60 protein-coding genes, 1 tRNA gene and 1 other RNA gene (2 of these 62 cut by a window edge) are annotated in these 54,734 nt (G+C 69.2%); 34 read left to right on the top strand and 28 right to left on the bottom strand.

The features are described 5' to 3' along the window. Both LBN7_RS18560 and LBN7_RS18565 read left to right on the top strand, forming a co-directional pair. A protein-coding gene (locus LBN7_RS18560) for an ABC transporter ATP-binding protein (RefSeq protein WP_341945286.1) crosses the window boundary here: on the top strand, positions 1-421 show its 3' portion. Its footprint begins 278 nt before the window's first position; only the last 421 of its 699 coding nucleotides appear in the window; its start codon lies beyond the left edge, outside the window; the stop codon is at positions 419-421. Next, positions 418-1,011: an energy-coupling factor transporter transmembrane protein EcfT gene (locus tag LBN7_RS18565; protein ID WP_341945287.1), complete on the top strand. Its 594-nt coding sequence runs from the start codon at positions 418-420 to the stop codon at positions 1,009-1,011. The genes LBN7_RS18560 and LBN7_RS18565 overlap by 4 nt, the downstream gene beginning before the upstream one ends. 4 nt (positions 1,012-1,015) lie before the next feature. Here LBN7_RS18565 and LBN7_RS18570 read toward each other — a convergent pair whose 3' ends face one another. The 4 genes from LBN7_RS18570 to LBN7_RS18585 all read right to left on the bottom strand — a co-directional run bounded on the left by LBN7_RS18570 (position 1,016) and on the right by LBN7_RS18585 (position 4,960). After that, positions 1,016-2,326 carry an acyltransferase family protein gene (locus LBN7_RS18570; protein ID WP_407360461.1) on the bottom strand — a complete coding sequence of 437 codons (1,311 nt, stop codon included), beginning with the start codon at positions 2,324-2,326 and terminating at the stop codon, positions 1,016-1,018. Between the two features lie 98 nt (positions 2,327-2,424). Next, the gene (locus LBN7_RS18575; protein WP_116634798.1) at positions 2,425-3,096 is read right to left on the bottom strand and encodes a response regulator transcription factor; all 672 of its coding nucleotides are present in this window, start codon (positions 3,094-3,096) and stop codon (positions 2,425-2,427) included. Continuing rightward, positions 3,093-4,337 carry a sensor histidine kinase gene (locus tag LBN7_RS18580; RefSeq protein WP_407360462.1) on the bottom strand — a complete coding sequence of 415 codons (1,245 nt, stop codon included), beginning with the start codon at positions 4,335-4,337 and terminating at the stop codon, positions 3,093-3,095. Before LBN7_RS18580 ends, LBN7_RS18575 begins: the two co-directional genes overlap by 4 nt. Before the next feature lie 5 nt (positions 4,338-4,342). Then, entirely contained in the window at positions 4,343-4,960 is a 618-nt protein-coding gene (locus LBN7_RS18585) for a DedA family protein (RefSeq protein WP_407360463.1), read from the bottom strand. A 163-nt stretch (positions 4,961-5,123) separates the two neighbouring features. Between LBN7_RS18585 and LBN7_RS18590 the strand changes: the two genes are divergently transcribed. From LBN7_RS18590 to LBN7_RS18620, 7 genes are read left to right on the top strand one after another with little or no spacing between them, the layout of a single operon-like run. Next, positions 5,124-6,722 carry an ABC-F family ATP-binding cassette domain-containing protein gene (locus LBN7_RS18590; RefSeq protein ID WP_116634801.1) on the top strand — a complete coding sequence of 533 codons (1,599 nt, stop codon included), beginning with the start codon at positions 5,124-5,126 and terminating at the stop codon, positions 6,720-6,722. Between the two features lie 30 nt (positions 6,723-6,752). After that, a complete protein-coding gene (locus LBN7_RS18595; protein ID WP_407360464.1) occupies positions 6,753-7,337 on the top strand; it encodes a pyridoxamine 5'-phosphate oxidase family protein in 585 nt (194 codons plus the stop codon). A 52-nt stretch (positions 7,338-7,389) separates the two neighbouring features. After that, positions 7,390-8,052 (top strand): HAD family hydrolase, encoded by a 663-nt coding sequence (locus tag LBN7_RS18600; RefSeq protein ID WP_407360465.1) that lies wholly within the window; start codon positions 7,390-7,392, stop codon positions 8,050-8,052. 22 nt (positions 8,053-8,074) lie between these two features. After that, on the top strand, positions 8,075-8,434 hold the full coding sequence (locus LBN7_RS18605) for an ArsR/SmtB family transcription factor (protein WP_407360466.1): 360 nt from the start codon (positions 8,075-8,077) through the stop codon (positions 8,432-8,434). Then, entirely contained in the window at positions 8,431-8,928 is a 498-nt protein-coding gene (locus tag LBN7_RS18610; RefSeq protein ID WP_407360467.1) for an SRPBCC family protein, read from the top strand. Before LBN7_RS18605 ends, LBN7_RS18610 begins: the two co-directional genes overlap by 4 nt. Before the next feature lie 36 nt (positions 8,929-8,964). Then, positions 8,965-9,399: a cupin domain-containing protein gene (locus LBN7_RS18615; protein WP_407360468.1), complete on the top strand. Its 435-nt coding sequence runs from the start codon at positions 8,965-8,967 to the stop codon at positions 9,397-9,399. 3 nt (positions 9,400-9,402) lie between these two features. After that, positions 9,403-10,170, top strand: coding sequence for a hypothetical protein (locus tag LBN7_RS18620; RefSeq protein ID WP_407360469.1), 768 nt, complete (start codon positions 9,403-9,405; stop codon positions 10,168-10,170). Positions 10,171-10,176: 6 nt separating this feature from the next. Here LBN7_RS18620 and LBN7_RS18625 read toward each other — a convergent pair whose 3' ends face one another. The 4 genes from LBN7_RS18625 to LBN7_RS18640 are packed head-to-tail and all read right to left on the bottom strand — an operon-like array spanning position 10,177 to position 12,183. Beyond that, positions 10,177-10,989, bottom strand: coding sequence for an SURF1 family protein (locus tag LBN7_RS18625; RefSeq protein ID WP_407360470.1), 813 nt, complete (start codon positions 10,987-10,989; stop codon positions 10,177-10,179). Continuing rightward, the gene (locus LBN7_RS18630; protein ID WP_407360471.1) at positions 10,986-11,180 is read right to left on the bottom strand and encodes a hypothetical protein; all 195 of its coding nucleotides are present in this window, start codon (positions 11,178-11,180) and stop codon (positions 10,986-10,988) included. Before LBN7_RS18630 ends, LBN7_RS18625 begins: the two co-directional genes overlap by 4 nt. Then, positions 11,177-11,527, bottom strand: coding sequence for a DUF3099 domain-containing protein (locus LBN7_RS18635; protein ID WP_116634807.1), 351 nt, complete (start codon positions 11,525-11,527; stop codon positions 11,177-11,179). The genes LBN7_RS18630 and LBN7_RS18635 overlap by 4 nt, the downstream gene beginning before the upstream one ends. 50 nt (positions 11,528-11,577) lie before the next feature. Continuing rightward, positions 11,578-12,183 (bottom strand): DUF4190 domain-containing protein, encoded by a 606-nt coding sequence (locus LBN7_RS18640; RefSeq protein ID WP_407360472.1) that lies wholly within the window; start codon positions 12,181-12,183, stop codon positions 11,578-11,580. A 143-nt stretch (positions 12,184-12,326) separates the two neighbouring features. Here LBN7_RS18640 and LBN7_RS18645 point away from each other — a divergent pair, with 143 nt between their 5' ends. After that, the gene (locus LBN7_RS18645) at positions 12,327-13,037 is read left to right on the top strand and encodes a beta-ketoacyl-ACP reductase (protein ID WP_045280106.1); all 711 of its coding nucleotides are present in this window, start codon (positions 12,327-12,329) and stop codon (positions 13,035-13,037) included. A 24-nt stretch (positions 13,038-13,061) separates the two neighbouring features. On the opposite strand, the gene LBN7_RS18650 is transcribed toward LBN7_RS18645, so the two are convergent. The 3 genes from LBN7_RS18650 to LBN7_RS18660 are packed head-to-tail and all read right to left on the bottom strand — an operon-like array spanning position 13,062 to position 15,726. Then, positions 13,062-13,757 carry an alpha/beta fold hydrolase gene (locus LBN7_RS18650; RefSeq protein WP_407360473.1) on the bottom strand — a complete coding sequence of 232 codons (696 nt, stop codon included), beginning with the start codon at positions 13,755-13,757 and terminating at the stop codon, positions 13,062-13,064. Between the two features lie 41 nt (positions 13,758-13,798). Next, positions 13,799-14,434, bottom strand: coding sequence for a phosphoserine phosphatase SerB (gene serB / locus LBN7_RS18655; RefSeq protein WP_116634811.1), 636 nt, complete (start codon positions 14,432-14,434; stop codon positions 13,799-13,801). Between the two features lie 50 nt (positions 14,435-14,484). Continuing rightward, a complete protein-coding gene (locus LBN7_RS18660) occupies positions 14,485-15,726 on the bottom strand; it encodes a glucose-1-phosphate adenylyltransferase (protein WP_116634812.1) in 1,242 nt (413 codons plus the stop codon). Between the two features lie 70 nt (positions 15,727-15,796). Between LBN7_RS18660 and glgA the strand changes: the two genes are divergently transcribed. The 3 genes from glgA to LBN7_RS18675 all read left to right on the top strand — a co-directional run bounded on the left by glgA (position 15,797) and on the right by LBN7_RS18675 (position 18,153). Further along, entirely contained in the window at positions 15,797-16,981 is a 1,185-nt protein-coding gene (gene glgA, locus LBN7_RS18665; protein WP_341945303.1) for a glycogen synthase, read from the top strand. Between the two features lie 17 nt (positions 16,982-16,998). Continuing rightward, positions 16,999-17,784 carry an ABC transporter ATP-binding protein gene (locus LBN7_RS18670; RefSeq protein ID WP_116634814.1) on the top strand — a complete coding sequence of 262 codons (786 nt, stop codon included), beginning with the start codon at positions 16,999-17,001 and terminating at the stop codon, positions 17,782-17,784. Between the two features lie 111 nt (positions 17,785-17,895). Further along, on the top strand, positions 17,896-18,153 hold the full coding sequence (locus LBN7_RS18675) for a type B 50S ribosomal protein L31 (RefSeq protein WP_021200734.1): 258 nt from the start codon (positions 17,896-17,898) through the stop codon (positions 18,151-18,153). Between the two features lie 66 nt (positions 18,154-18,219). Here LBN7_RS18675 and LBN7_RS18680 read toward each other — a convergent pair whose 3' ends face one another. From LBN7_RS18680 to LBN7_RS18690, 3 genes are read right to left on the bottom strand one after another with little or no spacing between them, the layout of a single operon-like run. Then, on the bottom strand, positions 18,220-18,504 hold the full coding sequence (locus LBN7_RS18680) for a hypothetical protein (protein WP_341945304.1): 285 nt from the start codon (positions 18,502-18,504) through the stop codon (positions 18,220-18,222). A 55-nt stretch (positions 18,505-18,559) separates the two neighbouring features. Continuing rightward, positions 18,560-19,816, bottom strand: a complete 1,257-nt coding sequence (locus LBN7_RS18685) for an alpha/beta fold hydrolase (RefSeq protein WP_407360474.1) — start codon at positions 19,814-19,816, stop codon at positions 18,560-18,562. Then, complete coding sequence (locus LBN7_RS18690; protein ID WP_407360475.1) at positions 19,816-21,819, bottom strand: DUF262 domain-containing protein; 2,004 nt, start codon at positions 21,817-21,819, stop codon at positions 19,816-19,818. The genes LBN7_RS18685 and LBN7_RS18690 overlap by 1 nt, the downstream gene beginning before the upstream one ends. Before the next feature lie 176 nt (positions 21,820-21,995). Here LBN7_RS18690 and LBN7_RS18695 point away from each other — a divergent pair, with 176 nt between their 5' ends. Together LBN7_RS18695 and LBN7_RS18700 are read left to right on the top strand one after the other, a co-directional pair. After that, on the top strand, positions 21,996-22,769 hold the full coding sequence (locus tag LBN7_RS18695; RefSeq protein WP_407360476.1) for a hypothetical protein: 774 nt from the start codon (positions 21,996-21,998) through the stop codon (positions 22,767-22,769). Between the two features lie 195 nt (positions 22,770-22,964). Beyond that, complete coding sequence (locus LBN7_RS18700; protein ID WP_116634819.1) at positions 22,965-23,468, top strand: DUF3145 domain-containing protein; 504 nt, start codon at positions 22,965-22,967, stop codon at positions 23,466-23,468. 137 nt (positions 23,469-23,605) lie between these two features. On the opposite strand, the gene LBN7_RS18705 is transcribed toward LBN7_RS18700, so the two are convergent. Next, complete coding sequence (locus LBN7_RS18705; RefSeq protein ID WP_407360477.1) at positions 23,606-25,009, bottom strand: PLP-dependent aminotransferase family protein; 1,404 nt, start codon at positions 25,007-25,009, stop codon at positions 23,606-23,608. Between the two features lie 95 nt (positions 25,010-25,104). On the opposite strand from LBN7_RS18705, the gene LBN7_RS18710 reads away from it, so the two are divergent. Then, positions 25,105-25,770, top strand: a complete 666-nt coding sequence (locus LBN7_RS18710; protein WP_407360478.1) for a YczE/YyaS/YitT family protein — start codon at positions 25,105-25,107, stop codon at positions 25,768-25,770. A gap of 60 nt (positions 25,771-25,830) precedes the next feature. On the opposite strand, the gene LBN7_RS18715 is transcribed toward LBN7_RS18710, so the two are convergent. The 6 genes from LBN7_RS18715 to aceE form a co-directional block, all read right to left on the bottom strand. Next, positions 25,831-27,069, bottom strand: coding sequence for a beta-ketoacyl synthase (locus LBN7_RS18715; RefSeq protein WP_116634822.1), 1,239 nt, complete (start codon positions 27,067-27,069; stop codon positions 25,831-25,833). Between the two features lie 93 nt (positions 27,070-27,162). Then, positions 27,163-27,411 (bottom strand): acyl carrier protein, encoded by a 249-nt coding sequence (locus LBN7_RS18720; protein ID WP_017830435.1) that lies wholly within the window; start codon positions 27,409-27,411, stop codon positions 27,163-27,165. A 67-nt stretch (positions 27,412-27,478) separates the two neighbouring features. Next, the gene (locus LBN7_RS18725; RefSeq protein WP_341945309.1) at positions 27,479-28,480 is read right to left on the bottom strand and encodes a beta-ketoacyl-ACP synthase III; all 1,002 of its coding nucleotides are present in this window, start codon (positions 28,478-28,480) and stop codon (positions 27,479-27,481) included. After that, entirely contained in the window at positions 28,477-29,397 is a 921-nt protein-coding gene (locus LBN7_RS18730) for an ACP S-malonyltransferase (RefSeq protein ID WP_116634824.1), read from the bottom strand. Before LBN7_RS18730 ends, LBN7_RS18725 begins: the two co-directional genes overlap by 4 nt. Positions 29,398-29,497: 100 nt before the next feature. Further along, a complete protein-coding gene (locus LBN7_RS18735) occupies positions 29,498-30,700 on the bottom strand; it encodes a CdaR family transcriptional regulator (RefSeq protein ID WP_116634825.1) in 1,203 nt (400 codons plus the stop codon). Positions 30,701-30,732: 32 nt separating this feature from the next. Beyond that, complete coding sequence (aceE, locus tag LBN7_RS18740) at positions 30,733-33,459, bottom strand: pyruvate dehydrogenase (acetyl-transferring), homodimeric type (protein WP_116634826.1); 2,727 nt, start codon at positions 33,457-33,459, stop codon at positions 30,733-30,735. 254 nt (positions 33,460-33,713) lie between these two features. Between aceE and LBN7_RS18745 the strand changes: the two genes are divergently transcribed. The 8 genes from LBN7_RS18745 (at position 33,714) to LBN7_RS18780 (ending at position 38,602) form a co-directional block, all read left to right on the top strand. Then, positions 33,714-34,319 carry a carboxymuconolactone decarboxylase family protein gene (locus tag LBN7_RS18745; protein WP_341945312.1) on the top strand — a complete coding sequence of 202 codons (606 nt, stop codon included), beginning with the start codon at positions 33,714-33,716 and terminating at the stop codon, positions 34,317-34,319. Positions 34,320-34,329: 10 nt separating this feature from the next. Further along, positions 34,330-35,223, top strand: a complete 894-nt coding sequence (locus LBN7_RS18750) for an RNA polymerase sigma-70 factor (RefSeq protein ID WP_407360479.1) — start codon at positions 34,330-34,332, stop codon at positions 35,221-35,223. A 41-nt stretch (positions 35,224-35,264) separates the two neighbouring features. Then, positions 35,265-35,337 (top strand) — tRNA-Val (locus LBN7_RS18755). A 136-nt stretch (positions 35,338-35,473) separates the two neighbouring features. After that, positions 35,474-35,809, top strand: a complete 336-nt coding sequence (locus LBN7_RS18760) for an ArsR/SmtB family transcription factor (RefSeq protein ID WP_407360480.1) — start codon at positions 35,474-35,476, stop codon at positions 35,807-35,809. Continuing rightward, positions 35,802-36,236, top strand: a complete 435-nt coding sequence (locus tag LBN7_RS18765) for an SRPBCC domain-containing protein (RefSeq protein WP_407360481.1) — start codon at positions 35,802-35,804, stop codon at positions 36,234-36,236. The genes LBN7_RS18760 and LBN7_RS18765 overlap by 8 nt, the downstream gene beginning before the upstream one ends. Before the next feature lie 35 nt (positions 36,237-36,271). Continuing rightward, complete coding sequence (locus LBN7_RS18770) at positions 36,272-36,622, top strand: nuclear transport factor 2 family protein (protein ID WP_407360482.1); 351 nt, start codon at positions 36,272-36,274, stop codon at positions 36,620-36,622. Positions 36,623-36,714: 92 nt separating this feature from the next. Further along, positions 36,715-37,605 (top strand): TIGR01777 family oxidoreductase, encoded by an 891-nt coding sequence (locus tag LBN7_RS18775; protein WP_407360483.1) that lies wholly within the window; start codon positions 36,715-36,717, stop codon positions 37,603-37,605. 43 nt (positions 37,606-37,648) lie between these two features. Continuing rightward, entirely contained in the window at positions 37,649-38,602 is a 954-nt protein-coding gene (locus LBN7_RS18780; RefSeq protein ID WP_407360484.1) for an L-lactate dehydrogenase, read from the top strand. 13 nt (positions 38,603-38,615) lie between these two features. Here LBN7_RS18780 and LBN7_RS18785 read toward each other — a convergent pair whose 3' ends face one another. After that, positions 38,616-39,380, bottom strand: a complete 765-nt coding sequence (locus LBN7_RS18785) for an SDR family oxidoreductase (protein ID WP_407360485.1) — start codon at positions 39,378-39,380, stop codon at positions 38,616-38,618. Between the two features lie 100 nt (positions 39,381-39,480). On the opposite strand from LBN7_RS18785, the gene LBN7_RS18790 reads away from it, so the two are divergent. Further along, on the top strand, positions 39,481-40,317 hold the full coding sequence (locus tag LBN7_RS18790; RefSeq protein ID WP_341945326.1) for a helix-turn-helix transcriptional regulator: 837 nt from the start codon (positions 39,481-39,483) through the stop codon (positions 40,315-40,317). A 6-nt stretch (positions 40,318-40,323) separates the two neighbouring features. On the opposite strand, the gene LBN7_RS18795 is transcribed toward LBN7_RS18790, so the two are convergent. Beyond that, positions 40,324-41,163 (bottom strand): aldo/keto reductase, encoded by an 840-nt coding sequence (locus tag LBN7_RS18795; protein ID WP_407360486.1) that lies wholly within the window; start codon positions 41,161-41,163, stop codon positions 40,324-40,326. Between the two features lie 61 nt (positions 41,164-41,224). Here LBN7_RS18795 and LBN7_RS18800 point away from each other — a divergent pair, with 61 nt between their 5' ends. The 4 genes from LBN7_RS18800 to rnpB all read left to right on the top strand — a co-directional run bounded on the left by LBN7_RS18800 (position 41,225) and on the right by rnpB (position 44,499). Beyond that, positions 41,225-41,608 carry a YchJ family protein gene (locus LBN7_RS18800; RefSeq protein ID WP_407360487.1) on the top strand — a complete coding sequence of 128 codons (384 nt, stop codon included), beginning with the start codon at positions 41,225-41,227 and terminating at the stop codon, positions 41,606-41,608. Between the two features lie 36 nt (positions 41,609-41,644). After that, a complete protein-coding gene (locus LBN7_RS18805; protein ID WP_116634835.1) occupies positions 41,645-42,379 on the top strand; it encodes a zinc ribbon domain-containing protein in 735 nt (244 codons plus the stop codon). 22 nt (positions 42,380-42,401) lie between these two features. Further along, entirely contained in the window at positions 42,402-44,099 is a 1,698-nt protein-coding gene (locus tag LBN7_RS18810) for a bifunctional 3'-5' exonuclease/DNA polymerase (protein WP_407360488.1), read from the top strand. A gap of 43 nt (positions 44,100-44,142) precedes the next feature. Continuing rightward, positions 44,143-44,499: RNase P RNA component class A (gene rnpB / locus LBN7_RS18815), an RNA gene on the top strand. 57 nt (positions 44,500-44,556) lie between these two features. On the opposite strand, the gene ppgK is transcribed toward rnpB, so the two are convergent. Beyond that, complete coding sequence (gene ppgK, locus LBN7_RS18820) at positions 44,557-45,303, bottom strand: polyphosphate--glucose phosphotransferase (RefSeq protein WP_116634837.1); 747 nt, start codon at positions 45,301-45,303, stop codon at positions 44,557-44,559. Positions 45,304-45,371: 68 nt separating this feature from the next. On the opposite strand from ppgK, the gene LBN7_RS18825 reads away from it, so the two are divergent. The 4 genes from LBN7_RS18825 to LBN7_RS18840 are packed head-to-tail and all read left to right on the top strand — an operon-like array spanning position 45,372 to position 50,892. Continuing rightward, complete coding sequence (locus LBN7_RS18825) at positions 45,372-45,596, top strand: SPOR domain-containing protein (protein WP_116634838.1); 225 nt, start codon at positions 45,372-45,374, stop codon at positions 45,594-45,596. A 2-nt stretch (positions 45,597-45,598) separates the two neighbouring features. Beyond that, positions 45,599-46,936, top strand: coding sequence for a type I glutamate--ammonia ligase (glnA, locus tag LBN7_RS18830; RefSeq protein ID WP_116634839.1), 1,338 nt, complete (start codon positions 45,599-45,601; stop codon positions 46,934-46,936). Between the two features lie 9 nt (positions 46,937-46,945). Then, positions 46,946-49,921: a bifunctional [glutamine synthetase] adenylyltransferase/[glutamine synthetase]-adenylyl-L-tyrosine phosphorylase gene (locus tag LBN7_RS18835; protein WP_407360489.1), complete on the top strand. Its 2,976-nt coding sequence runs from the start codon at positions 46,946-46,948 to the stop codon at positions 49,919-49,921. A gap of 50 nt (positions 49,922-49,971) precedes the next feature. Continuing rightward, complete coding sequence (locus tag LBN7_RS18840; RefSeq protein ID WP_407360490.1) at positions 49,972-50,892, top strand: diacylglycerol/lipid kinase family protein; 921 nt, start codon at positions 49,972-49,974, stop codon at positions 50,890-50,892. A gap of 7 nt (positions 50,893-50,899) precedes the next feature. On the opposite strand, the gene LBN7_RS18845 is transcribed toward LBN7_RS18840, so the two are convergent. From LBN7_RS18845 to LBN7_RS18855, 3 genes are all read right to left on the bottom strand, one after another. Then, positions 50,900-52,042, bottom strand: coding sequence for an AI-2E family transporter (locus tag LBN7_RS18845; RefSeq protein WP_407360491.1), 1,143 nt, complete (start codon positions 52,040-52,042; stop codon positions 50,900-50,902). Positions 52,043-52,140: 98 nt separating this feature from the next. Further along, positions 52,141-52,299: a hypothetical protein gene (locus LBN7_RS18850; RefSeq protein ID WP_165808032.1), complete on the bottom strand. Its 159-nt coding sequence runs from the start codon at positions 52,297-52,299 to the stop codon at positions 52,141-52,143. A 73-nt stretch (positions 52,300-52,372) separates the two neighbouring features. Next, positions 52,373-52,861, bottom strand: coding sequence for a pyridoxamine 5'-phosphate oxidase family protein (locus LBN7_RS18855; RefSeq protein ID WP_116634843.1), 489 nt, complete (start codon positions 52,859-52,861; stop codon positions 52,373-52,375). Between the two features lie 145 nt (positions 52,862-53,006). Between LBN7_RS18855 and LBN7_RS18860 the strand changes: the two genes are divergently transcribed. Then, positions 53,007-53,522 (top strand): hypothetical protein, encoded by a 516-nt coding sequence (locus LBN7_RS18860; protein WP_407360492.1) that lies wholly within the window; start codon positions 53,007-53,009, stop codon positions 53,520-53,522. Between the two features lie 97 nt (positions 53,523-53,619). On the opposite strand, the gene LBN7_RS18865 is transcribed toward LBN7_RS18860, so the two are convergent. After that, a protein-coding gene (locus tag LBN7_RS18865; protein WP_407360493.1) for an AI-2E family transporter crosses the window boundary here: on the bottom strand, positions 53,620-54,734 show its 3' portion. It continues 37 nt past the right edge of the window; the window shows 1,115 of its 1,152 coding nt (coding positions 38-1,152); its start codon lies beyond the right edge, outside the window — the gene reads right to left on this strand; it ends in the stop codon at positions 53,620-53,622.

Here is a 54,734-nt window from a genome sequence, read left to right on the forward strand (position 1 = left end):
TGCACAGATCCTCATGCCCACCCCCGCGGAGGACCTCGCGCTCTCGCTCCGCGGAACGCCACGAGATCAGGCCGCGCTGCGCGTCAGGGAGACCCTCGCCGCACACGGACTCGCCGGCCATGCCGATGTCCCGGCGTCGGCGCTGTCCGGCGGGCAGAAGCAGATGCTCGCCCTGGCATCGGTCCTCATCACGGAGCCCCGACTGATCGTGGCGGACGAGCCGACCACGCTCCTCGATCTGCGGAACGCGCGCCGGATCGGGGATCTGCTTCTCGCGCAGTCGGCGCAGGTCGTGCTCGTGACCCATGATCTCGAACTGGCCGCCCGGTGCCACACGGCCGTGCTCTTCGAGGAGGGGCGCGTGATCGCGTCCGGCGCCCCGAAGGACGTCATCGAGGCGTATCGCCGAGGCTGCGGATGATCTCGCTGCATCGACCGGGCTCGAGCCTTCTCCACCGTGCGCCGGCCGGCGCGAAGCTCGGCATCCTCGCGGTGTCCGCGCTGGCGCTCTCGCTGTATCCGCATGACCCGCTGAGCATCGGCATCGCTCTGCTCGTGTCGTTCGGACTGTACGGCGTCGCCGGCTTCGGGCCTCGCGTCCTCGCCGCCGAGCTCTGGCGTCTGCGGTGGATCGTCCTGGTGCTCGCTGCCGCGCTGGCGATCTTCGTGTCGCCGGCCGCGGCCTGGATCAGCACCGGCCGTGTCATCGCGCTCCTGCTGCTGGCGAGCCTCCTGACGCTCACCACGCCGATGTCCGCGCTTCTCGACGTCCTGCGTCGGCTCCTGCATCCGCTCCGCCGTCTCGGCGTCGACCCGGATGCTGTGGCGATGACGATCTCGCTCACGCTCACGATGATCCCGGTGGTCGCGGGGTTCGCCGAGCGCGTGCGCGAGGCGGGGCAGGCGCGCGGGGTGCGACTCGGGCCGCGCGCGATCGTTCCGATGCTCGTGCTCGCCCTCCGGCATGCCGACGATGTCGGCGACGCGCTGGCGGCTCGCGGCATCGCCTGACTTCTCACGCGATCGCGAAGTCCGCACGGGTGGGCACCGCGTCGCTCGGAGTGCGCCGAGCGAGACGCAGGGACGCGGCGAGGAGGGCGACCGCGATCATCGCCGTCGCCACGGAGGTGCCGAGGACCAGGAGCATCACGATGCCGATCAGCCCCAGCAGCGTGCCCAGTGCGAGACCGCGCGTCGACCGGGTCGGCTCCGGCGCGGTCTGCGTCTCGAACCGGGTGAAAGCGAGCGCGACCACCGCTGTGAAGGCGAGGGTCGCAGCGAGCCAGAGAGGACGCCCGGCCCACCAGTCCGCGCTGTCGAGCGCGGGGAGTGCGGCGCCGGTGAGCAGTGCGAAGGCTGCCGTGAATCCGGCCATGGCGAGCAGGATCGGCATGTGCCACAGGTAGATCGTCATTGCGCGTCGCGTCACGAATCCGGTGAAGGCCGCCGGCAGGGGACGTCGGCTGAGGCGCTCGATCCGGTCGCGGTGCAGCGAGAGGGCACCGGTGTGCGCCACGCCGACGAGCAGCAGCGCCGCCGTGGGCGGGTTGATGTTCGCGATGAGATCGGGAGAGTACACGCCGGTGAGGAAGGTGACGGCCAGGAGCGCGACCGCTCCCACGACGGCGAGCGTGCGGGTGCGCCGGCTGAGGGCATCGATACGGCCGTCGGCGAGGAAGAATCCCAGCTGCTGAAGGGCCATCCAGACGAAGGCGAGGTTCAGGAAGCCCAGGCCCTCGATGCCGCTGGCGGCGCGCAGCGCGTCCACGAGCACGGATGCCGCGGCCAGTGCTCCGATGGTCGTGAACGGGGCACGCTCGTGCGCGGCTGCGAGGACGGGCAGCAGCGCCTGGCAGAGGACGAAGACCCCGAGGAACCAGAGCGGCTGGCCGTAGCGGAAGCCGGCGGTGGCGATGAGATCGGCCGGGACGCCGATCACCGTGAGCACGGCGAGGGCGAAGCCGACGACGACCACGGTGAAGATCGCCGGTCGCAGCAGGCGATGGATGCGTCCGGCGACGAAGTCGGTCGCGGTCCCGCCGCGCTGCCGCAGGCGCCGATACGCCAGGAGACCCGAGAACCCTCCGATCACGAAGAAGAGCGGCATCACCTGGAGCACCCAGCTCAGCGGCGCGATCCATGCCGTGCCGTCGCTGGCGTTCTCGAAGAGCGGCCCCGCATCGGTGACCGTGACCCCGACCATGAGGGCGTGGAGCAGTACGACTCCCAGGACGCAGAGGGCCCGGATGAGGTCGATCCCCGTGTCGCGCGACGCGCGTGGCGGGGGAGTGGGAGTCGCCGTGCGCGGCGCCTGGGCGATGGTCATGAGTCCTCCTCGGGAGCGGTGTTCCCGAAGACTATGGACGCGGTGAGCGCTGCGGCATCACCCTCCGGTGCCGTTCTCTCCCCCTACCGGAGGATGAGTCAGGAGGACGGCTCGACGAGCCCGGTGTCGTACGCGAGGATCACGGCGTGCACGCGGTCGCGCAGGTTCAGCTTCGCGAGGACCTTGCCGACATGGGTCTTGACCGTCTGCTCGGCGATGAACAGGTCGGCGGCGATCTCGGTGTTCGAGCGCCCCTTGCCGATGAGCACGAGCACTTCGCGCTCACGCTCGGTGAGCTCGGCCAGCGCCGTGGTGGCCTTCGGGCTTCGCGGCCGGCGCCCGGCGAACTGCTCGATCATGCGCCGGGTGACACTCGGGGCGAGCAGCGCGTCGCCACCCGCGACCACGCGCACCGCGTGCACGAGCTCCTCCGGCAGAGCGTCCTTGAGCAGGAAGCCGCTGGCCCCGGCCTCCAGCGCGTCGTAGACGTAGTCGTCGATGTCGAAGGTGGTGAGCATGAGGATCCGCGGCACATGCGCCGCAGGATACGACGGGCCGAGGATGCGTCGGGTGGCTTCGATGCCGTCCATCTCCGGCATCCGCACGTCCATCAGGATCACGTCCGGGTCGACGCGGGCCGCCAGCGTCACAGCCTCGGCGCCGGTGGCGGCCTGCCCCGTGACACGGATGCCCTCGTGGGCATCCAGCAGCGCGGCGAATCCGGCGCGGACCATGGCCTGGTCGTCGGCGATGAGCACGCTGATCGTCACGTGATCTCCTTCTCGGTGGTGAGGGCGTCGCCGACGGGGAGCGACGCCTCGACGGTCCAGCCTCCGTCGTCGTCAGGGCCGGCGGAGAGGCTGCCGCCGAGCAGCTCGGAGCGTTCCCGCATGCCACGGAGGCCGTAGCCCGTGCCATGGCTCTCCGGGGTGCGCGGGGGCGCGGCGTTGTGCACGCGGATGCGGATCGTCGCGGCATCCGCGTGCAGCCGTACGCTGATGCGCGCACCCGGCGCATGACGCACCGCGTTGCTCAGGGCTTCCTGGATGATGCGGAAGGTGGCGATCTGCACGGCTGGGTTCGCTGCGGACGCGGCGTCTCCGCCCTCGATCACCAGGCCGACCTCGACGCCGGCGCGACGGATGCTGTCGATCAGGGCCGGAACATCGTCGATGCCCTGCTGCGGGGTGAGTTCGGCGCTCTGGTCCTCGGTGCGGAGCACGCCGAGCATCCGTCGCATCTCGGTGAGCGACGCTCTCGCCGTCGCCGCGATGTCCTCGAACTCGGCTGTCGCGGCCTCGCCGATCTCCGGGAGGCGGTAGCGTGCGGTCGATGCCTGCACCTGGATCACCGACATGCTGTGGGCCACCACGTCGTGGAGCTCACGGGCGATGCGGGTGCGCTCCTCGACGAGCGCGCGACGCGAACCTTCCAGAGCGCTGTGCTCCTTCTCGCGCGACAGCTCGGCCGAGACACGCAGTCGGCCGGACACGAGCGCCGCGATCAGGAGCATCGCCGCCGCGATCGATGAGGTCACGATCAGATCGGCGGTCGCGCTTCCGGCGGAGCCGGCCGTCGCGACCATGTCCGGACGGAGAAGAGGTGCGGTGAGCGACGCGATCACGCCGATGATCAGGGGGAATGCCCCGATCCGCGCGCCGTGCACGAACGTCACGACCCCGACGAACAGGACGAACGTCAGGAGAGCGGGAACCGACCATGGCCAGGGCGAATGGGTCGCGAGCTCCGGGACGACGAGGAGCGGAAGGACGAAGGCGGCGGCGCAGAAGAGCGCGATGGCCCAGCGCGGGTGGGCGATCGCGAGGAGCGGCGACACGCAGAGGGCGGCGCCGAGGATGAACGACAGGGGGAGCGGCGTACCGAGGAGGAGGGTCTGGAGGGGGACGAGGGTCGAGTACAGCGCGATGCTCGCCACGCACAGCGCAGCGAGCGCAGCGGTGCGCCGACTGATCCGCGGACGGCGCGGGGGGCGCTCTCTGCGTCGTGCCATGTCTGTCATCCTGCCAGTTGGGGAACGGTCTCGCGCCGTCGACGGGCGGCGGCGACCCGGTCGATCACCACTCCGATCGCGAGGGCGATGACGATGCCGAGCCCGGCGCTGAGGAGCGGCTGATCCTTGATCCAGGCGCCGGCGAGCAGACCGATGGCGAGGCTGAAGATGCTCCAGCTGAGTCCGGCGATCAGACTCAGGGGCCCGAAGCGTCGCCACGGGAAGCCGAGCGCGCCGGCGGACATGTTGACGGCGACTCGGCCGACGGGGATGTATCGCGCGCCCAGGATCAGGACAGCGCTGCGACGGTCCAGCGCGGTCTGCGCATGCGCGAATGCGGCGGCGACCCGTGGTCGGCGCATCCAGGCGAAGCGGGTCGTCCCGAGCCGGCGTCCGATCGCGAAGGCGATGTTGTCGCCGATCGCGGCTCCGACGGCGCCGATCGCGCCGAGGAGCAGCAGGTTCCCGTCACCCGAGGATGCGGCCACTGCCGCCGCCGCGACCAGCACCGTCTCGCTCGGCACCGGAGGGAAGAACCCGTCGACGATCGTCACGACCAACAGCACGAGGTACAGCCAGGGGGAGGCGATGGCCTGCATGATGAGCTCGTTGAGGATGTCCACTCCTGCACGCTACGGAGCGCGTGCCGGTGCGGGCATCCCTCTCCGGTATCGTCCCTCTCACTCTCGGGACTGATCTTCCTGACCGGCGCTCCCTGCTGCGCCGCTTATACTGGGAGGCTGGCCGTCGGCCGACTCTCTCCCCTTGAACGAACGGACATCCGCTGTGCTTGCCGTGCACGACCTCGAGATCCGCGTTGGCGCGCGCCTGCTCATGGAGAACGTCTCCTTCCGCGTCGCCGACGGCGACAAGATCGGACTCGTCGGTCGCAACGGCGCAGGGAAGACCACGCTGACCAAGGTGCTCGCCGGCGACGTGCTGCCGTCCGGTGGCAGCGTGACGCGCTCGGGCGAGCTCGGCTACCTGCCGCAGGATCCGCGTTCCGGCAATCCGGAGGATCTCGCGCGAACGCGCATCCTCGATGCTCGCGGCCTCGGCCAGCTGAACCTCGGGATGACCGAGGCGTCGCTCGCCATGGGGTCCGACGACCCCGCGGTCGCGGCGAAGGCGATGAAGCGCTACGCCTCCCTGACGGAGAAGTTCGAGGCGCAGGGCGGGTACGCCGCCGAGGCCCAGGCCGCCTCCATCGCGCACAACCTGTCCCTCCCCGATCGCATCCTCGATCAGCCGCTCTCGACGCTCTCCGGCGGTCAACGCCGGCGCATCGAGCTCGCACGCATCCTGTTCTCGGACGCGCAGACGATGATCCTCGATGAGCCGACCAACCACCTCGACGCGGACAGCGTCGTCTGGCTGCGCGAGTTCCTCAAGGGGTACAAGGGCGGACTGATCGTCATCAGCCACGATGTCGAGCTCGTCGGCGAGACCGTGAACCGGGTGTTCTACCTCGACGCCAACCGTCAGGTCATCGACACCTACAACATGAACTGGAAGAACTACCTGCGCCAGCGGGTGGCCGACGAGGAGCGTCGCAAGAAGGAGCGCGCCAACGCCGAGAAGAAGGCGACGACCCTGCAGCAGCAGGCCGCGCGCTTCGGCGCCAAGGCCTCCAAGGCCGCGGCCGCCCACCAGATGGTGGCGCGTGCCGAGAAGCTGCTCGCGGGTCTCGAGGATGTCCGGCAGGAAGACCGCGTCGCGAAGCTGCGGTTCCCGAAGCCCGCCCCGTGCGGCAAGACCCCGATGATGGCCTCCGGTCTGTCGAAGTCCTACGGCTCGCTCGAGATCTTCACGGATGTCGACCTCGCGATCGACCGCGGCTCGAAGGTCGTGGTGCTGGGGCTCAACGGTGCCGGCAAGACGACCCTGCTGCGGATGCTCGCCGGAGTCGACCAGCCCGACACCGGGCAGCTCGAGCCCGGACACGGGCTCAAGGTCGGCTACTACGCGCAGGAGCACGAGAACCTCGATGTGAATCGCTCGGTGCTGGAGAACATGGTCTCCGCGGCTCCGCACATCACCGAGACCGAGGCGCGCAAGGTTCTCGGCTCGTTCCTGTTCACCGGTGACGACGTGCTGAAGCCTGCAGGCGTCCTGTCCGGCGGAGAGAAGACGCGTCTGTCTCTCGCGACCCTCGTCGTGTCGTCGGCGAACCTGCTCCTGCTCGACGAGCCCACGAACAACCTTGATCCCGCGTCGCGCGAGGAGATCCTCGGAGCCCTCGCGCACTACGAGGGGGCCGTCGTGCTGGTCTCGCACGACCCCGGTGCCGTGCAGTCGCTGAACCCGGAGCGCGTGCTGATCCTCCCCGACGGCGTCGAGGACATCTGGAGCCAGGAGTATCAGGACCTCATCGAGCTGGCCTGACCGCTCGCAGGGCGTGGCATAGTCGACAGGGTGACGTTCGACGATCAGGACCGTGAGCTGCTCCCTCTGAACGACTGGCTCCGCGGTCGCCATGCACTGACCGGAGTCGCGCCGGAGTGGGATCTCGACGCCGTGCCCGCGGAGCCGACAGAACTCTTCCGGGAGTGGTTGCTGCGGGCGGATGCCGACGGCGTCGCCGAGCCGCATGCCGCCACCCTCGCGACGGTCGACGCCGCGGGCGTCCCGGATGCGCGGACGTTGATCCTGAAGGGGATCGACGCGGGCGGATGGGCCTTCGCCAGCACCCGTTCGTCGCGCAAGGGCGCGCAGCTCGCCGATTCGCCGGCCGCGGCGCTGAACTTCTGGTGGCAGCCGCAGGTGCGCGCTGTTCGGGTGCGCGGGCGCGTGGAGGAGGCGACCGCCGAGGAGAGCGCGGCGGACCTCGCGGCGCGATCGGTCGCGGCGCAGGCGGGTGTCGCAGCGGGGGACTGGGTGCGCTGGCGTGTCATCCCGTCGCGGATCGAGTTCTGGCAGGGATCCCGCGACCGCCGGCACACGCGAGTGGTCTACGAGTCCGTCGGCGACGGCTGGCGGCACTCGATCGCCCGGGACTGATCGGGACGAAGGGGTACGGGCCGGTGTCGGCGACCCTCGCTAGCGTGAACGGATGAGTCTCGCCCACATCCGCGCAGTCTGCTGGGACTGGAACGGCACCCTGCTCGACGACGCGGAGATCTGCCGCCAGGTCATGAACACGGTGCTCGTCGACCACGGGCGTGAGCCCCTGGCCGATCTGGAGGCCTATCGGTCCGTCTTCCGGTTCCCGATCCGGGAGTTCTACCGCTCAGTCGGCGTCGGCGACGATCGTTTCGTCACTGCGGCGTCCACGTACCTGGCCCGACTCGCGATGCGAGTCGTGGAGCCACGGCTCCACGAGGGTGCACTCCGCACCGTTCGCGGCATCGGCCGGCTCGGGGTCCGGCAGGTTCTCGCCTCGGCGACCGTGTCCGACGCGCTCGCCCGGCAGATGGCGCCCCATGGTCTGGATCGCCTGTTCGAAGCGGTCCTCGCCATCGATGATCCGTATCGAGCGTCGAAGCACGAGGTCATCCGCGGCTGGCTGACGACGTCCGGCCTGGAGCCGGCAGACGTCCTGATCATCGGGGACACGAATCACGACCACGAGATAGCCGAGGATCTCGGGACCGAGTTCCTCCACTTCGAAGCGGGCCACGGGATCCGCTCCGGCGAGGCGCGACGGATCTCCGCGCTCGATGAGCTGCTTGCCCTGCTCGGGCCGCCGCGGCATCTCGCCCTCGACAAAGCGTAACCAATCGGTTACTCTTTTGCTCATGGACGGAGCTCGAGCGATCGCGGACCCGGTGCGACGGGAGATCCTCGAGCTGGTCAGCGATGCGCCTCTCCCGGCCGGGAGCATCGCCGCGCATTTCTCGATCAGCCGACCTGCCGTGAGCAAGCATCTGCGCGTGCTCGTCGAGTGCGGCGTGGTCGAGGCGACCGTGTCGGGGCGGCAGCGGATCTACGCGCTGCGCTCCGAGCCGCTCGTCGAGGTCGCGACCTACCTCGACCGCCTTCTCGGGGCGCCCTTCGACGCCCGATTGGACGCCCTGGAGACCGAGGTCGCACGAGCAAGGCGTCAGCGCAGGGCCCGACCGCCATCCGAATCGAGCATCAGAGGAGAGACAGCATGAACGCACCCGCACCGACCGGACGGCTGGTCCCCGCCGCAGACGGACACGACCTGGTCTTCGCCCGGACGCTGCCCGGATCGCTGGAGGACTCCTGGGCGAGCATCACGGAACCGGAACGCACAGCCCGGTGGATCGGCGCCTGGGAGGGTGAGGGAGCGGTCGGCGCGACGATCAGGCTCCGTCTCGGCTTCGAGGAGGAGTCGCCCTGGGCAGACGTCCGCATCACCGAGTGCGATCGGCCACGACGGCTCCGGGTGCTGTCGATCGATGAGGCAGGAGCCTGGGATGTCTCGATGGAGCTGACGCCCGCCGGTGAGCGCACGGAGCTGCGCTTCACCATGCACGCCGTGGACGCCACGACGATCGGCGACGTCGGCCCGGGATGGGAGTGGTACCTCGATCAGCTGATCGCCTCGATGTCCGATGCTCCGCTGCCGCCGTTCGAGGACTACTACCCCGCGCAGCGCGAGTACTTCGCGGCGCTGGCGCGCTGAACAGGAGATCATCCGATGTCGGAGGAGGAGAGAAGCGTGAGCGGATATCAGGTGGTGGAGATCGGGGCTCTCGACGAGTGGCGGGGGCACCACGGCGGCTTCGACGAGACGCGGTCGCGGGACGGGCGTCGGGTCGTCGACCACGGGCTGACGATGCAGTACATCGGGATGACGGCGAATGCGCTCGTACCCGGTGAGGAGGCCGGCTACTGGCACGTGCATCGGAAGATCGAGGAGGTCTACGTCTTCCTCGCCGGGCGCGGTCAGATGGGACTCGACGACGACGTCGTCGAGGTGGGTCCGGGAACCGTGATCCGAGTCGGCCAGGGCGTCGCTCGCACGTGGCGAGCCCGCCCGGACAGCCACGGCGAGCTGCGTTGGCTCTGCCTCCGCGCGGGCGGCGAAGAGCTGCCCCACCTCCCCGACGACAGCTCGCGACTGCCCGAGAAGCCGATGCCCTGGGCGGACTGAAGCATGGACGAGACCCTCGCAGCCGCGCCACCGCGGTCCCCGGACTTCAGCGATGACTTCCGGGACGGACTCGATACGGAGAAGTGGATCGCCCACTACCTGCCGCAGTGGACGGTCTCCGAGCGGTCGGAAGCGCGGTATCGGATCACCGAGTCCGGGCTGGAGCTCCGGATCGACGCCGAACAGCTCGATTGGCGCGAGGAGGATGCTCCGATGCGCGTGTCGAACCTGCAGACCGCTGTCTTCTCGGGTGCGGTCGGGTCGATGCGCGGGACCCATCGCCATCGCGCCGATGGGCTCGAGGTGCGGACGGCGACGCCGACGCGCATCCTGTTCGCTCCGTCGCGAGGACGCGTCGATCTGACTGTCGCTGCGAGCACAGACGACGGATGCATGCTCGCGGCCTGGCTCGTCGGAACGGAGCACCTCGCCGAGACCGACTCGGGCGAGATCTGCATCTTCGAGATCGACGCCGACGCCGTCTCTGCGGCGACGCGGGCGCGGACCGGCATCAAGGCACACCATGACCCGCGGCTCACGACCGACATGGCCGAGATCGTGCTCCCGTTCGATGCGAGCGCGCCTCACACGTGGACAGTGATCTGGGGCGACGGAGAGACCACGATCGGATGCGAAGGGCGCGTGCTCCGCCGCATGCCGCAGGCACCGGAGTATCCGATGATGCTGCTGATCGATCTCTTCGAGGTCGGCGCGCCCTCGGGCACGTACCCCAAGACCGCCGTCATCTCCGAGGTCAGGGCCTGGAACTGATCGACGTCAGCGTGCGTCGAGCAGCTCGTCCTCGACGTCGGCATCCTTGTCGCGGCGACGCGTCTTCCTGACCGGTGCCGGAGCATCCTCCAGCTCTTCCCGATGCTTCACGATCTCGGTGCGGATGATGTAGCCGATGAACACGAAGCCCATCAGCGCGAACAGGATCCACTGGATCGCATAGGAGAGGTGCGGGCCGGGATCGTCGGTGGGGGAGTCGAACCCGCCCAGCGCCGCGTCGGCGGCAGGGGTCTCGCTGATGAGCTGGCCATAGGCGCCGGTGATCACGTCGCCATCCACGAGCTCGGCGATCGTCGGCAGATTGATCGTCGGGACCTGACCCTCCGGCGCACCGCGGCCGGATGCCGGGACCTGCTCGCTCTGGCGCAGTCGCGCAATCACAGTGGTCTCGCCCATGGGAGGTGCGGGCACCGCGTCGGGGGCGTCGCCGTCGCCCGGCGGCACCCAGCCGCGGTCCACGATGAACACGCGACCGTCGGCGTCGCGGAACGGCACCAGCACCTCGAAGGCGCTCGTGCCCCCGTGCGGACGGTTGCGCACCAGCAGCTGCTGATCGGCGAGATACTCGCCCTGCAGAATGACCGGATGCCACTGGTCGCCCGGTTCGAGCACGCCGTCGTCGCCGATGAGGTCGGCCAGCGGCACGGGGTCGGCGTCGTAGTTCCGCTCGATGAGCGCGATCTGCTCGGAGCGGGACTCGTTGCGCTCGAACTGCCAGTTCGACAGGAAGGCGCAGGCGACCGCGAAGCCGATCGCGACGAGCACATACACGCCCCACCGGGTCATCCTCTTGCTCATGCAGGGACACCGTCCCGCACGGTCACCGGGAAGTCCCGCGCGGCCAGGTAATCCCGCAGGAACTCGACGTGCTCGTCGCACGCGAGCCAGATCTTCTCGCGGTCAGCGGCGTGGATGCGGGGATTCCGCCAGACCACGCTCCTGGTCGCCGCGCGCCGGCATCCGGCGCGCGAGCATTCGAGTGCGGTCACGATCCGTCCTGCCGGCTTTCGCGGATCGTGAACACCGTCGGATCCGTGGTCTCGACGACCGTCGGCTCCGGTCGCGGTGCTTCCAGCTCCTGGACGGGGGATTCCGCGGTGGTCTCGGTGCTGTCGCTTCCCGCGTTCGCGAACACTACGGCGATGTACGGCAGCACCGCGGCGGCGATCCCGAAGACCCACGTGTACCAGCCGTACGGCTGGACCAGCACCATCAGCGCGAAGCAGGCGATGCGGATGGTCATCGTGAGCGCGTAGCGGCGCACACGATGGTCAGCCTCATCCCGCGGGGACTGCGGGAGGGAGGTGACAGCCGGGACCTGACGCGCGTTCTTCACGATGAGTCCAGCCTACGCCGGTGCGGGATGCACGGCGTGCGGTATCGCGCTCAGCTGGAGAAGAGGAACGGGATCGTGAACGCGCCGAAGAAGAGCAGGCTGATGACGATCGTGAACAGCAGCAGCGCCACGACCACGTAGCCGGTGATCAGGCCGGCGAATGCCATGCCACGGCCGCCGAGCGCCGGATTGCGCTTGGTCTGACCGAGTGCCATGTGACCGGTGATCACTGCGACGATCGACGCCAGCATCGGGACGACGGCCCAGAACAGGACGATCCCGGCGATGCCGCAGACCAGCGAGGTGATCGCCAGGCCGCTCGTCGGTCGCGCGGCGGGCATGGGGTAGCCCGGGGTGAGGTACGGTGCGTAGCCGGGCTGCTGCGGCGGAAGCTGAGCGGGAGCGGCCCCGTACCCCTGCGGGGCGGGCGGTGCGCTGTAGACGGGCTGACTCGGGGCGACCGCGTAGCCCGGCTGCGGCGCGGCGGCGGGCGGTGCCGGGTATCCGACGGGAGGCGGGGGCGCCTGACCGTACGACGGCGCGGCTCCTGGATACGCCTGCACGGGCTGCGCGGGCGGCAGAGCCGGATGCGCGGGCGGCGGGGGCGGGGAGACCGGCTGTTCGCCGGCGGGGGGAGGGAAGCTGTTGTCGCTCACGCGGAGGCCCTTTCGTCACGTTCAGAGTTCCAGGGCGGACTGCTCGTGTCAAACGCCTCGCCTGGGTCTGCGGGGCATCCTCGATAGGATCGATCACGGCTCGGACGCTCCGAGACCGCCGGTTCAGATCAGGAGTGATACCCATGAGTGCTCAGCGCGTCGTCCTCGTCACCGGAGGCAACCGCGGCATCGGCCGCGCGATCGCCGAGCGCTTCGTCCGTGACGGCTACCGCGTCGCCGTCACCGCGCGATCCGGGGAGGGCCCGGAGGGCACGCTCACCGTCCGCGCCGACGTGACGGATGCCGCCGCGCTCGATGCCGCGTTCACCGAGGTGGAGCAGCAGCTCGGTCCGGTCGAGATCGTCGTCGCGAACGCGGGGATCACGAAGGACACCCTGCTGCTGCGCATGAGCGAGGACGACTTCGACAGCGTCGTCGCGACCAACCTCGGTGGCACCTTCCGTGTCGTGAAGCGCGCATCGAAGGGCATGCTCCGCGCTCGCTTCGGTCGCGTCATCCTCATCTCGAGCGTCGTCGGACTCTACGGCTCCGCCGGGCAGGTCAACTACTCGGCCTCGAAGAGCGCCCTGGTCGGCTTCGCCCGTTCGCTCACCCGGGAGCTCGGCGGTCGCGGGATCACCGCGAACGTCGTCGCTCCCGGTTTCATCGAGACCGACATGACCGCCGAGCTCCCGGAGGAGACGCAGAAGCAGTACAAGGCGAACATCCCCGCCGGCCGGTTCGCGACCCCCGACGAGGTCGCGGGCGTCGTCACCTGGCTCGCCGGCGACGACGCCGGGTACATCTCCGGCGCGGTCATCCCGGTGGACGGCGGACTGGGGATGGGGCACTGACCGCGAGCCGCCGGCTCTGAGCCCTCAGCGGGCGACCGCGGCGACGATCAGCTCGCCGAGCTTCACCGGCGCGGAGAACTGCGGCCAGTGGCCGGAGCCGATCTTCACGACCTCTGCGTCATCGATCGCACGGTACTCGTCGGCGTACGGCCCCCACTGGTCGATCATGCCCTCGAACGTCTCCTGATCGAGACCTCCCATGAGGAGCGTCACGGGAACGTGGTGGCGCGCGCTGTCGGCGAGGACGATCTCGTCGGTCGGCACGCGGGCCGGCACGCTGAGCGTCAGGGGAGCGGTGCGAGCGCGCACGGCCGCGTCGAGATCGCTGACGTCTTCGTCGGGGAAGAAGTCCCACCCGGGGAACGGCACGACGCCGTCGACCAGTTCGAACTCGCTGATGCCGTTGCCGGACGGCGGCGGCACGGTGTCGACGAAGATGACACGGCTCACGCGCTCGGGTCGAGCGTCGGCGATGCCCCACGCGACGTTGCCCCCGCCGCTGTGGCCCACCACGACGGCTGCGCCGGGCAGAGCATCGACCGCGCGTGCGGCCGCGTCGACCCAGTCGGCGATGCCGATGCCCGCCGACTCCGCGGCGGGGGCTCCGACACCCGGCAGGGTGAGCGGATGCACGCGGTGCCCCGCCTTCTCGAGCGTCGGGATCACCTCGTCCCAGCTGGAGGCGTCGAGCCAGAGTCCCGGGATGAGGATGATGTCCATTCCCCGACGGTAGCCGGGGTCGCCGACATCCGCCACGGGCGCTACGGCAGCAGCGCGATGACCTCGGCGAGGTCCTGCGGGCCGATGACCAGGCTGGCGGCCTCCCGCACCGCGGGCTTCGCGTTGAAGGCGAGGCCGAGGCCCGCCGCCGCCATCATCTGGAGGTCGTTCGCGCCGTCTCCGATGGCGATCGTCGCGTGCGGCGCGACGCCGAGCTCGATCGCCCACTCCCGCAGGGAGGAGGCCTTCGCCGCCGCATCCACGATGTCGCCGTCGACCTGGCCGGAGAGCGCGCCATCGACGACCGCGAGCCGGTTGGCGCGCCAGCGGTCGACCCCGAGCTCGGGAGCGACGCTGTCGAGGATCTCGTGGAACCCGCCGGAGACCACGCCCACCACGCCACCTCGTGCGTGCACGGCCGCCGTCAGCTCGCGCACGCCCGACGTGGGCTCGATGCGGGCGCGGACGCGGGCGAACGCGGACACGGGTACGCCGGCCAGAGCGGCCACGCGCGAGCGCAGGCTCGCGGCGAAGTCGACCTCGCCGCGCATCGCTGCCTCGGTCGCGGCCTGCACCTCGTCGCGGCGGCCGGCCTCGTCGGCGAGCAGCTCGATCACCTCGTTGCGGATGAGGGTGGAATCGGCATCGAGGACGACGAGGAATCGCGCGGAGGTCACGGCTTCGAGCCTAGCGACCGCGCGGACCGTCTTCGCGCCGCGTGACCGACTCAGCGCTCGATGAAGACGCCCTTGCCGACGACGGTGATCCCCGACTCGGTGACCGTGAACCCGCGCGCGAGGTCGCGCTCGCGATCGACTCCGACGGTCGCACCGTCGGCGAGGACGACGTTCTTGTCGAGGATCGCGCGATGCACCCGCGACCCCTGGCCGAGCTGCACATGGTCGAACACCACGGAGTCCGTGATGGTCGAGCCGCCGCCGGCCAGGGTCCACGGCCCGACCACGCTGCGCTCCAGATGCGTCCCGGAGAGCACGGAGCCGAGCGAGACGATCGAGTCGATGGCGTTCCCGATGCGGCCGACCGAGTCGCGCACGAACTTCGCGGGAGGGGAGTTGACCGCCTGCGAATGGATCGGCCATTCCATGTTGTAGAGGTTGAAGATCGGAAGCGTCGAGATCAGGTCGCGGTGGGCGTCGAAGAACGAGTCGATCGTCCCCACGTCGCGCCAGTACGAGCGGTCGCGCGGCGAGGAGCCGGGAACCTCGTTCTGCTTCATGTCGTAGTAGCCCGCTTCGCCCCGATCGACGAAGTAGGGCACGATGTCGCCGCCCATGTCGTGTCCCGAGGTGGGGGATTCGCCGTCGGCCTCGACCGCGGCTATCAGAGCGTCGGCATCGAAGATGTAGTTGCCCATCGAGGCCAGCACCTCGTGGGGCGAGTCCTCGAGACCGGCGATGTCGGTCGGCTTCTCCAGGAACTGCTTGATCCGGCCCGTCTCGGCATCCGCATCGATCACGCCGAACTGCGAAGCCAGGGCGAGCGGCTGGCGGATGCCGGCGACCGTCGCCTTCGCGCCCGAGGCGATGTGCGCCTCGAGCATCTGTCGGAAGTCCATCCGGTAGACGTGGTCGGCGCCGATGACGACGACGATGTCGGGCTTCTCGTCGTTGATCAGGTTCATGCTCTGCAGGATCGCGTCGGCGGAGCCGGAGAACCAGCGCTTGCCGAGCCGCTGCTGCGCCGGGACGGAGGTCACGTAGGAATCCAGGAGCGCCGACATCCGCCACGTCTGCGAGATGTGGCGATCGAGGCTGTGCGACTTGTACTGCGTGAGCACGACGACCTGGCGGAGGCCGGAGTTTATGAGGTTCGAGATCGCGAAGTCGATCAGTCGGTACTGTCCGCCGAAGGGCACGGCGGGTTTGGCACGATCGGCCGTCAGGGGCATGAGGCGCTTGCCCTCGCCGCCGGCGAGGATGATCCCGAAGACCTTCTTTGGAGCGGACATGGCTCCACCATAGATGCCACTCCTTTCCGGTTCCTAGCGTCTGGACAAGTGAGTCGCTAGCGTCTAATGCATGCGAGTCGAGATGATCACCAAGGAATACCCGCCGGAGATCTATGGCGGGGCCGGTGTGCACGTCGCTGAGCTCGTCACCGCCCTGCGGAAGAGCATCGACGTGCGCGTCCGCGCATTCGGCGCACCGCGCGATGAGGAGGGGACTTTCGCCTATCAGCCGCCCGCGGAGCTCGCCGGGGCGAACGGGGCGCTCCAGACGCTCGGCACCGACCTCGAGATCGTCTCGGCGATCGCCGACGCCGACGTGGTGCACAGCCACACCTGGTACGCGAACTTCGCGGGACATCTGGCATCGCAGCTGCACGGGATCCCGCACGTGCTCACCGCGCACAGCCTCGAGCCGCTGCGTCCGTGGAAGGCCGAGCAGCTCGGCGGCGGCTACGCCGTGTCCAGCGGCATCGAGAAGCTCGCATACGAGAACGCCGCCGCGGTGATCGCCGTCAGCGCGGGGATGCGCGCCGACATCCTGCGCAGCTACCCGCAGGTCGATCCGGCCAAGGTGCGGGTGATCCACAACGGGATCGACGTCGAGCGCTGGCGTCCGGTGCACGATGCCGCGTTCCTCGAGTCGATCGGGATGGATCCCGATCGGCCGTCCGTCGTCTTCGTCGGTCGGATCACGCGGCAGAAAGGACTCCCGTACCTCCTCCAGGCAGCGCGGCTGCTGCCGCCGGAGGTGCAGCTCGTGCTGTGCGCGGGCGCCCCGGACACCCCCGAGATCATGGCCGAGGTGCAGGAGGGCGTCCGCCTGCTGCAGCAGAGCAGGGACGGCGTGATCTGGATCGAGCGGATGCTGCCGCGCGACGAGCTGTCCGCCATCCTGACGGCCGCCACGACGTTCGTCTGCCCCTCCGTGTACGAGCCCCTGGGGATCGTGAACCTCGAGGCCATGGCCTGCGGCGCCGCTGTCGTCGGCACGGCGACCGGCGGCATCCCGGAGGTCGTCGCCGACGGCGTGACCGGACGGCTCGTGCCCATCGAGCAGCTGCAGGACGGCACGGGGACGCCGGTCGATCCGGAGCGCTTCATCGCTGATCTCGCGGCCGTGCTCACCGAGGTCGCGATGGATCCGGAGCGTGCGCGCGAGTACGGCGCTGCCGGACGCGAACGCGCCAGGAGCGACTTCAGCTGGGGCGCGATCGCCGACACCACCCGCGCGCTCTACGCGGAGCTCCTCACCTGAGCCGATAGGCTTGGTGCATGCCGAGCGCTCTGGAATTCACCGACGTCGTCGTGCGCCGTGAGGGACGCAACATCATCGATCACGTGACCTGGGAGGTCGCCGACGACCAGCGATGGGTGATCCTCGGCCCGAACGGCGCAGGCAAGACGACGCTGCTCCAACTGGCCGACACGCTGATGCACCCGACCTCGGGCACGGTCACCGTCCTCGGGGAGACCCTGGGGCGCACCGATGTGTTCGAGGTGCGCCCGCGCATCGGGTTCGCGTCGTCCGCGATGGCCAAGCGGGTCCCGCGCGACGAGACCGTGCTCAACACCGTTCTCACCGCCGCGTACTCCGTGCTCGGACGCTGGAACGAGAACTATGAGGACATCGATGAGCGCCGCGCGCTGCGCGTGCTCGGCGACTGGCGCCTCGCCCACCTCGCGGAGCGCACCTTCGGCACGCTGAGCGACGGCGAGCAGAAGCGCGTGCAGATCGCTCGGGCGGTGATGACCGACCCGGAGCTGCTGCTGCTCGACGAGCCCACCGCGTCGCTCGACCTCGGGTCCCGCGAAGAGCTGCTGGCGCTGCTCAGCGGCTATGCGTCGTCGCCGACGACACCGGCGATGCTCATGGTCACGCACCACGTGGAGGAGATCCCGGTCGGATTCACGCATGTGCTGCTGATCCGCGACGGCGCCGTCGTCGCCGCGGGGCCGATCGCCGAGACGCTCACGGCCGAGACGCTCGGCGACACCTTCGGGATGCCGATCGTGCTGACCAGCGACGAGGGTCGGTACGCCGCGCGCGCCGCGGCCTGACCCTGATTACTGAGCTTCCTCGAACTACTGATAGAATCGACCCTTGGTGCTCTCCGCGCCGCAGACTTCCCTCGTCCCTGGCACAATCCAGGGCAGCAACTAAGGAATCCCATGAAGACTGACATTCACCCCGAGTACAAGGCTGTCGTGTTCCGCGACCTCGGCTCGGGCGAGACCTTCCTCACCCGCTCCACCGTGTCGAGCGACAAGACGATCGAGCTGGACGGCGTGGAGTACCCCGTCATCGACGTCGAGATCTCCTCGGCATCGCACCCGTTCTACACGGGCAAGCAGCGCATCATGGACTCGGCCGGTCGCGTCGAGAAGTTCAACCAGCGCTTCAAGGGCTTCGGCGGCTCGTCCAAGTAAGGACCTCTGCCGCGAAAGGCCCCGTACTCCTCGGAGTGCGGGGCCTTCGTCATGCCCGGGACGGTGTCAGATGTCGATGACGATGCGTCCGCGGTCGATCCTGCTCGGCGGGTCGCCGGGAGACGGCGCCGGTGCGGTCCGCTGCGTCTGCCGGTCCCGCTCCTGACCGGCCTCGTGCGCCGATGGTGACCAGACGGCGTCGAACGCTCCGCCGAGCCCGCCGGCCGTGGCGTTCTCGTACTTCTCCTCGACGGGCTTGCGCGAGAACGTGTGCATCATGCCGATGACGAGCAGTACCGGGCCCAGAAGGAGCACGCCTGCCGCCGTCGCCCACCCCAGCACATCGCTCATACGACCAGGATAGGCAGGCGGTGTCGCGGCGGCATCCGTCTGCGGGAGGATATCCTCAGCGGATGCGCCGCCCGTGGGCGAGGTCGATGAGGTGCGTCAGCACGGGCCCTGAACGGAGCCCGTTGTGCTCGTGCTCGCTCGTGATCCAGAGCTCGACGCCGGGGAGCAGGCGGGCGGTCTCGAGCGAGAACTCCATCGGCACGTAGACGTCGTTGACGTAGACGGCGGCGGCGCCGGTGGCCCCGGAGGCCGAGATGGCATCTGCGTCGTAGATGCTCGGCCAGACGAAATCGGCGAGCTCGAGCGCGACATCGCGCCACGGCTGGAACGCGGGGACGGTCTCGGTCCACTCCCGACGGATGTGCTCGCCCGTGAACAGGGTCGGATCCTCGCGGAAGTCGGTCGGCTCGGTCCGCTCCGCCGACCAGCGGGTGGCGTCTCCGTCGGCGTAGCTCGACTCATGGAACGCGAAGTACATCGGATTGCGCCCGTCGTACGGCATCGCGTGCATCAGGTCGTGGCGGAAGGCGTTGGACCGCGGATCGCGCTCCAGCAGGGACCACACGGTCTGCCAGCCGTCGTTCGTGCCGAGGGCGGAACCCAGCGAGCGCAGGCGCGAGCGCGAGACGACCTCGCCGTCGGGCAGGACGATGTCGCCGGCATCCGCTCGGTCGACCAGGCGGCGCATCGCGTCGCGGTGCTCAGGGAAGCGACGGTAGTACCGCTCGGATGCCGCGCGCATCTTGTCGTAGCAGAGCGCGTAGACGTCGTCGGGGTGACGACCCACGGCGCTCAACCCTCCGGTGATGAACACCTGCTGCAGGGAGTCGGCATCGGTCGACAGGTACGCCAGCGTCGTGAAGCCGCCGAAGGACTGGCCGAGCACGCTCCAGGTGGCGGCTCCCAGGTGCTCGCGGAGCGCCTCGCAGTCGCGGACGATCGCGTCGGCGCGCAGGTGCGTGAGATGCTCGGCGACGGCCGAGGCGCCCCGAGCGAGATCGTCGTCGCCGACCGGGGTAGATCGGCCGGTGCCGCGCTGATCCAGCAGGACCACGCGGTAGTGGGCGAGAGCCTCGTCCAGCCACGCGGGTGAGGCGGGGGAGTGGAACGGGCGCGGCGCCTCGTGACCCGGTCCGCCCTGGAGGAACACGAGGAACGGAAGTGTCTCGCCGCCCTCGCGCGACACGACGGCGGCGAACACGTCGATCGTCCGGTGATCGGTCGGGTCGCCCCAGACGAGGGGCACGGTGAGCGTGTGCTCCTCGACCGTCAGGTCCATCAGCCGGCGCGTCGTTTTCTTCGCGGTGGTCATCACATCACATTCCCGATGTACGAGTACTTGACGAAGACCTCCGAGGCGATGCCGGACTCCTCCAGCACGCCCTGCACGGCGGTCATCATGTAGTTCGAATCCCATCCCATGTAGAGGAAGTGGGTGTCGTCGAGGTCATCCCACTGTCCCTTCCATGCCATCTCGTCGTAGATGGGGCCGCCGTGGCTCGCGCAGTAGGCGAGGGCGGCGGCTCTGCTGTCGGTCCACGCGCGGCGGAACACGCGGTTGAAGAGGTACTTGACGTCGGGGACGTCCCAGCGCTCTCCGCGGTATTCGACGTAGTCGAACTCGCGCTCCCAGCCGGCAGGCCAGCCCCGACGGCGGACGGCGTCCAGGATCGGGGTCAGGCCGTCGTCGTCGATCTCCGGAAGCGCCGGGCGCGCCCAGATGCGCAGCAGGTCGGAGGTGAGGGAGACGGTGCGCTGCGTGATCGCCGCTGTGCCCCAGGAGGCCGTCTCGCCCACGGCTCGGGTGGCCGGAACCACGCTCCGTGCGTAGGCATCGACGCGCTTGATCGGATAGGAGGCGCCGAAGACACGCTCGGCCAGCGGCTGCTCGAGCAGGGTGAGGTTGCCGAGAGTGGGGGCGAGCGCGCGATGGCTGTTCTGCTCGTCTTCCGAGTACTCGCTCCACGGACGCCGTCCGTCACCCGACCAGGTGTCGCCGGGCACTGCGGGCGCGATGTGCTCCACGTCGAACCCGTCGATGTCGTCGACGCCCTCGAGGCGCCCGAGCACGTAGGCCGCATGCGGCAGCTCGCTGTACTTCAGCACGGCGCTCACACGCTCGTCCGACGGCGTGATGCGGGCGAACGCGCGTGCGAGGGCATCGCGGCCCGCATCGCGCGCCCGGCACAGCCGCGCGATGAGACGCTCACCCGGCAGATTCACGAGCGTGCGGCGCAGGTGCATCGCCTGGATCCACTCCAACGTCTCGATGAGCTCAGCGCGATCGATGACGCCGCGGGCGTGGTCGCTGTACGCGCTCATCACCAGCGGATAGGTCGAGCGGCCGAACGTGTTCACGGAGCGGAGCTGGCGGGCGATCTCCTCGTCCTTCTCCCGCGACGGATCGAGCAGGACTCCGTAGATCTCGGCGAAGTGCCGCCAGTTCTCGGCATCCGCCTGCAGGTGGGCGACGTCGACGCGGGGGAACGACCGGCGGAACGCGCTGTACACGCCGTGCTCGCCGTTCGCCGCCAGCTCGCGCCCCGTGGTCATCACGAGGTAGTGCCGCCAGAACGCCCCGATCGCCTCGCCCGTGTGGCGTTCGATCGGCAGCCAGAACCGGGCCTCCACATCGAGCTGCTCGGCGTGCGTCAGCCCCATGAGGATGTAGTTGTGGATGAGCTCGTGATCGCGCAGAGGCTCTCCGGTGGAGTTCAGGCTCTCGAAGATCTGCTGCGCGTTCGCCCGGGCGCCGAGCGTGATCGAGACGTGCTCGAGCTTCTGCAGTCCGCGCCAGATGCGGGGGGCCTCGTCAGCATGGATCTGACTGCGGAAGAAGGCGTAGTTGTCGTCGAAGCGGGACTCGCGATCGACGTCGTCGCGGCGGTCCAGCACCACCGACTCGTACAGGTCGGCCCAGGCGTCGTGCGGTCGCAGCTTCGTGCGTCCGGGCTCATCCGGTCGCACCAGCACGCGTTCGAGCTCCGCCGCCATCGTCGGGTCTCCGTCACGGACCGCGTGGTGCAGAGCGGCGACGAGCAGCATCAGGGTCGTGATGCGCTGCTGTCCGTCGATGAGGATGAGGTCGGAGCCGGGTTCCGGCCCGTCCTGTGCGGAGAGGATCGATCCGATGAAGTGCCGATGCTCGTCGTCTTCGCCGGCCACCGCACGGATATCGGAGAGAAGCCGCTCGCAGCCCCCGATGTCCCACCGGTACTGCCGCTGATACACCGGCACGACGATGCTCGTCGTCCCCGCCGCGAGCCACTCGATCGTGTTGACTGCTGTCGCCTCGACGTTTGTCGCACAGCTCATGCTGGTGTCTCGTCCTCCCGTTGCACAGGGCACCGAGGACTCGCCGGGCGCCCCCGTCAGTCTATTCGGTTATGCACGGCGGACCTCCGGGGAGCGCCCGCCGGTCGCTGTTAGGCTTGCCTTATCAGGGCCTGTTAAAACGTGCTGGCCCCCGATGAAAGGATCTGACTCAGATCATGGGATACATCAAGTCCGCTGCCCTCGAGGAAAAGGGATTCGTCGTCCTCGACAGCTACAACCAGGAGCTCGACCCCAAGGAATGGCTCGACATCGAGTACAACGACTGGAAGTCGTCCGGCGACACCCGGTTCGCCCCGCTCGCGAGCGCTTTCGGTGACATCGAATGCAACGGCTTCTGGAACCACAAGCCGCCGCGCACCGACAAGGACGGCGTCTGGATCGACTCGCAGACGGCCAAGGCGCCGAACCTGACGCGTCGCGCCCAGGAGCCGGGCGCCAACGTGGGGCGCTGCCGCGTCATCGAGCTGCAGCCCACGCCCTATGGCGACTGCCTCTACAACCTGCACCAGGACGACAACAACCGTCTGAACCCGGACGGGACCGGCTGGGTCGTCCGCGGGTTCTTCAACCTCACCGACGACAAGGACAGCTACTTCGTCCTGCGCGAGAACCGCACCGACCCGGGCATCGAGTACCGCATCGCTCTGCCGGCGGGTGCCCAGCTCATCGTCGACACCCAGCGCCTGTGGCACGCCGCCACGCACAACGGCGACGAGCCGCGCTACTGCCTGATCACGTCGTGGACCTCGGGCCCGGAGCTCGACGCCTACATCGAGAAGTACAACGGCACCGACGACGTCCCCAACTACGAGGTCGACCAGGAGACGCTCGAATTCGGCTACGCCGAGCAGGCCCGCAAGGACGCCGCTCGTGCCGCGTACTACGCGGCCAAGGGCCAGCAGGTCAAGCAGGCGATGAGCGAGGCGTAAGCCCGTTCCCGGGGTCGCCGACCCCATCGCAGCACGGAGAGCCCCGGTCGCTTCGACCGGGGCTTCTTCGTGCCCGAACTACATGCTTGTGATTTCGGCCCGACTGGGCGAGAATGGGCCCATAACCGCATATTCTCGCCACTCTCGTGGGTTTCAGGTCGTTGGGGAAGACGCACCTGATGAAACGGAGAGATCATGGCGACGGCTTACGCACGCGGAGTGGTTTTCGTCCACTCTGCGCCTCGCGCGCTCTGCCCGCACCTGGAATGGGCGGTAGGACGCGCCATCGGGCGCGCGGTCAACTTCGACTGGACCGAGCAGCCCGTGCTCGACGGTGCCCGTCGCGCCGAGTTCTACTGGGACGGACCTGTCGGCACCGGCGCCGCTCTCGCGACCGCGATCCGCGGTTGGGAGCATCTCCGCTTCGAGGTCACCGAGGATCCGACTCCTCGCAGCGACGGCGGCCGCTGGCTGCACACCCCCGATCTCGGCATCCATTACGCGCAGACGGATGCCGCGGGCAACATCGTCATCGGCGAGGATCGCATCCGCTACGCGATGGAGATCTCCGCAGGGAACGCGGTCGAGCTGCAGCGCGAACTGGACATCGCGCTCGGCTCGGCCTGGGACGAGGAGCTGGAGCCGTTCCGCCATGCCAGCGACGACGCGCGCGTCGTGTGGCTCCACAAGGTCGGCTGACGCCGGCGAGAGACCTGGAGCGGGGGAGGCGTGAGTATCGGATGCCGGTGATCCGTCCCGGACGCTGAGAAGACGTATCCCCGCTTCACATGACGAGGACCCCGCCCCGGAAGAGGCGGGGTCCTCGTCACGCTGTGTCAGATGACGGCTGCGCGGGGCAGAGCGTCGAGCTGCGAGACCTCCCCCTCCCGCACGTCCGTCCACGCGAGACGCAGCCGTTCCATCGCCTCATCCGTCCGCGCAGGCGGGAGCGTGATGGGAATACGAAGACGCCGTTCGAGCACGCCGCCTGTGGTGAACCTCGGTCCTGGCGGCAGGATCAGTCCGTGCTCGCGCGCCGCGAGAGACAGCATCGTCGAGACGGGAGCGCCGAGATCCACCCATGCGGAGAGCCCTCCGTCGGTCTGCGGCATGCGCACGCCGTCGATGCGTTCGAGTCCCTCGGCGACGGCCGCGCGTCCCGCCGCGAGCCGCGAGCGGACGTGTGCGGTGAGGGCGGGCATCTCGGTGAGGAGCTCGATGGCGATGCACTGCTCCAGGAGTGCGGTGCCGAGTTCGAACGACGGCCGCACCGCGAGCAGTCGGGAGATCACGGAGCGCTCCGCGCGGATCCAGCCGATGCGCATGCCGCCCCAGGCGATCTTCGACATCGAGCCGACCGTGATGACGTGCGGTCCGAACGCGGCCAGGGGGAGTGGGCGCCAGCCGCGATCGATGTCGAGCTCGACGGTCGTCTCGTCGACGATGAGCTGGGTTCCGGTGTTGCGCGCCATCGCCGCGATGAGCGGACGATCGGCGTCCGGCAGCGTGGCGCCGGTGGGGTTGTGGAAGTCGGGGATCAGATAGGCGACATGAGGGCGGCTCTGCAGCAGCAGGTCGGAGAGGTGCGCCGTGTCCCACCCGTCGACGTCGACCGGAGTGGGGAGCAGGCGGTAGCCGTACCGGCGTATCGCCTCGAGGGCGTGCGGGAACGTCGGCTGCTCGACGACGGCGCGCTCTCCGCGTCTGCCGATCGTGGCGAGCACCAGGTTGAGGGCGTTCAGGGCACCGGAGGTGATGATGATCTCCTCGGCCGTGGTCGGGACGCCGCGCTCGGTGAATCGCTGTGCGACGGCATCGCGGAGCTCCGGCATGCCTCGCAGGGAGTAGCCGCTCGTGCCCCGCAGAGCGGCCAGCCGTGGCAGCGAACGCACCGTCGCGTCGTAGAGCCCCGGTGTCGAGTCCATGGAGGCGATGGACAGGTCGATGGCCGAATCGTCCTCATGCTCCCGGGGTGAGACGTACTCGCGGGGGAGCGCCACCCGCGTTCCGCCGCCCTGTCGGCGGGAGACGTATCCATCGCCTTCGAGCAGGTCGTATACCCGAGTCGTCGTCGATCGCGACCGGCGCAGCTCGACGGCGAGAGCTCGCTCGCTGGGCAGGCGCTCACCGACCGTGAGTCTTCCGTCGAGGATCAGGGCGCGGATCCGCCCCGCGAGCGCCGCCGCTGTCGCCCCGGCGACGCTCTGCGCGCCGAGCTGGTCCACCAATCGAGAGGTCACTCTTCCAGCATGCCCGAAACTGGCCTGGTGAAAGCAGACCACTTTTCGAAGACTGGCCTCGTCATCACCAGCGGACGGCCCTCCACGATGAAGAGATGAGCATACGTTCCGTCTTCCTCCCCGTCACCGCCACGAGCCGCCGCGACCTCGCTGAGCGCCTGGTGCAGCTGGTCGTCGGGCTGGTGCTGTACGGCGTCGCGCTCGGACTCATGGTGCGCGGCGGGATCGGAGTCGCTCCGTGGGATGTGCTGTCGCTCGGTGTCGCGGCGCAGAGCGGACTGGGCTACGGCGCGGTCACGAATCTCGTCGCCGTCGTCGTGCTGATCCTCTGGATCCCGCTCCGGCAGCGGGTGGGAATCGGCACACTGCTCAATGCGCTGCTGATCGGCCCGAGCGCGGATCTCACGTTGGTCCTGGTCCCCGCGCCCACGTCCATCTGGTGGGGTGCACCCCTGTTCGCCGGGGGACTGGTCCTCCTCGCGTTCGCGACCGGTCTGTACATCGCGGCGGACTTCGGACCAGGACCACGTGACGGGTTGATGACCGGCCTCGTGCGCCGGACCGGATGGAAGGTCTGGATCGTGCGCACAGTGATCGAGGGCAGCGTCCTGATCATCGGCTTCCTGCTCGGAGGACCGGTGGGTGTCGGCACCGTCGTCTTCGCGCTCGGCGTCGGCCCGCTGATCGGCTGGTTCCTGCCGCGCATCACCGCGCTGCGCCAGGAGCGCTCTCGTCGACTCGCGACGAGCGTGCGCCCCTGAGCGGAGTGGGACGAGAAGAGGCCCCGGGAGGATCTCCCGGGGCCTCTTGACGAGCGACGGTCAGTCGCCGTTGGAGAACACGGCAACGGCGTTGTGGCCGCCGAAGCCGAACGAGTTGCTGATCGCGATCTGCGGTCCGTCCCCGAGCGGCGTCGGCTCGCCGGAGAGGCGGAACGGCACGGCCGGGTCGGGCTCGGTCATGTTGATCGTCGGAGGGGCCACACGATCGCGCAGGGCGAGCAGCGAGAAGATCGCCTCCAGGGCGCCGGTGCCGCCGAGCAGGTGGCCCGTGGAAGCCTTCGTCGCGGAGACGGGGATCTCGTCGAGCCGCTCGCCGAAGACCTTCTTGAGCGCCACGTACTCGTTGGGGTCGCCGACCGGGGTCGACGTCGCGTGCGCGTTGATGTGCGTCACCTGGTCGGGGGTCACGCCGGCCTCTTCCAGCGCCTGCGTGACGGCACGTGCGGCGCCGTTGCCCTCGGGGTCGTTCCCCGTGATGTGGTACGCGTCGGCCGTGACGCCGCCGCCGAGCACGTAGCCGTAGATCTTCGCGCCGCGGGCCTTGGCGTGCTCCTCGGTCTCGAGGATCAGCGCGGCGGCGCCTTCACCCATGACGAATCCGTCACGGTCGATCGCGCCGGGGCGAGACGCCGTGGCGGGGTCGTCGTTGCGACGCGACAGCGCCTGCGCGGACGCGAACGAGGCCATCGTGATCGGGTGGATCGCCGACTCGGTGCCGCCGGCGATGACGACGTCGGCGAGGCCGTCCTGCAGGTGGTGGTACGCGTGGATGATCGACTCGGTGCTCGAGGCGCAGGCGCTCACCACGGTCTGGGCGTAGGCGCGCGCCTGGAACTGGAGCGAGAGGTTGCCCGCAGCGGCGTTCGGCATGAGCATCGGGACGGTGAGGGGCATGACGCGCCGCGGGCCCTTCTCGCGGAGGGTGTCCCAGGCGTCGAGCAGCGTCCACAATCCGCCGATGCCGGTGGCGAAGTCGACGCCGAGGCGCTCGGGGGCGACCTCGGGCGAGCCCGCGTCGGCCCAGGCCTCACGCGCGGCGATCAGCGCGAACTGCGAAGACGGGTCGAGCCGCTTCGCCTCGTGGCGGGGCAGGACCTCCTCGGGGCGGACGATGGCCTCGGCGGCGAACGTGACGGGCAGCTCGTACTGCTGCACCCAGTCGTGCTCGAGGGCCCGGGTGCCGGACACGCCTGCGAGCAGGTTGGCCCAGTTCTCCGGAGCGGTCCCGCCGATGGCGGAAGTGGCGCCGATGCCGGTGACGACGATGCGCTTGGTCATGGTGTGGTTCCTTGTCGGGCGGGGGTGGAGCGGAGTTCGGGCAAGGCAGAGGATGCCACGCCCCGCGGATGCGGGGGTGGCATCCTGCGGGGATTACTCCTGGCCTGCGACGATGAAGCTGACGGCGTCGCCGACGGTCTTGAGGTTCTTGACCTCGTCGTCGGGGATGGTGACGCCGAACTTCTCCTCGGCGTTGACGACGATCGTCATCATCGAGATCGAGTCGATGTCGAGGTCGTCGGTGAACGACTTCTCCAGGGCGACCTCGGAGGCGTTGATGCCGGTCTCGTCGGTGATCAGCTCTGCGAGGCCAGCGAGGACCTCATCGTTGGTGAAAGCCATGTGGTCTTCCTCTTTCTTACGGGTTGTATTCGGAACCGTGGAACAGTCTAGGGAAGGTCGCGCGATCTCAGGGGAGGACGACGACCTGTGCGGCGAAGACGAGGCCGGCGCCGAAGCCGATCTGCAGTGCGAGACCCCCGGAGAGCTCGGGGTGCTCAGCCATCAGCCGGTGGCTCGCGAGCGGGATCGACGCGGCCGACGTGTTGCCGGTCGTCTCGATGTCGCGCGCGATGACCGTGGTCTCCGGCAGCTTCAGCTGCTTGGCGAACTCGTCGATGATGCGCATGTTGGCCTGGTGCGGGATGAAGGCGGCGATGTCGGCCGGCTGGACACCGGCCTTCTCGAGCGCCTCGCGGGCGACCTTCGCCATCTCCCAGACGGCCCAGCGGAAGACGGTCTGCCCTTCCTGACGCAGCGTCGGCCACGGCGCCTCGCCGTCGCGGAACTCGGTGAGAGTGGCGTTCATGCCGACGGCATCGGCCTTGGAGCCGTCGGAACCCCACACGGCCGGGGCGATGCCAGGCGTGTCGCTGGGGCCGATGAGGGCGGCGCCAGCGCCGTCGCCGAGCAGGAACGAGATGCTGCGGTCGGTCGGGTCGACGACGTCGGAGAGCTTCTCCGTGCCGATCACGAGGGCGTAGCGGGCCGCTCCGGCCTTGATCAGGGCATCGGCCTGCGCGACCGCGTAGGCGTACCCCGCGCACGCGGCGTTGATGTCGTACGCCGCGGCGGGGTTCGCTCCGACCCGGTCGGCGACGATCGCGGACACCGAGGGGGTCTGCTTGGGGTTGCTGATCGTCGCGACGATCACGAGGTCGACCTGATCGGCGGGGATGCCGGACTTCTCGATGGCCTCGGCGGCCGCTTCGGTGGCGAGATCGATGGCGTCCGTGCCCTTGTTCGCGCGAGCACGCGTGATGATGCCGGTGCGCTGGCGGATCCACTCGTCGCTGGAGTCGATCGGGCCGATGAGGTCCTCGTTGGGCACGGCGTTCTCTCCGCGCGCGGCACCGAACGAGTAGATGCGCGTGTAGGCAGGGCCGGCGACCTGGGCGAGGGTGATGCTCATGCGGCTTCTCCGTTCAGCAGCGCGACCGCCGCATCGAGGTCTTCGGGGGTCTTCACGGCGACGGTGGGTACACCGCGGAGGCCGCGCTTGGCGAGTCCGACCAGGGCACCGGCCGGAGCGAGTTCGATCAGACCGGTGATGCCGTGGTCGGCGAACGAGCTCATGCACAGGTCCCACCGCACCGGGGAGGACACCTGGTCGACGAGGTGGGAGAGCGCCTGAGCGCCGTTGTCGACGACCGAGCCGTCGCGGTTGCTCCACAGGGTGATGGAGGGGTCGGTGGGCGTCACGGTCGCCACGGCGTCGCGCAGAGCGGCCACGGCCGACGCCATGTACTCCGTGTGGAACGCACCGGCGACCTGCAGGGGGATCACCCTGGTTCCCTTGACGGGCTGCGTGGCGAGGGCCTCGAGCCCGGGGAGCTCGCCGGCGACGACGAGCTGGCCGCCGCCATTGTAGTTCGCGGGGGAGAGCCCGAGCTCGGTGAGCCGCTCCAGGACCACGGCCTCGTCGCCGCCGAGGACCGCGCTCATGCCGGTCGGTGTCTGCGCTGCGGCATCCGCCATCGCACGACCGCGGATGCCGACCAGGCGCATGCCCGTCTCGGCGTCGATGACGCCGCTGCCGACCAGGGCGGCGATCTCGCCCACCGAGTGTCCGGCGGTTCCGTCCGCGCGGCGACCGGCCCGGGCGGTCAGGGCGTCAGCCGCGATGAGTGAGGCGGCGACGATCAGCGGCTGCGCGATGCGCGTGTCGCGGATCGTGTCGGCATCCGACACCGTGCCGTGTTCGCGAAGATCGACCTCCGCGGCGTCCGAGTATGCGGCGAGGCGCTCGGCCACCCCGTCGAGCTCGAGCCAGGGGGCGAGGAATCCGGGGGTCTGCGAGCCCTGTCCAGGGCAGACGACGACAATCACATCCTCAGTCTGCCAACGTTTCGCGCCGAACGGTGGATGATCCATCACAAGATTCCGAAGAACCCTTGTGTGTGGCGTACAGACCGCGTGATCGTCGGCCTCAGCGCTGCGGTCGGCGGAGAGCCGGGCGACGGCGTGTCTGATCCGTCACTCCGATGGAGCCGAGGATCAGCGCGGTCTGGAGGATCAGCGCCTCGCGCGGGCCCGTGGCATCCCAGCCGATGACCTCGCTCACGCGCTTGAGGCGGTAGCGCACGGTGTTCGGGTGGACGAAGAGCTCGCGGGCGGTCGCCTCGAGGGAGCGGCCGTTGTCGAGGTAGCTCCACAGCGTCGTCACGAGGTCGGTGGAGTGCGCCTGCAGCGGGCGGAAGATGCGTTCGATGAGGGTCTGCTTCGCGAGCGGATCGCCGGCGAGAGCGCGTTCCGGCAGCAGATCGTCGGCCTCGACGGGTCGCGGCGCGCTGCGCCAGGCGCGGGCGACGGCGAATCCGGCCAGGGCGGCGCGGGCGCTCTGGCTCGCGTCCACGAGTGCGGCGACCGCCGGGCCGAGCACGACGTAACCGGGCCCGAACGAGGGCTCGAGACGCGTGGCGATCTCCTGGAAGCCGAGCTCGTCCTCGACCTCTTCGGTGTCCTGTCCGGCGATCCTCGCACGGCCGAGGACCAGCACCAGGCGCGAGCCCTGCACGCCGATGAGGACGTCGACCGCGAGCTTTCGGGCTGTGCGACGCACGAGGTCGACATCGAACTGCGGGGGAGTCGTGCCCACCAGGACGGCGACCTCTCCGTGGCCGTGCCAGCCGAGTGCCGCGATGCGGCTGGGCAGCTCCTCATCGGCCTCGCCCGTGAGGATCGAGTCGACGACGAGGGCCTCGAGCCGCGCGTCCCAGAGCCCGCGGGCCTCGGCGGCGCGCGCGTACACGTCGGCCGCCGCGAACGCCACATCGCGAGAGTAGAGCAGGATCGCCTCGCGGAGATCGTTGCCGCGACCGGCGACACGCTCCTCGGTGACCTCGACCGTCACACGGATCAGCTGCAGCGTCTGCTGGAGGCTGACGCTGCGCAGCAGCTCCCGTGGTGCGGCGGCGAAGATGTCGGCCGCGATCCACGGTGTCGAGGTCGGATCCTCGTACCACTGGATGAACGAGGTGATGCCCGCCTGCGCCACCAGCCCGACCGCGGAGCGGCGGGCCGGTGGCATATCGGCGTACCAGGGGAGGGTGTCTTCCAGCCGCTTGATCGTCACCGAGGCGATGTCACCGGAGATACGGCGCAGCCAGGTGAGCGTGGCGGTCTTGTCCATACCGCTGGAAGACGAAGCTGTCACCGAGGGGCTCAGCTCTCCCCGCCCGCGTTTCCGCTGGTGCCGGCATTCACGTCGTGCAGGCTGTACTTCTGGATCGCCTGCGCAGCGAGTGACCGGTCGACCACGCCGTCTTCGGCGAGCGACTGCAGCGTGCGGACGACGACCGACGGGCCGTCGATCTTGAAGAAGCGACGCGCAGCGGCACGGGTGTCCGAGAAGCCGAAGCCGTCGGCGCCGAGCGTGGCGAAGCGGTTCGGGACCCACGGGCGGATCTGGTCCTGCACGGCGTGCATGTAGTCGCTCACAGCGACGACGGGACCTTCGGCGCCCTGCAGCTTCTGGGTGAGGTAGGCCGTGTGCGGCTCCTCCTCCGGGTGCAGGAAGTTGTGCTCGTCGGCGGCGAGGCCGTCGCGGCGCAGTTCGGTCCAGGAGGTGACCGACCAGACATCGGCGATCACGCCCCAGTCGTCCTTGAGCAGCTGCTGAGCCTCGAGTGCCCAGGGGAGTCCGACGCCCGACGCGAAGAGCTGGGCGCGCGGGCCCTCGCCTTCGCCCACCGACACGCGGTGGATGCCGCGCACGATGCCGTCGACGTCGACATCCGCCGGCTCGGCCGGCATCACGATCGGCTCGTTGTAGAGGGTGATGTAGTACATCACGTTCGGGTCCTCGTGGTTCCCGCCGTACATGCGCTCGATACCGGAGCGCACGATGTGCGCGATCTCGTAGCCGTAGGCCGGATCGTACGAGATGGTCGCCGGGTTGGTCGCGGCCAGCAGGTGCGAGTGGCCGTCGGCGTGCTGCAGACCTTCTCCGGTCAGCGTCGTGCGACCGGCGGTGGCACCCATGATGAAGCCGCGCGCCATCTGGTCGCCGGCAGCCCACTGGGCGTCGCCCGTGCGCTGGAATCCGAACATCGAGTAGAAGAGGTAGACCGGGATCAGCGGCTCGCCGTGCGTGGCGTACGAGGTTCCGGCGGCGGTGAAGGCCGCGAGTGCGCCGGCCTCGTTGATGCCGACGTGCACGATCTGGCCCTGCGGGCTCTCCTTGTAGGCGAGGAGCAGCTCACGGTCGACCGACGTGTAGTGCTGACCGTTCGGGTTGTAGATCTTCGCGGTCGGGAAGTACGCATCCATTCCGAAGGTGCGCGCTTCGTCGGGGATGATCGGCACGATGCGGTGGCCGAAGTCCTTCGAGCGCAGGAGGTCCTTGAGCAGGCGGACGAACGCCATGGTGGTGGCGATCTCCTGCGTGCCGGAGCCCTTCTTGGGGAGGGCGTACGCCGTGTCGTCCGGCAGAGCCAGGCCGACGTGGGTCGTGCGGCGCTCCGGGAGGAAGCCGCCGAGTTCCCTGCGGCGCTCGAGCATGTACTGGATCGTCTCGTCCTGGGGTCCCGGGTTGTAGTACGGGGGCAGGTACGGGTTCTCCTCGAGCTGCGCATCCGTGATCGGGATGTGCATGGCGTCGCGGAACGTCTTGAGGTTGTCCAGCGTCATCTTCTTCATCTGGTGGGTCGCGTTGCGGCCCTCGAAGTGCGGACCGAGGCCGTAGCCCTTGACGGTCTTGGCGAGGATGACGGTGGGCTTGCCCTTGTGCTCGGTCGCGGCCTTGAAAGCGGCGTAGACCTTGCGGTAGTCGTGGCCACCGCGCTTGAGGTTCCAGATGTCGTCGTCGGAGTAGTCCTTGACGAGGGCGGCTGCGCGCTCGTCGCGGCCGAAGAAGTGCTCGCGGATGTACGCGCCCGACTCGGCCTTGTAGGTCTGGTAGTCGCCGTCGGGGGTGACGTTCATGAGGTTGAGCAGCGCGCCCTCGGTGTCGCGGGCGAGCAGGTCGTCCCATTCGCGACCCCAGACGACCTTGATGACGTTCCAGCCGGCGCCGCGGAAGAACGACTCGAGCTCCTGGACGATCTTGCCGTTGCCGCGCACCGGGCCGTCGAGGCGCTGGAGGTTGCAGTTGACGATGAAGGTCAGGTTGTCGAGACCCTCGTTGGCGGCGACCTGCAGCTGGCCGCGGCTCTCGACCTCGTCCATCTCGCCGTCGCCGAGGAAGGCCCAGACGTGCGAGGCGGAGGTGTCCTTGATGCCGCGGTTCTCGAGGTACTTGTTCGACATCGCCTGGTAGATCGCGTTGATCGGTCCGAGACCCATCGAGACGGTCGGGAACTGCCAGTACTCCGGCATGAGGCGCGGGTGCGGGTACGACGGGATGCCGTTCGGCGCGTGCGACTTCTCCTGGCGGAATCCGTCGAGCTGATCCTCGGTCAGGCGGCCTTCGAGGTAGGAACGCGCGTACGTTCCGGGGGAGGCGTGCCCCTGCACGAAGATCTGGTCGGCCCCACCGGGGTGGTCCGCGCCCTTGAAGAAGTGGTTGAAGCCCACCTCGTACAGTGCGGCAGACGAGGCGTAGGTCGAGATGTGGCCGCCGACCCCGATGCCGGGGCGCTGCGCGCGGTGCACCGTGATGGCCGCGTTCCAGCGGATCCAGGCGCGGTAGCGACGCTCGACCTCTTCGTCGCCGGGGAACTCGGGCTCGTTCTCCGGGGCGATGGTGTTGATGTAATCCGTGGTCGGAACCATCGGAACGCCCAGGTGCAGCTCCTTCGAGCGCTTGAGCAGGCTGAGCATGATCTCGCGACCACGTCCGTGGCCCTTCGCATCCACCAGCTCATCGAGCGACTGCTGCCACTCGCCGGTCTCTTCCGGATCGCTGTCCTGGGGGCCCTGGGAATACGGATCCTGGTCGTGCACGGTCACGGGGCGAACCTTTCGTCAAGCTGGCAGGTCATGCCAAGGAAACGGGAAGCGACGCGGGCAGCCTTGTCGGCTGTGCACAACGCGCGCCGGGTTCAGCCTATCCCTCTTCCACGACACGGGCGCGCACCGGGTCCCCGAGCGCGGATCGGCGGATGCCGACGGGTCGGGCGAGTCAGATGTCACATCCCGGGCGCGGGCGGTGTCTCCGTGTGGAAGGCCCGCAGAACGGCATCCGAATCGAAGGAGACAGGAACATGAGCAGCAGCACGACCCGCATCCCGGCGGCCGAAGTCACCGGGGTCTACGGCGCGATGGTGAAGGTGTTCGCGAAGAAGATGATGGGCCGGGTGCCCGAGTCGGTCGGGGTGCTCTGGAACAACCCCGCGGTCATGAAGGACGCGATGGGCATCGGCCGGAAGACCGAGAGCTGGTCGGAGCTCGACCGAGACCTCGCGTCGTACGCGGCGATGGCGGCCGCAGCGACGATCGGCTGCAGCTTCTGCCTCGACTTCAACTACTTCATGGGTCACAACCACGGCCTCGATGCGACGAAGATCCGGCAGGTGCCGCGCTGGCGGGAGGCGAGCGTCTTCTCACCGGTCGAGCGCAGGGTGATGGAGTACGCGGAGGCTGCAAGTCAGACGCCGCCGGCCGTCACGGATGAGCTCTCCGATGCGCTGCTGGCCGACCTCGGACCCGCGGCTCTGGTCGAGCTCGCGGCGCGCGTGGCGTTCATGAACATGAGCGCCAGGATGAACGTGGCCCTCGGCATCCACTCCGAGGAGTTCGCCGACGCATGCGGGCTGCCTCCGCTCGCGGAACGGCAGGTCGTCCGAGAGCACATCGGCGACACTGCGTAGGCTCGCGGACATGGACCGCGTCGTGAGCGCCGTCGACGACCCGTTCGTCGTGCACCGCAATCTCCTCTTCACCGTCGCCTACGAGATGCTCGGGTCGGCGGCGGATGCCGAGGACGTGCTGCAGGAGTCCTGGCTGCGCTGGGCGGCGGTCGACCCGTCGACGGTCGCGGCGCCGAAGGCGTACCTCGTGCGGATCGTGACGCGGCAGGCGCTCAACCACATCCGCTCCACCTCGCGGCGCCGGGAGGACTATGTCGGCGAGTGGCTTCCCGAGCCGCTGCTCACGGCGCCCGACGTCGCCGATGATGTCGAGCTGGCTGAGAACCTGTCGATCGCGATGCTCACCGTGCTGGAGACCCTGAGTCCCGCCGAGCGCGCGGTCTTCGTGCTGCGCGAGGTTTTCGATGTGCCATATGACGAGATCGCCGACGCCGTGGCGAAGACCCCCGCGGCGGTGCGGCAGATCGCCCACCGCGCGAAGGATCATGTCGCGGCCCGCCGCCCGCGCGTCCGCGTTGTGCCCGCCGAGCATGAGCGCGCGGTCGACAGGCTCGTCGCCGCGCTCAACACCGGCGACATCCAGGGGCTCATGGACGTCCTCGCTCCGGATGTGGTGTCTGTCGCGGACGGCGGCGGCAAGGTGCGCGGTGCCGCGCGGCGGCCGCTGGTCGGCGCGGACACGATCGCCCGCTACCTCATCGGCGGCCTCGCCAAGGTCGCCGGCGCCGTCCATGCGGCGGCGACGACGATCAACGGCCAGCCGGGGATCCGGGTGGAGATCGACGGAGAGCTCGCCGGGATCGTGACGATCACGGTCGAGGACGGGCGGATCACCCGGATCTACTCCGTCGCGAACCCGGACAAGCTCGGACGCGTGGACCTCGAGGTGCCGCTGGTGCGGTGACGACCATCTCGGAGCTGTGTCGTCGATAGGATGATCGGGAAGGGCCTTTAGCTCAGCTGGTAGAGCGCCACGTTTACACCGTGGATGTCGTCGGTTCGATCCCGGCAGGGCCCACCGTTCCGGATCCCTCAGGCACCTTTTCGCTCGCGCACTCGCCTGCCCCGGCTCGAGTGCGTCCGCTCCACCAATACTCTTGAGTACAAACGCGCATTTGTGCTACGGTCAGCCCATCCGAACGAAGGGGAGACCGATGAGTGCCGACGCCGTTGCCGATCTCGACCTGGCGCTACGCGCTCTGGCGGATGGGAACCGGCGCGCGATCCTCCGGGAGATCCGCTCCGCTCCGTTGCCCGTCGGTGCCATCGCGGATGCCGTCGGTCTCTCTCAGCAGACGACCTCGCATCACCTCGGCGTCCTGCGGCGAGCGGGGCTCGCCGCCAGCACCCGCGAGGGGACGCGGCACCTCTTCGCTGTCGACACCGACGGCCTGGCGGCCGTCCGCTCTTACCTCGATGACTTCTGGCCCGACAAGCTGGCCGCACTCAAGGCGGTCATCGAAGCGCGTGAAGGTGCGGAGCGTGGCTGAGTTCCGCGACTCGATCGAGATCGCCGCCGCCCCGGAGACGGTGTTCGAGTATCTGGTCACGGCGGAGGGCATGACCGCCTGGATGGGCCAGTATGCCGAGCTCGACCCGACGCCGGGCGGTCGGTTCGCCGTCGACATCGCCGGACACGCCATCCGGGGCGAGTACCTGCGTGTCGAGCATCCGCGTCGCGTGGTCGTCTCCTGGGGAGTCGCCGGGAGCGAGACGCTTCCCGCCGGATCATCGCGCGTCGAGTTCACTCTCACTCCGACCGGTACCGGCACGCGCGTCGAGCTGACCCACTCCGACCTTCCCGACACCGAGGTGCGCGGACATGCGCACGGCTGGGCGCACTTCCTCCCGCGTCTCGGCGCCGCAGGTGTCGGCGGCGATGCCGGCACCGACGACTGGCGTCCGCTCGACTACTGAACACCCGCCCATCCCGGAACGGCAAGGAGAACAGCATGGATACGGCATTCGACATCGTGCAGGGGTATCACCGCGCGTGGACCGGCGGTGACGTGGAGCAGGCGATGACCTTCGTCGCGGATGACATCACGTGTCGCGCGCCCGGAGTCGACCTGCAGGGCAAGGAGGCGTACGCCCGATACATCGGCGGGTTCGCGCCCACGCTGACCGGCATCGGGGACATCGCCGAGTTCTCCGACGGGGATCGTGTCGCGCTGTTCTACTACCCCCGGACCGCTGCGACGTCGACCGCTCCTGCCGCCGAGTACTTCACGGTTCGCGACGGGAGGATCAGCGAGAGCATCCTCGTGTTCGATCGGCTCTCCTACGGGCCGCCGCGTCCGTGAACCTGTGCGGATCCGGCCCTGCGGTTAGTCTGGACAGCACTCATCCCGTGCGCGATCGGCCGCGGCAGAGGGACTGAACTCCAGGAGCGACTATGGCTCGACGCATCGTCATCAGCGGGGCATCCGGACTGATCGGCGGCGCGCTGGCCTCATCGCTCCGCGCCGACGGCATCGACGTGCTGACGCTCGTCCGTCGCCCGCCCCGCGATGCGACCGAGTCGCAGTGGGCGCCGGGGGAGCGCGAGCTCGACCCCGACGTCATCGCCGGAGCAGAGGCCGTCATCGCCCTCGGCGGCGCGAGCGTCGGACGGCTGCCCTGGACGCCTCGGTACAAGGAGGAGCTGGTCGACTCGCGTCTGAAGAGCACGCGCACGCTCACGACCGCTCTGCGGGCGTTGAGGCAGGATGCTCCCGCCCTGATCTCGGCATCCGCCGTCGGCTACTACGGCTCGGCCCCGGGCGAGCAGCTCACCGAGGACTCGCCTGCGGGCGACACGTTCCTCGCAGAGCTCTGCGTGCAGTGGGAGGCCGAGGCGCGCCGCGCCGAGGACCAGACCAGGGTGACTCTGCTGCGCACGGCCCCGGTGATCCATCGGCAGGGAGTCCTCAAGCCGCTGATCCAGCTCACGCGCTTCGGCGTCGCGGGTCCCATCGGCCGAGGCACGCAGATCTGGCCGTGGATGTCGCTCGAAGACGAGGTGCGAGCGATCCGTCACATCATCGACCAGAAGATCGCCGGACCGGTGAACCTCACCGGTCCCGCTCCCGCGACGGCCAACGACATCGGGCGCGCGCTCGCCCGCGAGATGCACCGGCCGTTCTGGATCCCCGCGCCCGCCTTCGCCCTGCGACTCGTGCTGAGCGCTGCAGCCACCGATTCGCTCCTCGTCTCGGATGCCGACGTGCGTCCTGCGGTGCTCGAGAAGACGGGCTTCGTCTTCACGCATCCCACGGCCGCCGAGGCGGTCGCCTCCGCGGTCTGAGACGTTCTCCCGCATCGAGGGCTCCGACTGCGAGACTGAGCGCATGGAGATCATCGAGAACTCGAAGCTCACGGTCGTCGGTGCGGGAAGCGTGGGCTCGAGCGTCGCCTACGCCGCACTGATCCGCGGATCCGCCCGCCACATCGCCCTCTACGACATCGCGACCGAGAAGGTCGAGGCCGAGGTCCTCGACCTCGCGCACGGCACGCAGTTCACGGGCACGAGCGACATCATCGGCGGCTGCGACATCTCGGTCGCGGCCGGATCCCACGTGGTCGTGATCACCGCCGGCGCGAAACAGAAGCCCGGCCAGACGCGCACCGAGCTGGCCGAGGTGAACGCCGGCATCATCCGCAGCATGATGCCGGCGCTGCTCGAGGTCGCCCCGCACGCGGTGTATGTCATCGTCACGAATCCGTGCGATGTGCTCACGGTCATCGCGCAGGAGGTCAGCGGGCTGCCGCCCGAGCGCGTCTTCGCCTCGGGAACCGTCCTCGACACCTCCCGCCTGCGCTGGAAGCTCGCCGAGCGCGCCGGCGTATCGACCGGGAGCGTGCACGCCCACATCGTCGGCGAGCACGGAGACACCGAGTTCCCGCTGTGGTCGCGCGCCACGATCGGCACGGTCCCGATCCTCGACTGGGAGGTGCCGGGGCATCCGCGATTCACTCTCGAGGAGCTCCAGGCGATCGCCGTCGACGTGCGAGACGCCGCGTACAAGGTGATCCAGGGGAAAGGCGCGACGAACTACGCGATCGGGCTGTCGAGCGCCCGCATCGTCGAGGCGATCCTGCGCGACGAGCACGCCGTGATGCCGGTCAGCACGGTGCTGCGCGACTTCCACGGCGTGGACGGGGTGGCGCTCTCGGTGCCGTCGATCGTGAGCGCCACCGGCGCTGTGCCGATCCGGAGCACGTCGTTCTCCACGGAGGAGCTCGACCTGCTCCGTCACTCGGCGACCGCGCTCGAGGGAGTCAGGGCGACCCTGGGCGCCTGAGCCGCCCGCCGGGTCAGCGACCGTGCGGGTCGCGACTGTTCAGCGTGGCGACGACCTGGTCGTAGTCGCCGCGCGCCTCGCCGTAGCGGAGGAACTTGACGTTCTCGACCTGGATCTCGGTCGCCTCGGGCTGTGACTCCAACAGATGCATCACCTCGGCGATGAAGGCACCGAGCGGCATCGCGAAATCGCTCTCCCGCTGACCGGGCATCAGGTCGGTCTGCACGGACGGCGGCTCGAGCTCCACGACCTTCACGGTCGATCCGTCGAGCTGGAGCCGCAGCGACTCGCTGAGCATGTGGATCGCGGCCTTGCTGGTGTTGTAGCTCGGCGTGGCGCGCAGGGGAGCGAAGGCGAGCCCGGACGACACGGTCATGATGGTCGCGTCGGGCACGCTGCGCAGATGCTCGATGAACGCGCCGATGAGGCGGATCGGACCGAGCACGTTGGTCACGATGGTCTCCTCGGCCGTCGCGAGGAATCCGGACGGCTGCGACCAGTCCTCGACGCGCATCACGCCCGCCATCGTGATGACGACGTTCAGTTCGGGGTGCGCCGCGATGACCTCGGATGCCGCGGCACGGATGCTCTCGGCATCCGTCGTGTCGATCTGTACCGTGTGGATGCCGGGATCCCCCGCGGCGATCTCCTGCAGGAGCGCGGTGCGGCGCCCGCCGACGATCACGGTGTTCCCCTGGGCGCGGAGCGCGCGGGCGAGGGCCAGGCCGATGCCGCTCGTGGCACCGGGGATGAAGATGGTGTTTCCGCTGATGTTCATGCCTTCAGCGTCGATCAGGTACGGGGCGCCCACCAGAGAGCGCTCATCCAGGGATCCGCGGTCCCTGGATGCCGACCTCCGCGGGAGGGATACTTCAGAGGTGGATCGAGAAGCGCTGGCCGAGTTCCTCCTGCGGCGACGGGAGATGCTGCAACCCTCCGATGTGGGGCTGAGTCCGGGCGTGCGCCGACGCACCCCCGGACTGCGCAGGGAGGAGGTCGCACAGCTCGCGACCATGTCGACCGACTACTACACGCGCCTGGAGCAGCAGCGCGGCCCGCAGCCGAGCCCGCAGATCCTCACGGCTCTCGCGCGGGCTCTCCGGCTCACCTCGGATGAACGCGACTACTTGCATCGCGTCGCCGGCTACAGCGCCCCGGATCGAGCAGCTGTGACCGACTACGTGCGCCCGGGCATGCTCCGCATACTCGACCGGCTGCACGACGCTCCGGCTTTCGTGGTCTCCGTGCTCGATGAGGTCCTGGTGCAGAACGATGCGGCCCGCGCGCTCCTCGGAGACGCGAGCCATCTGGTCGGCCTGGAGCGCAGCGGCATCTACCGGTGGTTCGCCCACCCGGACACCGAGCGGGCGCGCTACCTCGAGAGCGATCACGCTCGGCAGAGCCGCTCGCTCGTCGCGTCGCTCCGCGCCGCGCAGGGTCTGCTCGGCAGCCGCTCGCGCGCCGGCGAGATCGTCCGCGAGCTGACGGAGCGGAGCCCCGAATTCGTGCAGCTCTGGGAGGCTCAGGAGGTGCGCCGACGGTTCGAGGAGCACAAGGTCCTCGTGCATCCCGAGCTCGGCGAGATCGAGGTCGACTGTCAGGCGCTCTTTACCGAGGACGAATCCCAGGCGCTGATCGTGCTGACCGCCGCGCCCGGAAGCGAGGCGGCCGGCAAGCTCGAACTGGTCCGAGTGCTCGGCACGCAGACCGTCTGACCGGGCTCAGGACTCCTCGTGGCTCCGCGGGTCGGCGTCGAACAGCCGTCCGTCCGCACGGCCGAGTGCCGTGATCGCAGCGACCTCCGCGTCGTCGAGGACGATCTCGGCGGCGGCCAGGTTCGAGACCTGATGCTCGAGCGACGAGGCCTTCGGGATCGACACGGTCTCGCGTGCGACGTGCCACGCGAGCACCGCCTGCACCGGGGTGATGCCGTGCGCCGCGGCGACCTCGGCCACCACGCCCTCGTCGACGAGCTCGCGGGCCCGGCCGAGCGGGCTCCAGGCCTCGGTCAGGATGCCGTGCTCGCGGTGGTAGGCCAGCTGCTCCTCCTGCGGGAAGTACGGGTGCAGCTCGATCTGGTTCACGACGGGCCGGACGCCCGTCTCGCGCTCGATGCGCTCGAGGTGCTCCGGAAGGAAGTTCGACACGCCGATCTGTCGGACGATGCCGCGCTCCCGGGCATCCACGAGGGCAGCCCACGCCTGCACGTACTCGTCCTGGCTCGGGTTCGGCCAGTGGATGAGATGCAGGTCGGTGATGTCGAGTCCGAGGCGCGAACGGCTCTCCTCGATGCTGGCCCGCGCCTTCTCCGTCGGGTGGTGGCGTCCGGGGAGCTTCGTCGTGACGATGATCTCCTCGCGCGGGGCGTCGGATGCTGCGACGCCGAGTCCCACCGATCCCTCGTTCTCGTAGTTGAACGCGGAGTCGACCAGGCGGTAGCCCGCATCGAGGGCACCGGCGATCGACGCGGCCCCCTCGTCGCCGTAGAGCGCGTAGGTGCCGAGGCCGATGGCCGGCAGGGCGAAGCCGTTGTGAGCGGTGAAGGTGGGGACGGTGGGCATCGGGGCTCCTTCGGTGCGGGGGTCACTTCAGAGTACGGCGTGACCTGCGATGCTGGCTCCCATGAGCGAGCCCTCACGCTGCCCGTGCCTCTCCGGGAACACCTTCGAGTCGTGCTGCGGACCCCTGCTCCAGGGCGCGCCGGCGCCGACGGCGGAGCGTCTGATGCGATCGCGGTTCACCGCCTTCTCGCTCGCCGACGCCGGGCACCTGCTGCGCACGTGGCATCCGTCGACCCGACCCGGATCCATCGAGTTCGACCCTGAGCTGAGCTGGCGCCGGCTCGTCATCCTCGATCGTGCCGCGGGTGGTCCCTTCGATCGCGAGGGCGTCGTCGAGTTCGAGGCGCACTGGCGGCAGGGTGCCGAGCGCGGATCGCTGCACGAGCGCAGTCGCTTCGTCCGCGAGGGACGCGAGTGGTACTACGTCGACGGCGACGTGGAGTGATGGGCGGATGTCGCCGCAGCGGCTAGATTTGAAAGCGTGAACGCCACCCCCGAGAACCAGCGCATCCTGCTCGACATCGCCGACCTCGACCGGCGCATCGCGCAGGCGGAGCGCGCCCGTACGCAGCCGGCCCAGGGGGCGCGGATCACAGAGCTCGTCGCCATCCGTCAGGAGCAGCTGCGCGAGCTCACCACGCTCACGGGCACCCGAGACGACGTGCGCACCGAGCTGACGCGGCTGGAGTCCGATGTCGCGGTCGTGGAGCAACGCCGCAACCGCGACGCCGAGCGCCTTGCGGCCTCGACCAGTTCCAAGGATGCGCAGGCGCTCGAGCACGAGCTTGCGAGTCTCGCCCGGCGCCAGAGCGATCTCGAGGATGCCGAGCTCGACGTCATGGGCCGGCTCGAGGAGGCGGAGGCGGCTGTCGCCGCACAGCAGGCTCTGCTCGCCACCACGACGGAGGAGGGCACCGCGCTCACCTCGCAGGCGAAGGCCGATGTCGCTGCCGCGACCGACCGCGGCGCCGAGCTGGCGCGCGATCGTGCCGCCGTCGTCGCGAACGTACCCGCCGACCTCCTCGCCGAGTACACGCGTCGTGCCGCGAACAGCGCGGGTGCAGCGCTCCTCACGCGCGGCACGTGCGAAGGGTGCCGCATGGTGCTTCCCAGCACCGATCTGAACGACATCCGCCGCGCGGCGGACGAACTCGTCGTCTTCTGCCCCGAGTGCGGCTGCATCCTCGTGCGCACCGAGGAATCCGGGCTCTCTTGAGCGGGGTCCCCGCGCGACGTCGATGAGCCGTTCGGCGTCGCAGGGACGGCGGATCGCGCTGATCGACCTCGGCGACGGGCAGTACCTGGCGGTCGAGCTCGACGACGAGGGCGGCGAACGGAGTCGCGTACCCCTCGCCGGCACGGAGCTCCTGAGCTGGGTCGCCGATCTCGAGAAGAACGCGGCGCCGCGGTGGATCATCCGCAGCGCCCGCGAGATCTACCCGATGCTGCTCGCGGGAGGCGTGCGACTCGGGCGGACGCACGACCTGCTGCTCTGCCACGCGATCCTGCGCGATACGGATGCCGTGGCTCGTCCCCTCGCTCCCTCGTCGGCGTGGGTGCGCCGTGAGCCGACGGATGCCGCTCCCGCCCTGTTCGACGTGGTCGAGCAGGGCCGCGCCGACGACCCTGTCGCCGAGGTGCTGGAGCAGTTCCGCGCGCAGCGCCGGGTGATCGAGCAGGAGCGCGATGGCCGCCTGACGCTTCTGTGCGCCGCGGAGTCGGCGGGCGGTCTGATCGCGGAGGAGATGCGGGCGGCCGGCCTTCCGTGGGACGAGGGCGTCCACGACGCGATCCTGACCGAGACGCTCGGCACCCGGCCCGTCGCGGGTGGTCTGCCCAGCAGGATGGTCGAGCTGGGCGATCGCGTGCGCGCGATCCTCAGCGACTCGACGCTGCACCTCGACAGCCAGCCGAAGCTGCTGCGTGCCCTGCACCGCGTCGGCGTGCACGTCGAGTCGACGAGCCGGTGGGAGCTTGCGAGCCAGTCGCACGCGGTGGTCGAACCGCTGCTGGAGTACAAGAAGCTCTCCCGTCTGCTCAGCGCCAACGGCTGGGCCTGGCTGGCCGAATGGGTGCATGATCGGCGATTCCGCCCCGTGTACATCCCCGGAGGCGTCGTGACCGGCCGATGGGCGTCGGCGGGCGGCGGCGCCCTGCAGCTGCCGCGCAGCCTCCGACCCGCTGTGCGCGCCGATCCCGGCTGGACCCTGGTGGTCGCCGACGTGGCGCAGCTGGAACCGCGGATGCTGGCCGCCATGGCATCCGATTCGTCTATGGCGCGCGCGGCCCAGGGGAGCGACCTGTACGAAGGCGTCGTGGCATCCGGTGCCGTCGGAACCCGGGAAGAGGCGAAGTACGCGGTGCTCGGCGCGATGTACGGCGCCACGACCGGAGACAGCGGCCGCCTGGTGCCGCGGCTGCGCAAGGTCTATCCGCGGGCGATGGCCCTCGTCGACAAGGCCGCGCGCACGGGCGAGGACGGCGGCGTGGTCTCGACCTGGCTGGGGCGCTCGTCGCCGCGTCCTTCGGCGGAGTGGGCGGAGCTCCAGTCGCGGGCCACAGGGGCGGATGCCGATCCGGTCGAGGTCGCCCTGGCGCGGCGGCGAGCGCGGGACTGGGGTCGGTTCACGCGCAACTTCGTGGTGCAGGGGACTGCGGCCGAGTGGTCGCTGATCTGGCTCGCCGAGATCCGTCACCGGTTGCAGCGCGCGCCCGAGGCGGCAGTGGCCGCCACGGCATCCGGACCGTTCGCCCGGCAGCCGCACCTCGCGTTCTTCCTCCACGACGAAGTCATCCTGCACGTGCCGGAGGAGCAGGCCGAAGCCGCCGCCGACGCGGTGCGGGTGGCGGCGGCGGTCGCCACCCGGCGCCTCTTCGGCGACTTCCCGATCGACGTTCCGCTCGACCTCCGGATCGCGGAGTCGGCCGAGAAGTAGCGGCCGTCTCCGGAGGCCGGAGAAAGTAGACTGAAGACGCGAATGGGTCGACTGGACGGCCGCGTGGCGGGCAACCGCACCGAGGAACGTCCGGGCTCCACAGGGCAGGGCGGTGGGTAACACCCACCCGGAGTGATCCGCGAGAAAGTGCCACAGAGAGCAGACCGCCCCGCAAGGGGTAAGGGTGAAAGGGTGGTGTAAGAGACCACCGGGGGTCATGGTGACATGACCCGCCAGGTAAACCTCGCCCGGAGCAAGGTCAGACAGAGGATGTTGACGCGGCTCGCCGAGTCCTCGGGTAGACCGCTAGAGTGCCACGGCAACGTGTCGCCGAGAGAGATGGCCGTCGAAGGGGCGAAGAACCCCGGAACAGAACCCGGCGTACAGGTCGGCCCATTCGCCTCAGACGCAGAAGGCCCCGCTCGATGAGCGGGGCCTTCTGCGTGGTTCCTGCTGTTCAGTCGCCCGCGAGCGACGCCGCGCCGATGATGCCGGAGTTGTTGCGGTGGATCGCCGGGACGATCGGCGTCTTGAGCTCGAGCAGCGGCAGGAAGTCGCCGGCGTTCTTCGACACGCCGCCGCCGACCACGAACAGGTCGGGGCTGAACAGGAACTCGATGTGTGAGTAGAACGCCTGCAGGCGCTCCGCCCAGGCCTCCCAGCTGAGGTTCTCGCGCTCGCGCGCCGAGGTCGCGGCCCACTGCTCGACGGACTCGAACTCGCGGAAGTTCAGGTGGCCGAGCTCGGTGTTGGGGATGAGGATCCCGTCGTACAGGAAGGCCGAGCCGATGCCGGTGCCCAGGGTGGTCAGCAGCGTGAGGCCGCGGACGTCTCTCGCGGCGCCGTGGCGTGCCTCGGCGACACCGGCCGCGTCGGCGTCGTTCACGAAGACGATGTTGCGACCGAGGCCGTCGCGGAAGAACCGCTCCGCGTCGAAGTCGATCCATTCCTTCGAGACGTTCGCCGCCGACAGCGTCTTGCCGCGCTTGACGATGGCCGGGAAGGCGACGCCGAGCGGCATGGTCGAGTCGTGCACGTCGAGGGTCTTCAGCACCGACTGCACGGCGACGAGGACGTCCTGCGGCGATGCGCCCTCCGGAGTGGGGACGCGCACCCGGTCGGAGGCCATGGTGCCGTGCGTGAGGTCGACGATTCCTGCTTTGATTCCCGTGCCGCCGATGTCGACGCCGATCGCTTTTGCCATGGGCGATAGCTTAGCGACCACCGCACACGCCAGTAGGATCGATGACATCACGCGAAGAAGGGGCAGCTATGTCTGACGGCGACGCAAAGTACTGGTACAACTCCGAGACCGGTCAGGTCGAGTTCGGCATGATCTCGCCCTCCGTGGACCGGGTCGGACCGTTCGACACCGAGGCGGAGGCGGCTCGTGCGCCGGAGGTGCTCAAGGAGCGTTCGCGCGCCTGGGCCGAAGAGGAAGCCGCCGAGCAGGGCTGGGACGTCAAGGGCGACGCAAAGGGCCAGGGCGCAGAGTAGTCATGGACAAGCAGAGGGACTTCGTCCTCCGGACCATCGAGGAGCGCGGCGTCAAGTTCGTGCGGCTGTGGTTCACCGACGTCATCGGCACGCTCAAGTCGGTCGCGATCGCGCCGGCCGAGGTCGAGGGCGCCTTCGCCGAGGGTATCGGTTTCGACGGCTCGGCGATCGAGGGACTCACGCGCAGCCACGAGTCCGATCTGCTCGCGCAGCCCGACCCGACGACTTTCCAGACGCTGCCCTGGCGCGGTGAGATCGATCCGACGGCGCGCATGTTCTGCGACCTGACGACACCCGACGGGCAGCCGGCGGTCGCCGACCCGCGACAGGTTCTCAAGCGCACGCTCGCGAAGGCCGCCGATGCCGGGTTCACCTTCTACACGCACCCCGAGATCGAGTTCTACCTGCTCAAGTCGTCGTCGTTCGGTCCCGAGGGTCCGGTGCCGGTGGACTCCGCCGGCTACTTCGACAACGTGCCGGGAGGCACGGCGCACGACTTCCGTCGTCGGTCGGTGCGGATGCTGGAGGATCTCGGCATCTCCGTGGAATTCAGCCATCACGAGGGCGGCCCCGGCCAGAACGAGATCGACCTCCGGTACGCCGACGCGCTGACGACGGCGGACAACATCATGACGTTCCGCACGGTCATCAAGGAGGTGGCGATCGAGCAGGGCGTCTACGCGACGTTCATGCCGAAGCCCCTCAGCGGTCACCCGGGCAGCGGCATGCACACGCACATGTCCCTGTTCGAGGGCGACCAGAACGCCTTCTACGAAGAGGGTGCGAAGTACCAGCTCTCCAAGACCGGGCGTCATTTCATCGCGGGCCTGCTCCGGCACGCCAACGAGATCGCCGCGGTGACCAACCAGTTCGTGAACTCCTACAAGCGGCTCTGGGGCGGCGATGAGGCCCCGAGCTTCGTCACGTGGGGCCACGCGAACCGCTCGGCGCTCGTCCGGGTGCCGATGTACAAGCCCAACAAGGGGCAGTCCTCGCGTGTCGAGTACCGCGCCCTGGATTCCGCGGCGAACCCGTACCTGGCGTACTCCCTGCTGCTCGCCGCGGGCCTGAAGGGTATCGAGGAGGGCTACGAGCTCCCGCCCGAGGCCGAGGACAACGTGTGGGCTCTGAGCGACGCCGAACGGCGCGCGCTGGGCTACTCGGCGCTGCCGGCGAGCCTCGATCACGCTCTCGAGTTCATGGAGGCGTCCGAACTCGTCGCCGAGACGCTCGGGGAGCAGGTGTTCAACTACGTGCTGCTCAACAAGCGCAAGGAGTGGGAGGCCTACCGCGGGCAGGTCACGCCGCTGGAGCTGAAGAACAACCTCGAACTCCTCTGAGAATCGCGCATGGCCCGTCCGGACGATTCCGTCTCTCTCTCCGCTCTGGCCAGGCTCGGCTTCGCGGAGCTGAGCGAGGCCGCGGCATCCCTCTCCGAGCTGGCGACGATCCTCGACATGCCGAGATCGTCGCTGCTCGAGGGGGCGGACGCCGCCGATCCCGATGCGGCGGTCCGCGGGATGGTGCGCGTCGCGCGACGCGACGCCGTGCCGCTGAAGGCTCTGCTGAAGGAGCCGCAGTCGCGCCATCGCGTCTGGCGGGTGTTCGGCGCGTCCGAGGGCCTCGCGGACTTCTTCCTCCGGCATCCGGAGCAGCTGTCCGTGCTGGGGGAGCCGATCACCGCGCTCCCCACCCCGGAGGTCCAGCGGGAGCAGATGCTGGCCGCGGTGGGCACACGGAACGGGTTCGCCGGCTCCGGAGATGACGCCGCCGTCGTCGCGGTGCGGGTCGCGTATCGGCGGAGTCTCGCCGGCATCGCCGCCTACGATCTGACGCATCCGGAGCCGCAGACGGTCGTGGCGGCGGTGTCCGCTGCCCTCGCCGATGCGGCCGGAGCCGCCCTCGAGGCCTCCCTGGCCATCGCACGTGCTCGACTGCGCGACACCATTCCGGAGGAGCAGATCGCGGCCACCCGACTCTCGATCATCGGGATGGGCAAGGCCGGTGCCAGGGAGCTGAACTACGTCAGCGACGTGGACGTCATCTTCGTCGGCGGCACGAGCGACGAGGAGATCGTCGCCGAGGCTCGGGCGATCGACATCGCCACCCGGTTGGCGCGGGAGACGATGCGCGGCCTCGACAGCATCGAGGTGGAGCCGCCGCTGTGGGAGGTCGACGCCAACCTGCGACCCGAGGGCAAGCAGGGTGCTCTGGTGCGCTCGCTCGCCTCCCATCTCGCCTACTACGACCGCTGGGCCAAGAGCTGGGAGTTCCAGGCGCTGCTCAAGGCGCGCCCTCTCGCCGGCGACACCGAGCTGGGGGCCGAGTACATCGCCGCGGTGCAGCCGAAGATCTGGTCCAGCGCCGCCAGAGAGGACTTCGTCGAGAGCGTGCAGCGCATGCGCGAGCGCGTGACGGAGCACATCGACCCGGAAGACGCGCCCTATCAGCTGAAACTGGGCGCCGGCGGGCTGCGGGACATCGAGTTCACCGTGCAGCTTCTGCAGCTCGTCCACGGTCTCACCGATGAGTCGCTGCGCACCCGAGGCACCCTCGAGAGCCTCGATGCGCTCGTCGCCGGTGGGTACATCGGTCGAGCGGATGCCGCCACGTTCGCAGACGACTATCGCATCCTCCGGCTGATGGAGCACCGTCTCCAGCTGCGGGAGCTGAGCCGCACGCACCTGCTGCCGCGCACCCCGGCCGGACGGCGCGTGCTCGCGCGCGGCACCGGACTGGCCGACAGCGGCGAGGGCATCTGGACGCGCTGGGAGAGCGTGCGGCGCGAGGTGCGCGAGATCCACACGCGCCTGTTCTATCGGCCGCTGCTCAGCGCCGTCGCCGGCCTCCCCGAGGAGGAGCGCACCCTCTCTGCGGCTCAGGCGCACGACCGCCTCGCGGCCATCGGATTCCGTGACCCCGCAGGGGCGCTGCGCCATATCGGCGCGCTGACCACCGGACTCAGCCGCAAGGTGACGATCCAGCGAGCCCTGATGCCGATCATGGTGCGCTGGTTCGCCGATGGCAGCGACCCCGACTACGCCCTCATCGCCTTCCGACGCATCAGCGAGCGTCTGGGCGACACCCCGTGGTTCCTCCGCATGCTGCGCGACTCCTCGGGAGCGGCGGAGAGCCTGACGCGCCTGCTGTCGTCGTCCCGCTACATCGGCGAGCTGATGGAGTGGATCCCCGAGTCGGTCGCCTGGCTCGACAGCGCCGAGCGCCTGCGTCCGCGCGGCGCGGCGGCGCTGGACGAGGAGGCGAGGGCGATCCAGACCCGGCACGAGACGGTCACCGACGCCCTGCGGGCCGTCCGTGCGCTGCGGCGTCGCGAGCTCCTGCGCACGGCCATGGGCGGAGTCCTCGACGTGCTGACGATCGAGGAGGTCGCGACGGCGCTCACCGAGATCACCGAGGCGACGATCCAGGCCGCGCTGCGCGCTGTCATCCGGGAGGTCGTGCCGCCCGAGGACGACGCGCTGGACTTCGCGGTGATCGCCATGGGGCGCTTCGGCGGCGCGGAGCTCGGCTTCGGGTCCGACGCGGACATCCTCTACGTCTACGACGCCAACGGCGTGGACGGTCAGCGCGCGCAGACCCTCGCCACCCAGATCGTCGCGGGACTGCGCGAGCATCTCACGGATCATCGCGTGCCGCTGGACCTGGATGCCGATCTCCGCCCGGAAGGCCGTCAGGGCCCCGTCGTACGGTCCATCGAGGCATATACGGAGTACTACCGACGGTGGTCGCTCTCCTGGGAGGCGCAGGCTCTGCTCCGGGCCAGGGGGATCGCCGGAAGCTCCAAGCTCGTCGCCCGTTTCACGGCGCTCGCGGATTCGATCCGCTACCCCGAGACCGTCGATCTGCAGGGCACCCGCGAGATCAAGCGGATCAAGGCGCGCGTCGAGGGGGAGAGGCTGCCCCAGGGAGCCGACCCGCGGCGGCACCTCAAGCTCGGTCCCGGCACGCTCAGCGATGTCGAGTGGCTCGTGCAGCTGCTCCAGCTCCAGCACGCCCACGACGTCCCCGGGCTGCGGACGACCTCGACGCTCTCGGCGCTGGACGCGGCCGTCGCGGCTGACCTGGTGCCGGAATCCGACGCCGTGCTGCTGCGAGAGGCCTGGCGGCTGGCGAGCCGTCTGCGCTCCGCGATCACGCTCCTGACCGGGAAGACGAGCGATGTGCTGCCCGCCGATCGTCGCGAACTCGATGCGATCGCTCGGCTGCTGGGCTATCCCGACCGGTCGGCGACCGAGCTCGAAGAGGACTATCTCGGGGTGACGCGACGAGCGCGGAAGGCCTTCGAGCACCTCTTCTACGGGTAGCGCGACACCGCGAATTTGCAGTATCCGAAGCCGTGACTCATGCTGACGCTATGACCCACGCACGCATCGGCATCGTCTGGAATCCCTCGAAGGTCGAGCAGGAGGTTCTGCAGGATGCCGTCAGCGGCGTGTTCGACGACCGGACCGACATCCGCTGGTGGGAGACCACTCCCGAGGATCCGGGTCGGGGGATGGCCCGTGAGGCCGTGGAGGACGGCCGGGACATCGTCATCGCGGTCGGCGGAGACGGGACCGTCCGTGCGGTCGCGGAGTCCCTGGCAGGCTCGGAGACCGCGATCGGGATCGTGCCGCAGGGCACCGGCAACCTGCTCGCGCGCAACCTCGAGGTGCCGCTCAACAACGTGAAGGCCGCTCTCGAGCGCGTCCGCGACGCCGAGCCGCGGCGCATCGACCTCGGCTGGGTGTCGTACGACGGCACCGAGCACGCCTTCGCTGTGATGGTCGGCTTCGGTGTCGACGCGCAGATGCTCGTCGAGACGGATGACGACCTCAAGTCGAAGGCCGGATGGCTCGCCTACGTCGAGGCGATGGGGCGTGCCCTCGCCGGCACCGAGATGACCGACATTACCCTCGCGATCGACGGCGAGAAGGCGGTCGCGGTGCGCGGCCACACCATGCTCATCGGCAACTGCGGCATGGTGCAGGGCGGCATCCGCCTGCTGCCGGACGCCGTCCTCGACGACGGCAAGCTCGACGTCCTCATGATCAGCGCCGACGGCGCGCTGCAGTGGCTCGACACCGTGCGCTCGTTCGTCTGGGACAACGGCATCCGTCGTCTGTTCGGCGCGACCGACGAGGCCGTGAGCACGGACTCGGCGCGTCACCTGCCCGTGGAGAAGATCTCCGTCGAGCTGGACACACCGCTCGTCTTCGAGATCGACGGCGAGGAGATGGGCGAGGTCTCCGCATTCGACGTGCGGGTGCAGCCGGGCGCCCTGCTCGTCCGCTGAGACGCCGTCACATCGTGACGACGGGTGGGACGGTCTTCCGGTCCTGAGCGGGGAACGTCACCTTCTGCACGATGATGATGATGCTGGCGGCGACCGGGATCGCGACGAGCGCTCCGAGGATGCCGCCGAGGGCACCGCCGGCGACCGCCGCGATCACGACGAGTGCGCCGGGGACGGCCACGGCCTTGCTCATGATGCGCGGCGAGAGCACGTATGCCTCGATCTGCATGTAGACGAGGTAGTAGCCGATCGCGATCAGTGCGGTCAGCGGCGAGACGAAGAGGCAGATCAGCGAGTTGATGATCGAGGCGGTCAGCGTTCCGACCAGCGGGATCATCGAGCCGATGAAGGCGATGAGTGCGAGCAGCGCCGGCACGGGAGCGCCGATGATGCTCAGGAAGATGAGGCTCAGCACGCCGTTGATGAGGGCGAGGCTCGCCTGACCGATGACGTAGCGGCCGACGGCGCCGGAGACATCCTCCAGCAGCTCGCTGAACGTGTCGCGCTGGTACGCCGGGACGAAGCGGGCGGCGGTGCGCTTCATGCCGCGCAGGGATGCCATGAAGTAGAGGGTGAGGATCAGGACGATCGTGATGCCGGTGAAGCCGCCGGCGATGCCGGCACCCACCGCGAAGACTCCGCCACCGATGTCGGCGAAGTTGCCGGGATCCTGGAAGAACCCGAGGACGCCCTGGACGGCTTCCTCGATCGTCGAGCCGAACTGGCCGCTGACGTCCTTGAACCAGTCGGTGTTCATGAAGTCCTCGATCATCGTCGGACCGTTCTTGATCAGGTTGCTGATCTGCTCGACGAGGAGCGGAACGATCGCGAGGATGATGCCGGCGAACGCGAGTACGACACCGGCCACGACGATGGCGACAGCGGCGGCACGGGGGAGCTTCTGCTCGATGAACCGGACGATCGGGTCGAGGCCGAGCGCGAGGAAGACGGCCACGCCGATGTAGACGAGAACCGTGGCGAGCTGGTCGACGATCCCGCCGATCACCAGCGCGACCAGCACGCCGAGCGCGCCGAGCAGGCCGAACATGAACGGATTCGTCCGCGCATACGCTGCCACGCCGTTGGACGGCTGGGAGCGCTTCAGCTCCGGCGTCCCGGCGACCGGCGCAGCATCCGTGTTCGCGATCACTCTTCTACGCCGCATGATTCCCCCGGTCGGTTGTAAGACTCACCCGTCGATCATCCCTCATCCGCGCGGACAACCGGCCGGACACGCGAGGAGCCGCATCAGGCTTTCGGGGTGCGGTTGCGGATGACGCCGAAGAGGATCGTCCCGACGAAGAGGATGATCCCGATGATGGCGATCCACAGGAGACCCTCGATCGCGAATCCCACGACGGCGACGATGGCCCAGGCGACGAGCAGGATGATCAGTACGGTCCACATGCTGCGAACGTACAGCCGCGACGTGGCGTCGCGCAGGCCCTTGACGGGGAGCGTGACGCCGCGTAGCGAACGGTCACTTGCCGGAGAGCTCCACCGTCTCGTTCTCGGCGTCGTAGGGCTCACCCGTGATCTTCGACTTCACGAAGCTGAAGAGCGAGGCGATCTTCCCGCCGGGGCTGTCCCAGTACTCGGCGGATTCGGCGGAGAACTTCAGCAGTCCGACGTCGGGGTCGTCGGGGCCGTTCGTGAACCACGCCTCGACGGTCGGGCTCCAGAGCTCTTTCACCTTGGCCTTGTCCTCGACGAGGGCGGCGGTGCCCGAGAGCGACACCCACGAGTCGTTCGAGCTCAGGGAGATCCCGACGCGCTCGTCCTTCGCGATGTCGGCGACGAGGGAGGCGCTGCGGGAGACGAGGAACCAGAGGTCTCCGTCGAACTCCGCCTCCTGCACGGTGAGTGGATGGGAGACCAGCCGATCGTTGGCGTTGCGCGTGGTGAACATCGCGAAGCGGAAGTCCTTGATCAGCTCGGCGACCCGCTGGGTGGGGGTGGTGTCGGTCATGGGTGTCGTCCCTTTCGCGTTGGGTGGAGTCTCATCCTGTTCGCGAAGGACTGGGGTACCCAGGGGGTTGCGATCCCGAGGTTCTCCGGTTATGACGCGGATGATCCCTGCCGGACTCATCGAGGGGAGACCATAGAATTCGACTGTGGAAGCCCAGAACCAGCTTCACCCCGCGGCATCCGTCGTGGCGGAACAGCGAACCTCGAGTCCTGTGAGGAGAGTGTGGGTCCTGCTGCCGGCGCAGGTGTTCCTCACCGGCCTGATCACGTGGCTGGTGATAGGCGAGTGGACGGCCATCGCAGGGGCCTACACCGAGGGACTGCAGGTCATCGGTTTCGCCGTCGTCTCTGCCGCGCTCACCATCTTGGTGTTCCTGCTCGGCCTGCCGCTCCGAGTCGCGCCGCCGGTGCGAAGGTGGTGGATTAGTCACGCGGGTTGGATGCTCGGGCTGTTGGGGCTCGGCACCGCGGGCATCGTGCTGTCGTACTTCGTCGGCGGCGCAGGACCGGTCTACTATGACGAAGTCGCAGATTGGCCCTTGACGGACGGATACGAACCCGACGCGGGAATCTTCTGGACCTCGCTCCTCGTGCTCGCGTTCGCCACCATGCATCTCCGGCCGCCTCAGCGCCGGCGGCGGCCGATCCGCACCGAGGGATGAGAAGCACCGGTCCCAGGGTGATTCGGACGCGGGCTCTTCGAGAGGGTCGTCGGTGCCGAGAGGATTGCGGATCCGTGGAGGTCGCCCCTACCTCGGCCTATTGCTCGACCCGCTCGCGAGTCGAGGGCTGGACGCTCTCGTCCCGCTTCTGGCGGAACGGCCGGGCCGGAGTGTTCGGTCCGTCCCACACCGTGATGATGCCCCAGGCGGCTGCGGCGAGCGGGACGGAGAGGACCGCGCCCACGATGCCGCCGAGGATCGTGCCGGCGGTCAGGGCGAGGAGGATGACCAGCGCGTGCAGCTTCAGCGAACGGGCCATGACCACCGGCTGCAGGAAGTTGCCTTCGAGCTGATTGACGAGGACGACGATCCCCACCACGATCAGCGCGGTGACGGGGCCGTGGGTGACGAGGGCGACGAGGGCGGCGAGGATGCCCGCAGCGGTCGCACCGACCAGGGGGATGAACGCGGTCAGGAACACGATCACCGCGAGCGGCAGTGCCAGAGGGATCTGCAGGATCGCGAGCCCGACCCCGATGCCGACCGCATCCGCGGCCGCGACGATCGATGTGCCCCGGACGTAGTTCCCGAACACATCCACGCTCTTGTCACCGATACGCCGTGCCCGGGCGTAGCTCTCGCCGCTGAACGGACGCAACAGGAACTCCCAGATGCGCGGACCGTCCTTCAGGAAGAAGAACAGCACAACGATCATCAGGACGAGACCGGTGAAGAAGCTCGCCGTGGCGGAGACGCCGGCGAGAGCTCCCTGGCCGAACGACGAGCTCGTCAGGAAGTGCTGCGCCGACGCCCACACGTCGTCGAGGTCGATGGCCTCGACGTCGAACGGCAGGGTGCCGAGCCAGGCGGTCACCTGGGAGATGCCGTCCGTCGCGGACTCGACGAGGTCGTCCCATTGGTTACGGACCGTGAGCACGATCACCCAGATGACGCCGCCGAGGATGACGAGGATCCCGATGAGAGCGATCCAGGTGGCGAGGATCGAGGGGACTCCGCGTCGGCGCATCAGGCTGACGAGAGGATGGATCGCACAGGCGAGGATCAGCGCGATCGTCACCGGGATGAAGACCAGCGACAGCTGGGTGATGACGAGCACTCCCACGGCCACGAGGGCGAGCACCGCGAGCGTCTGCAGGCTGCGCGTCGCGACGATCCCGAAACCTCGGGACCACAGTCCCTTCTCCACGGGGG

This window comes from Microbacterium sp. LBN7 (genome assembly GCF_045690345.1).
Classification (GTDB): Bacteria; Actinomycetota; Actinomycetes; order Actinomycetales; family Microbacteriaceae; genus Microbacterium.

What these genes read in the sequence shown, in the direction of transcription:
- LBN7_RS18565 (WP_341945287.1), top strand. Translation starts at nt 418, where the DNA reads ATGATCTCGCTGCATCGACCGGGCTCGAGCCTTCTCCACCGTGCGCCG.
- LBN7_RS18570 (WP_407360461.1), bottom strand. Translation starts at nt 2,326, where the DNA reads ATGACCATCGCCCAGGCGCCGCGCACGGCGACTCCCACTCCCCCGCCA.
- LBN7_RS18580 (WP_407360462.1), bottom strand. Translation starts at nt 4,337, where the DNA reads ATGGCACGACGCAGAGAGCGCCCCCCGCGCCGTCCGCGGATCAGTCGG.
- LBN7_RS18600 (WP_407360465.1), top strand. Translation starts at nt 7,390, where the DNA reads ATGAGTCTCGCCCACATCCGCGCAGTCTGCTGGGACTGGAACGGCACC.
- LBN7_RS18605 (WP_407360466.1), top strand. Translation starts at nt 8,075, where the DNA reads ATGGACGGAGCTCGAGCGATCGCGGACCCGGTGCGACGGGAGATCCTC.
- LBN7_RS18610 (WP_407360467.1), top strand. Translation starts at nt 8,431, where the DNA reads ATGAACGCACCCGCACCGACCGGACGGCTGGTCCCCGCCGCAGACGGA.
- LBN7_RS18620 (WP_407360469.1), top strand. Translation starts at nt 9,403, where the DNA reads ATGGACGAGACCCTCGCAGCCGCGCCACCGCGGTCCCCGGACTTCAGC.
- LBN7_RS18625 (WP_407360470.1), bottom strand. Translation starts at nt 10,989, where the DNA reads ATGAGCAAGAGGATGACCCGGTGGGGCGTGTATGTGCTCGTCGCGATC.
- LBN7_RS18645 (WP_045280106.1), top strand. Translation starts at nt 12,327, where the DNA reads ATGAGTGCTCAGCGCGTCGTCCTCGTCACCGGAGGCAACCGCGGCATC.
- LBN7_RS18650 (WP_407360473.1), bottom strand. Translation starts at nt 13,757, where the DNA reads ATGGACATCATCCTCATCCCGGGACTCTGGCTCGACGCCTCCAGCTGG.
- LBN7_RS18660 (WP_116634812.1), bottom strand. Translation starts at nt 15,726, where the DNA reads ATGTCCGCTCCAAAGAAGGTCTTCGGGATCATCCTCGCCGGCGGCGAG.
- glgA (WP_341945303.1), top strand. Translation starts at nt 15,797, where the DNA reads ATGCGAGTCGAGATGATCACCAAGGAATACCCGCCGGAGATCTATGGC.
- LBN7_RS18670 (WP_116634814.1), top strand. Translation starts at nt 16,999, where the DNA reads ATGCCGAGCGCTCTGGAATTCACCGACGTCGTCGTGCGCCGTGAGGGA.
- LBN7_RS18675 (WP_021200734.1), top strand. Translation starts at nt 17,896, where the DNA reads ATGAAGACTGACATTCACCCCGAGTACAAGGCTGTCGTGTTCCGCGAC.
- LBN7_RS18680 (WP_341945304.1), bottom strand. Translation starts at nt 18,504, where the DNA reads ATGAGCGATGTGCTGGGGTGGGCGACGGCGGCAGGCGTGCTCCTTCTG.
- LBN7_RS18685 (WP_407360474.1), bottom strand. Translation starts at nt 19,816, where the DNA reads ATGACCACCGCGAAGAAAACGACGCGCCGGCTGATGGACCTGACGGTC.
- LBN7_RS18690 (WP_407360475.1), bottom strand. Translation starts at nt 21,819, where the DNA reads ATGAGCTGTGCGACAAACGTCGAGGCGACAGCAGTCAACACGATCGAG.
- LBN7_RS18695 (WP_407360476.1), top strand. Translation starts at nt 21,996, where the DNA reads ATGGGATACATCAAGTCCGCTGCCCTCGAGGAAAAGGGATTCGTCGTC.
- LBN7_RS18700 (WP_116634819.1), top strand. Translation starts at nt 22,965, where the DNA reads ATGGCGACGGCTTACGCACGCGGAGTGGTTTTCGTCCACTCTGCGCCT.
- LBN7_RS18710 (WP_407360478.1), top strand. Translation starts at nt 25,105, where the DNA reads ATGAGCATACGTTCCGTCTTCCTCCCCGTCACCGCCACGAGCCGCCGC.
- LBN7_RS18715 (WP_116634822.1), bottom strand. Translation starts at nt 27,069, where the DNA reads ATGACCAAGCGCATCGTCGTCACCGGCATCGGCGCCACTTCCGCCATC.
- LBN7_RS18720 (WP_017830435.1), bottom strand. Translation starts at nt 27,411, where the DNA reads ATGGCTTTCACCAACGATGAGGTCCTCGCTGGCCTCGCAGAGCTGATC.
- LBN7_RS18725 (WP_341945309.1), bottom strand. Translation starts at nt 28,480, where the DNA reads ATGAGCATCACCCTCGCCCAGGTCGCCGGCCCTGCCTACACGCGCATC.
- LBN7_RS18735 (WP_116634825.1), bottom strand. Translation starts at nt 30,700, where the DNA reads ATGGACAAGACCGCCACGCTCACCTGGCTGCGCCGTATCTCCGGTGAC.
- LBN7_RS18745 (WP_341945312.1), top strand. Translation starts at nt 33,714, where the DNA reads ATGAGCAGCAGCACGACCCGCATCCCGGCGGCCGAAGTCACCGGGGTC.
- LBN7_RS18750 (WP_407360479.1), top strand. Translation starts at nt 34,330, where the DNA reads ATGGACCGCGTCGTGAGCGCCGTCGACGACCCGTTCGTCGTGCACCGC.
- LBN7_RS18760 (WP_407360480.1), top strand. Translation starts at nt 35,474, where the DNA reads ATGAGTGCCGACGCCGTTGCCGATCTCGACCTGGCGCTACGCGCTCTG.
- LBN7_RS18770 (WP_407360482.1), top strand. Translation starts at nt 36,272, where the DNA reads ATGGATACGGCATTCGACATCGTGCAGGGGTATCACCGCGCGTGGACC.
- LBN7_RS18775 (WP_407360483.1), top strand. Translation starts at nt 36,715, where the DNA reads ATGGCTCGACGCATCGTCATCAGCGGGGCATCCGGACTGATCGGCGGC.
- LBN7_RS18780 (WP_407360484.1), top strand. Translation starts at nt 37,649, where the DNA reads ATGGAGATCATCGAGAACTCGAAGCTCACGGTCGTCGGTGCGGGAAGC.
- LBN7_RS18785 (WP_407360485.1), bottom strand. Translation starts at nt 39,380, where the DNA reads ATGAACATCAGCGGAAACACCATCTTCATCCCCGGTGCCACGAGCGGC.
- LBN7_RS18795 (WP_407360486.1), bottom strand. Translation starts at nt 41,163, where the DNA reads ATGCCCACCGTCCCCACCTTCACCGCTCACAACGGCTTCGCCCTGCCG.
- LBN7_RS18800 (WP_407360487.1), top strand. Translation starts at nt 41,225, where the DNA reads ATGAGCGAGCCCTCACGCTGCCCGTGCCTCTCCGGGAACACCTTCGAG.
- LBN7_RS18810 (WP_407360488.1), top strand. Translation starts at nt 42,402, where the DNA reads ATGAGCCGTTCGGCGTCGCAGGGACGGCGGATCGCGCTGATCGACCTC.
- ppgK (WP_116634837.1), bottom strand. Translation starts at nt 45,303, where the DNA reads ATGGCAAAAGCGATCGGCGTCGACATCGGCGGCACGGGAATCAAAGCA.
- LBN7_RS18825 (WP_116634838.1), top strand. Translation starts at nt 45,372, where the DNA reads ATGTCTGACGGCGACGCAAAGTACTGGTACAACTCCGAGACCGGTCAG.
- glnA (WP_116634839.1), top strand. Translation starts at nt 45,599, where the DNA reads ATGGACAAGCAGAGGGACTTCGTCCTCCGGACCATCGAGGAGCGCGGC.
- LBN7_RS18835 (WP_407360489.1), top strand. Translation starts at nt 46,946, where the DNA reads ATGGCCCGTCCGGACGATTCCGTCTCTCTCTCCGCTCTGGCCAGGCTC.
- LBN7_RS18840 (WP_407360490.1), top strand. Translation starts at nt 49,972, where the DNA reads ATGACCCACGCACGCATCGGCATCGTCTGGAATCCCTCGAAGGTCGAG.
- LBN7_RS18850 (WP_165808032.1), bottom strand. Translation starts at nt 52,299, where the DNA reads ATGTGGACCGTACTGATCATCCTGCTCGTCGCCTGGGCCATCGTCGCC.
- LBN7_RS18855 (WP_116634843.1), bottom strand. Translation starts at nt 52,861, where the DNA reads ATGACCGACACCACCCCCACCCAGCGGGTCGCCGAGCTGATCAAGGAC.